Source organism: Acinetobacter sp. B51(2017), from assembly GCF_003711395.1.
GTDB lineage: Bacteria > Pseudomonadota > Gammaproteobacteria > Pseudomonadales > Moraxellaceae > Acinetobacter.
Genome location: NZ_PJRJ01000005.1, coordinates 1 through 56,336 on the forward strand (window position 1 = coordinate 1; position 56,336 = coordinate 56,336).

60 protein-coding genes and 1 rRNA gene (1 of these 61 running past the window's edge) are annotated in these 56,336 nt (G+C 41.5%); 32 read left to right on the forward strand and 29 right to left on the reverse strand.

Annotated elements, in window-relative coordinates; all coding sequences use genetic code 11:
• Positions 1-283 precede the first annotated feature (283 nt).
• The 3 genes from rrf to CYK47_RS03640 all read left to right on the forward strand — a co-directional run bounded on the left by rrf (position 284) and on the right by CYK47_RS03640 (position 2,660).
• Positions 284-398 (forward strand): 5S ribosomal RNA (gene rrf / locus CYK47_RS03630).
• A gap of 108 nt (positions 399-506) precedes the next feature.
• Entirely contained in the window at positions 507-2,324 is a 1,818-nt protein-coding gene (locus tag CYK47_RS03635; protein WP_122899020.1) for a GGDEF domain-containing protein, read from the forward strand.
• Positions 2,325-2,351: 27 nt separating this feature from the next.
• On the forward strand, positions 2,352-2,660 hold the full coding sequence (locus CYK47_RS03640; RefSeq protein ID WP_122899021.1) for an ankyrin repeat domain-containing protein: 309 nt from the start codon (positions 2,352-2,354) through the stop codon (positions 2,658-2,660).
• A 238-nt stretch (positions 2,661-2,898) separates the two neighbouring features.
• Here the strand turns inward: CYK47_RS03640 and CYK47_RS03645 are convergent, their stop codons facing one another.
• From CYK47_RS03645 to rplM, 5 genes are all read right to left on the reverse strand, one after another.
• Complete coding sequence (locus tag CYK47_RS03645; RefSeq protein WP_122899022.1) at positions 2,899-3,552, reverse strand: hypothetical protein; 654 nt, start codon at positions 3,550-3,552, stop codon at positions 2,899-2,901.
• A gap of 14 nt (positions 3,553-3,566) precedes the next feature.
• A complete protein-coding gene (locus tag CYK47_RS03650) occupies positions 3,567-3,992 on the reverse strand; it encodes a ClpXP protease specificity-enhancing factor (protein ID WP_122899023.1) in 426 nt (141 codons plus the stop codon).
• Between the two features lie 15 nt (positions 3,993-4,007).
• The gene (locus CYK47_RS03655) at positions 4,008-4,655 is read right to left on the reverse strand and encodes a glutathione S-transferase N-terminal domain-containing protein (protein ID WP_122899024.1); all 648 of its coding nucleotides are present in this window, start codon (positions 4,653-4,655) and stop codon (positions 4,008-4,010) included.
• Between the two features lie 256 nt (positions 4,656-4,911).
• Positions 4,912-5,298 (reverse strand): 30S ribosomal protein S9, encoded by a 387-nt coding sequence (rpsI, locus tag CYK47_RS03660; protein ID WP_067763381.1) that lies wholly within the window; start codon positions 5,296-5,298, stop codon positions 4,912-4,914.
• A 12-nt stretch (positions 5,299-5,310) separates the two neighbouring features.
• Positions 5,311-5,739, reverse strand: a complete 429-nt coding sequence (gene rplM, locus CYK47_RS03665; protein WP_004695096.1) for a 50S ribosomal protein L13 — start codon at positions 5,737-5,739, stop codon at positions 5,311-5,313.
• A gap of 255 nt (positions 5,740-5,994) precedes the next feature.
• On the opposite strand from rplM, the gene pdxA reads away from it, so the two are divergent.
• Genes pdxA through CYK47_RS03680 form a run of 3 tightly spaced genes read left to right on the forward strand, consistent with a single transcriptional unit; the run spans position 5,995 to position 8,632 of the window.
• Positions 5,995-6,963, forward strand: a complete 969-nt coding sequence (gene pdxA, locus CYK47_RS03670) for a 4-hydroxythreonine-4-phosphate dehydrogenase PdxA (protein WP_122899025.1) — start codon at positions 5,995-5,997, stop codon at positions 6,961-6,963.
• A gap of 19 nt (positions 6,964-6,982) precedes the next feature.
• On the forward strand, positions 6,983-7,795 hold the full coding sequence (gene rsmA / locus CYK47_RS03675; protein WP_122899027.1) for a 16S rRNA (adenine(1518)-N(6)/adenine(1519)-N(6))-dimethyltransferase RsmA: 813 nt from the start codon (positions 6,983-6,985) through the stop codon (positions 7,793-7,795).
• Entirely contained in the window at positions 7,796-8,632 is an 837-nt protein-coding gene (locus CYK47_RS03680; protein WP_122899029.1) for a symmetrical bis(5'-nucleosyl)-tetraphosphatase, read from the forward strand.
• A gap of 35 nt (positions 8,633-8,667) precedes the next feature.
• Here the strand turns inward: CYK47_RS03680 and CYK47_RS03685 are convergent, their stop codons facing one another.
• The 4 genes from CYK47_RS03685 to CYK47_RS15430 form a co-directional block, all read right to left on the reverse strand.
• Positions 8,668-9,336: an LrgB family protein gene (locus tag CYK47_RS03685; protein WP_122899030.1), complete on the reverse strand. Its 669-nt coding sequence runs from the start codon at positions 9,334-9,336 to the stop codon at positions 8,668-8,670.
• 9 nt (positions 9,337-9,345) lie between these two features.
• Entirely contained in the window at positions 9,346-9,717 is a 372-nt protein-coding gene (locus CYK47_RS03690; protein ID WP_122899032.1) for a hypothetical protein, read from the reverse strand.
• 49 nt (positions 9,718-9,766) lie between these two features.
• Complete coding sequence (gene hflX / locus CYK47_RS03695; protein WP_122899034.1) at positions 9,767-11,095, reverse strand: ribosome rescue GTPase HflX; 1,329 nt, start codon at positions 11,093-11,095, stop codon at positions 9,767-9,769.
• A gap of 63 nt (positions 11,096-11,158) precedes the next feature.
• Complete coding sequence (locus CYK47_RS15430; RefSeq protein ID WP_164709140.1) at positions 11,159-11,299, reverse strand: hypothetical protein; 141 nt, start codon at positions 11,297-11,299, stop codon at positions 11,159-11,161.
• A 147-nt stretch (positions 11,300-11,446) separates the two neighbouring features.
• Here CYK47_RS15430 and CYK47_RS03700 point away from each other — a divergent pair, with 147 nt between their 5' ends.
• Positions 11,447-12,244 (forward strand): lysophospholipid acyltransferase family protein, encoded by a 798-nt coding sequence (locus tag CYK47_RS03700; protein ID WP_213072420.1) that lies wholly within the window; start codon positions 11,447-11,449, stop codon positions 12,242-12,244.
• On the opposite strand, the gene CYK47_RS03705 is transcribed toward CYK47_RS03700, so the two are convergent.
• Positions 12,236-13,840, reverse strand: coding sequence for a phospholipase D family protein (locus tag CYK47_RS03705; RefSeq protein ID WP_122899038.1), 1,605 nt, complete (start codon positions 13,838-13,840; stop codon positions 12,236-12,238). The two genes, CYK47_RS03700 and CYK47_RS03705, sit on opposite strands and share 9 nt — an antisense overlap.
• Before the next feature lie 81 nt (positions 13,841-13,921).
• Between CYK47_RS03705 and CYK47_RS03710 the strand changes: the two genes are divergently transcribed.
• Positions 13,922-14,920, forward strand: a complete 999-nt coding sequence (locus CYK47_RS03710) for a metallophosphoesterase (RefSeq protein ID WP_122899040.1) — start codon at positions 13,922-13,924, stop codon at positions 14,918-14,920.
• Here CYK47_RS03710 and CYK47_RS03715 read toward each other — a convergent pair.
• The 3 genes from CYK47_RS03715 to trhA all read right to left on the reverse strand — a co-directional run bounded on the left by CYK47_RS03715 (position 14,917) and on the right by trhA (position 17,469).
• Positions 14,917-15,258 (reverse strand): hypothetical protein, encoded by a 342-nt coding sequence (locus tag CYK47_RS03715; protein WP_122899042.1) that lies wholly within the window; start codon positions 15,256-15,258, stop codon positions 14,917-14,919. The genes CYK47_RS03710 and CYK47_RS03715 overlap by 4 nt on opposite strands.
• Positions 15,259-15,369: 111 nt before the next feature.
• Positions 15,370-16,686 carry an MFS transporter gene (locus CYK47_RS03720; protein ID WP_122899044.1) on the reverse strand — a complete coding sequence of 439 codons (1,317 nt, stop codon included), beginning with the start codon at positions 16,684-16,686 and terminating at the stop codon, positions 15,370-15,372.
• A gap of 141 nt (positions 16,687-16,827) precedes the next feature.
• Positions 16,828-17,469: a PAQR family membrane homeostasis protein TrhA gene (gene trhA, locus CYK47_RS03725; RefSeq protein ID WP_122899046.1), complete on the reverse strand. Its 642-nt coding sequence runs from the start codon at positions 17,467-17,469 to the stop codon at positions 16,828-16,830.
• A 100-nt stretch (positions 17,470-17,569) separates the two neighbouring features.
• Here trhA and CYK47_RS03730 point away from each other — a divergent pair, with 100 nt between their 5' ends.
• Together CYK47_RS03730 and CYK47_RS03735 are read left to right on the forward strand one after the other, a co-directional pair.
• Positions 17,570-18,769, forward strand: a complete 1,200-nt coding sequence (locus CYK47_RS03730) for a class I SAM-dependent methyltransferase (RefSeq protein ID WP_122899048.1) — start codon at positions 17,570-17,572, stop codon at positions 18,767-18,769.
• A 9-nt stretch (positions 18,770-18,778) separates the two neighbouring features.
• Complete coding sequence (locus CYK47_RS03735) at positions 18,779-19,198, forward strand: GNAT family N-acetyltransferase (RefSeq protein WP_122899050.1); 420 nt, start codon at positions 18,779-18,781, stop codon at positions 19,196-19,198.
• 50 nt (positions 19,199-19,248) lie between these two features.
• Here CYK47_RS03735 and CYK47_RS03740 read toward each other — a convergent pair whose 3' ends face one another.
• Positions 19,249-19,539: a hypothetical protein gene (locus CYK47_RS03740; RefSeq protein WP_122899052.1), complete on the reverse strand. Its 291-nt coding sequence runs from the start codon at positions 19,537-19,539 to the stop codon at positions 19,249-19,251.
• Between the two features lie 119 nt (positions 19,540-19,658).
• Complete coding sequence (locus CYK47_RS03745) at positions 19,659-20,669, reverse strand: AraC family transcriptional regulator (protein ID WP_122899055.1); 1,011 nt, start codon at positions 20,667-20,669, stop codon at positions 19,659-19,661.
• Positions 20,670-20,849: 180 nt separating this feature from the next.
• Here CYK47_RS03745 and CYK47_RS03750 point away from each other — a divergent pair, with 180 nt between their 5' ends.
• The 4 genes from CYK47_RS03750 (at position 20,850) to CYK47_RS03765 (ending at position 24,725) form a co-directional block, all read left to right on the forward strand.
• The gene (locus tag CYK47_RS03750) at positions 20,850-21,998 is read left to right on the forward strand and encodes a CaiB/BaiF CoA transferase family protein (protein WP_122899237.1); all 1,149 of its coding nucleotides are present in this window, start codon (positions 20,850-20,852) and stop codon (positions 21,996-21,998) included.
• A gap of 200 nt (positions 21,999-22,198) precedes the next feature.
• On the forward strand, positions 22,199-23,842 hold the full coding sequence (locus CYK47_RS03755) for a nitrite/sulfite reductase (protein ID WP_122899057.1): 1,644 nt from the start codon (positions 22,199-22,201) through the stop codon (positions 23,840-23,842).
• Positions 23,835-24,320, forward strand: a complete 486-nt coding sequence (locus CYK47_RS03760; protein WP_122899059.1) for a DUF934 domain-containing protein — start codon at positions 23,835-23,837, stop codon at positions 24,318-24,320. Before CYK47_RS03755 ends, CYK47_RS03760 begins: the two co-directional genes overlap by 8 nt.
• A gap of 54 nt (positions 24,321-24,374) precedes the next feature.
• Positions 24,375-24,725: a DMT family transporter gene (locus CYK47_RS03765; RefSeq protein ID WP_122899061.1), complete on the forward strand. Its 351-nt coding sequence runs from the start codon at positions 24,375-24,377 to the stop codon at positions 24,723-24,725.
• Here CYK47_RS03765 and CYK47_RS03770 read toward each other — a convergent pair.
• Positions 24,722-25,246, reverse strand: a complete 525-nt coding sequence (locus CYK47_RS03770) for a GspH/FimT family protein (protein WP_164709141.1) — start codon at positions 25,244-25,246, stop codon at positions 24,722-24,724. The two genes, CYK47_RS03765 and CYK47_RS03770, sit on opposite strands and share 4 nt — an antisense overlap.
• A gap of 343 nt (positions 25,247-25,589) precedes the next feature.
• Between CYK47_RS03770 and omp38 the strand changes: the two genes are divergently transcribed.
• From omp38 to CYK47_RS03785, 3 genes are all read left to right on the forward strand, one after another.
• A complete protein-coding gene (gene omp38 / locus CYK47_RS03775; RefSeq protein WP_122899065.1) occupies positions 25,590-26,633 on the forward strand; it encodes an outer membrane protein Omp38 in 1,044 nt (347 codons plus the stop codon).
• 105 nt (positions 26,634-26,738) lie between these two features.
• Positions 26,739-27,269: a peptidase C39 gene (locus tag CYK47_RS03780; RefSeq protein WP_122899067.1), complete on the forward strand. Its 531-nt coding sequence runs from the start codon at positions 26,739-26,741 to the stop codon at positions 27,267-27,269.
• A gap of 143 nt (positions 27,270-27,412) precedes the next feature.
• Positions 27,413-28,237, forward strand: coding sequence for an alpha/beta fold hydrolase (locus CYK47_RS03785; RefSeq protein WP_122899069.1), 825 nt, complete (start codon positions 27,413-27,415; stop codon positions 28,235-28,237).
• A gap of 37 nt (positions 28,238-28,274) precedes the next feature.
• Here the strand turns inward: CYK47_RS03785 and CYK47_RS03790 are convergent, their stop codons facing one another.
• The 3 genes from CYK47_RS03790 to CYK47_RS03800 form a co-directional block, all read right to left on the reverse strand.
• Positions 28,275-29,735 (reverse strand): amino acid permease, encoded by a 1,461-nt coding sequence (locus CYK47_RS03790; protein WP_122899071.1) that lies wholly within the window; start codon positions 29,733-29,735, stop codon positions 28,275-28,277.
• Between the two features lie 3 nt (positions 29,736-29,738).
• The gene (locus tag CYK47_RS03795) at positions 29,739-30,770 is read right to left on the reverse strand and encodes a methyltransferase (protein WP_122899073.1); all 1,032 of its coding nucleotides are present in this window, start codon (positions 30,768-30,770) and stop codon (positions 29,739-29,741) included.
• Between the two features lie 61 nt (positions 30,771-30,831).
• Positions 30,832-32,202, reverse strand: coding sequence for a uracil-xanthine permease family protein (locus CYK47_RS03800; RefSeq protein WP_122899074.1), 1,371 nt, complete (start codon positions 32,200-32,202; stop codon positions 30,832-30,834).
• Positions 32,203-32,376: 174 nt separating this feature from the next.
• Here CYK47_RS03800 and typA point away from each other — a divergent pair, with 174 nt between their 5' ends.
• Both typA and mscL read left to right on the forward strand, forming a co-directional pair.
• Positions 32,377-34,206 carry a translational GTPase TypA gene (gene typA, locus CYK47_RS03805; RefSeq protein ID WP_122899076.1) on the forward strand — a complete coding sequence of 610 codons (1,830 nt, stop codon included), beginning with the start codon at positions 32,377-32,379 and terminating at the stop codon, positions 34,204-34,206.
• Between the two features lie 161 nt (positions 34,207-34,367).
• Positions 34,368-34,799, forward strand: coding sequence for a large conductance mechanosensitive channel protein MscL (gene mscL, locus CYK47_RS03810; RefSeq protein WP_122899078.1), 432 nt, complete (start codon positions 34,368-34,370; stop codon positions 34,797-34,799).
• A 111-nt stretch (positions 34,800-34,910) separates the two neighbouring features.
• On the opposite strand, the gene CYK47_RS03815 is transcribed toward mscL, so the two are convergent.
• Both CYK47_RS03815 and mutM read right to left on the reverse strand, forming a co-directional pair.
• Complete coding sequence (locus CYK47_RS03815; protein WP_122899080.1) at positions 34,911-35,195, reverse strand: peptidylprolyl isomerase; 285 nt, start codon at positions 35,193-35,195, stop codon at positions 34,911-34,913.
• Entirely contained in the window at positions 35,192-36,019 is an 828-nt protein-coding gene (mutM, locus tag CYK47_RS03820; RefSeq protein ID WP_122899082.1) for a bifunctional DNA-formamidopyrimidine glycosylase/DNA-(apurinic or apyrimidinic site) lyase, read from the reverse strand. The genes CYK47_RS03815 and mutM overlap by 4 nt, the downstream gene beginning before the upstream one ends.
• 369 nt (positions 36,020-36,388) lie before the next feature.
• Between mutM and CYK47_RS03825 the strand changes: the two genes are divergently transcribed.
• The 3 genes from CYK47_RS03825 to CYK47_RS03835 all read left to right on the forward strand — a co-directional run bounded on the left by CYK47_RS03825 (position 36,389) and on the right by CYK47_RS03835 (position 39,806).
• Complete coding sequence (locus CYK47_RS03825) at positions 36,389-37,639, forward strand: carbohydrate porin (RefSeq protein WP_122899084.1); 1,251 nt, start codon at positions 36,389-36,391, stop codon at positions 37,637-37,639.
• Positions 37,640-37,762: 123 nt separating this feature from the next.
• Positions 37,763-38,866, forward strand: a complete 1,104-nt coding sequence (locus tag CYK47_RS03830; RefSeq protein ID WP_122899086.1) for an NADH:flavin oxidoreductase/NADH oxidase — start codon at positions 37,763-37,765, stop codon at positions 38,864-38,866.
• Positions 38,867-38,882: 16 nt separating this feature from the next.
• Positions 38,883-39,806 (forward strand): AEC family transporter, encoded by a 924-nt coding sequence (locus CYK47_RS03835; RefSeq protein ID WP_122899088.1) that lies wholly within the window; start codon positions 38,883-38,885, stop codon positions 39,804-39,806.
• Positions 39,807-39,870: 64 nt separating this feature from the next.
• Here CYK47_RS03835 and CYK47_RS03840 read toward each other — a convergent pair whose 3' ends face one another.
• Both CYK47_RS03840 and CYK47_RS03845 read right to left on the reverse strand, forming a co-directional pair.
• Positions 39,871-40,701: a tetratricopeptide repeat protein gene (locus CYK47_RS03840; protein WP_122899090.1), complete on the reverse strand. Its 831-nt coding sequence runs from the start codon at positions 40,699-40,701 to the stop codon at positions 39,871-39,873.
• Positions 40,702-40,800: 99 nt separating this feature from the next.
• Complete coding sequence (locus CYK47_RS03845; RefSeq protein ID WP_122899092.1) at positions 40,801-42,243, reverse strand: NCS1 family nucleobase:cation symporter-1; 1,443 nt, start codon at positions 42,241-42,243, stop codon at positions 40,801-40,803.
• A gap of 167 nt (positions 42,244-42,410) precedes the next feature.
• Between CYK47_RS03845 and CYK47_RS03850 the strand changes: the two genes are divergently transcribed.
• Both CYK47_RS03850 and CYK47_RS03855 read left to right on the forward strand, forming a co-directional pair.
• Positions 42,411-43,109: an aspartate/glutamate racemase family protein gene (locus CYK47_RS03850; RefSeq protein ID WP_122899094.1), complete on the forward strand. Its 699-nt coding sequence runs from the start codon at positions 42,411-42,413 to the stop codon at positions 43,107-43,109.
• A gap of 38 nt (positions 43,110-43,147) precedes the next feature.
• Positions 43,148-43,393 (forward strand): hypothetical protein, encoded by a 246-nt coding sequence (locus tag CYK47_RS03855; RefSeq protein ID WP_122899096.1) that lies wholly within the window; start codon positions 43,148-43,150, stop codon positions 43,391-43,393.
• Positions 43,394-43,433: 40 nt separating this feature from the next.
• Here the strand turns inward: CYK47_RS03855 and ygfZ are convergent, their stop codons facing one another.
• Entirely contained in the window at positions 43,434-44,162 is a 729-nt protein-coding gene (ygfZ, locus tag CYK47_RS03860; protein WP_122899098.1) for a CAF17-like 4Fe-4S cluster assembly/insertion protein YgfZ, read from the reverse strand.
• A 226-nt stretch (positions 44,163-44,388) separates the two neighbouring features.
• On the opposite strand from ygfZ, the gene CYK47_RS03865 reads away from it, so the two are divergent.
• From CYK47_RS03865 to CYK47_RS03895, 7 genes are all read left to right on the forward strand, one after another.
• Positions 44,389-45,054, forward strand: a complete 666-nt coding sequence (locus CYK47_RS03865; protein ID WP_122899100.1) for an RluA family pseudouridine synthase — start codon at positions 44,389-44,391, stop codon at positions 45,052-45,054.
• A 123-nt stretch (positions 45,055-45,177) separates the two neighbouring features.
• The gene (locus CYK47_RS03870; RefSeq protein ID WP_122899102.1) at positions 45,178-45,549 is read left to right on the forward strand and encodes a ribonuclease E inhibitor RraB; all 372 of its coding nucleotides are present in this window, start codon (positions 45,178-45,180) and stop codon (positions 45,547-45,549) included.
• Between the two features lie 121 nt (positions 45,550-45,670).
• Positions 45,671-46,012: a zinc ribbon domain-containing protein YjdM gene (locus tag CYK47_RS03875; RefSeq protein ID WP_122899104.1), complete on the forward strand. Its 342-nt coding sequence runs from the start codon at positions 45,671-45,673 to the stop codon at positions 46,010-46,012.
• Between the two features lie 78 nt (positions 46,013-46,090).
• Positions 46,091-46,453, forward strand: coding sequence for a 5-carboxymethyl-2-hydroxymuconate Delta-isomerase (locus tag CYK47_RS03880; protein ID WP_122899106.1), 363 nt, complete (start codon positions 46,091-46,093; stop codon positions 46,451-46,453).
• 375 nt (positions 46,454-46,828) lie between these two features.
• The gene (locus CYK47_RS03885; RefSeq protein ID WP_122899108.1) at positions 46,829-47,239 is read left to right on the forward strand and encodes a nuclear transport factor 2 family protein; all 411 of its coding nucleotides are present in this window, start codon (positions 46,829-46,831) and stop codon (positions 47,237-47,239) included.
• Between the two features lie 129 nt (positions 47,240-47,368).
• Positions 47,369-49,744 carry an AI-2E family transporter gene (locus CYK47_RS03890; RefSeq protein WP_122899239.1) on the forward strand — a complete coding sequence of 792 codons (2,376 nt, stop codon included), beginning with the start codon at positions 47,369-47,371 and terminating at the stop codon, positions 49,742-49,744.
• A 9-nt stretch (positions 49,745-49,753) separates the two neighbouring features.
• Positions 49,754-50,743, forward strand: a complete 990-nt coding sequence (locus tag CYK47_RS03895) for a DUF1176 domain-containing protein (RefSeq protein WP_122899110.1) — start codon at positions 49,754-49,756, stop codon at positions 50,741-50,743.
• A 31-nt stretch (positions 50,744-50,774) separates the two neighbouring features.
• Here the strand turns inward: CYK47_RS03895 and CYK47_RS03900 are convergent, their stop codons facing one another.
• The 3 genes from CYK47_RS03900 to CYK47_RS03910 all read right to left on the reverse strand — a co-directional run bounded on the left by CYK47_RS03900 (position 50,775) and on the right by CYK47_RS03910 (position 53,409).
• Positions 50,775-51,707: a tRNA dihydrouridine synthase gene (locus tag CYK47_RS03900; protein WP_122899112.1), complete on the reverse strand. Its 933-nt coding sequence runs from the start codon at positions 51,705-51,707 to the stop codon at positions 50,775-50,777.
• Positions 51,708-52,035: 328 nt separating this feature from the next.
• Positions 52,036-52,512 carry a hypothetical protein gene (locus CYK47_RS03905; RefSeq protein ID WP_122899114.1) on the reverse strand — a complete coding sequence of 159 codons (477 nt, stop codon included), beginning with the start codon at positions 52,510-52,512 and terminating at the stop codon, positions 52,036-52,038.
• An 87-nt stretch (positions 52,513-52,599) separates the two neighbouring features.
• Entirely contained in the window at positions 52,600-53,409 is an 810-nt protein-coding gene (locus CYK47_RS03910; RefSeq protein ID WP_122899116.1) for a cytochrome C assembly family protein, read from the reverse strand.
• Positions 53,410-53,547: 138 nt separating this feature from the next.
• On the opposite strand from CYK47_RS03910, the gene ffh reads away from it, so the two are divergent.
• Positions 53,548-54,951, forward strand: coding sequence for a signal recognition particle protein (ffh, locus tag CYK47_RS03915; protein WP_122899118.1), 1,404 nt, complete (start codon positions 53,548-53,550; stop codon positions 54,949-54,951).
• A gap of 47 nt (positions 54,952-54,998) precedes the next feature.
• On the opposite strand, the gene CYK47_RS03920 is transcribed toward ffh, so the two are convergent.
• Both CYK47_RS03920 and CYK47_RS03925 read right to left on the reverse strand, forming a co-directional pair.
• Positions 54,999-55,742, reverse strand: coding sequence for a type III pantothenate kinase (locus CYK47_RS03920; protein ID WP_122899120.1), 744 nt, complete (start codon positions 55,740-55,742; stop codon positions 54,999-55,001).
• A protein-coding gene (locus CYK47_RS03925; protein WP_122899122.1) for a biotin--[acetyl-CoA-carboxylase] ligase crosses the window boundary here: on the reverse strand, positions 55,739-56,336 show its 3' portion. 161 nt of this gene lie beyond the right edge of the window; only the last 598 of its 759 coding nucleotides appear in the window; its start codon lies off the right edge, out of view — the gene reads right to left on this strand; its stop codon occupies positions 55,739-55,741. Before CYK47_RS03925 ends, CYK47_RS03920 begins: the two co-directional genes overlap by 4 nt.

Consider the following 56,336-nt stretch of genomic DNA (forward strand, 5'->3'; position numbering starts at 1 on the left):
ATGTGGAAGCATAGTGATATGTGAAGCTGACCAATACTAATTGCTCGTGAGGCTTGACTATACAACACCCAAACAGTTGGTGTTGTAGTCAAAATCACTACAAACAACTTGATTTAGTTAACGCTAAAGATGAACGAAGCTTAAGCAAACGTGAATGCGTTTGCCTGAGTGCAAGGCATAAAGCTATGCTTTATGTTATAATCAACTCAGATATACCTGTTAATAACTCATTTGACGAAAGTTAGGCATTTAATAAGACCTGATGAGTAAGCATCACAGTTGTGCTGGCGACAATAGCAAGAGTGAACCACCTGATCCCTTCCCGAACTCAGAAGTGAAACCTCTTAGCGCTGATGGTAGTGTGGGGTTACCCATGTGAGAGTAAGTCATCGCCAGCTCATTATTCTAAAAATCCCTCTGATCATTCATCAGGGGGATTTTTCATATCTCTATTATAAGTATGCAAAAGTTTTTTATAATGTTTGAATTGATTAGGCTTGACCTATATGCAGATGTCCATCATACAGCTTTTACTGAGTCTATGTATCTTAGCTTACAGTACTGTATGTATAGCAGATGTACGGCAGCTTGAATTTACCCCTAAAAAAAATACCAATTTAGATGGAACTTGGCATTATTTTCCTAAGCATTTTATAAATAATCCGAAAGAACCACATCAAGTAATTAGCAATCAATCCCAAGAACAATATCAAGCAATAAGCGTTAGTCTACCTAATTCTTTTGAGCAGCTCATTGGTCAAACTAGTCATCATGGTAGTTTTATACAAACTTTTCGTTTGCCACAAGCTGCTATAGGTGAGCCAGTGGCTTTGTTTCTACCGTATCAATATGGAGCTTATAAGCTCTATATTGATGACAAGCTCATGTTAAAAGTAGGTGTTGTCGGTGATGAGAAGCAGCATGTCACTGAAATGGCACCACGTTTGTTAATCTTTTCAGTGAATCCAGCTGAGGTGACTTTGCGTGTAGATTTTTCGAGTTACCAGCACATACGTGGTGGATTAGAGAATTCGATTGTGATTGGCTATGAGGAGCCTGTCAGACGCTATTTTTACCTTCATGTGATTCCAGCGACATGGGTAAGTGGCATGTTGGTGATGATCTCATTATTTATGGCGCTGTTTGCCGTGTATCGCTTACGACATCATCAACCTATTATTCCTTTATTATTTTTATCTTTATTTATTTTATGCTTTAGTTTACGTAGTTTTTTTGCCGTTCCATTTAGTTATACCTTATTTACTTCAATTGACTGGTTGTTGGGTACACGTATTGAATATATGTTAACTGGGCTGATTAGCTTCTTTTTCTTAACTTATATTCGTTTAGCATTACCACATTTATTACACAAAACGATTTATATTTTTTTAAGCTGTATCATTTTTGCTAATTTTTTACTTATTTTAACTCAGCCACCTGTTGTTTTTCAAGCCTTCTTTTTTAAAACCTTTGCGGCTTCAATTTTATTATTTATCAATATGCTCTATGGGGTATATAAAATTTTTAAGTATAAAAATAAATTCTCAAAATCTAACGCCTTAGCAATTGGTGTTGTTTGTCTGACTTTTATTCATGATTATTTATTAGGTTTAAGATTAATCGATTCAGTCGAAATCGCTTTTTATACCTCTTGTATTTATTTTATTGTTGTGACCCTGCAATTGAGTCGTGATTATGCTTTACAAAGTGAACAGGCTATTGCTTATAATCAAGAGTTAATCCGGCTAAATCATACTCTAGACCAGCAAGTGGCAGAGCGAACGCATACAGTGATTCAATTGAATGAACAATTAAAAATTCAACTCAAATTAGATGGTTTAACTGGTGCTTATAATCGTTTTGCCTTAAATGAAATGCTACAAGATTATTTTAGTCAACCTGCAGATAAACGAGCCTTTATTGGTTTTTTTATGTTAGATGTAGATTTTTTTAAAAACTATAATGATTATTATGGACATTTAAAGGGTGATGAAGTTCTTAAAAAATTGGTAGAAGTTTTAAGACAACAGTTACCTGAAAATGGCTTTTTAGCGCGTTATGGTGGTGAAGAATTCGCGATTATTTTACCTAATGTGTCTCTTTTAGCGGCTCAAGCCTTTGCCGAACAATGCCTAACAGCAGTGCGTGAACTAAATTTACAGCATCAACAACGCTTAGATGATAAACATGTGGTAACGATTAGCATTGGCGGTGCTCTTATGCAGCCACAGCAGCGTTATGAAAATGCGGATGCTTTGATTCGTTGTGCTGATTTACGCCTGTATCAAGCCAAACAACAACGTGACTGTGCTATTGTGAGCTAAAGTCAACCGATTCAATTTGAGGTCAGTATGAAACTGAACGCTTTCTCTCCTTTACCTGAAGATGATGAAGAATTACATTTGCCAGAGCTAGTGTATTGGGCTTCTTTGGGTGATGTTAGCGAAGTACAAAATAGTTTGACACATAGCGATGTGAATAGCACTGATGAGGATGGTTATAGCGCTTTACATGCTGCAGCTGAAAACGATCATCTTGAAGTGGTAAAGCTATTGGTAAGTAAAGGCGCTGATGTTGCGCATAAAGCCCCATACAGCGCTTTAGAGCTTGCAGAAATGGCAGGTCATAGCGAGATTGTGGCTTACTTAAAAAGTCTATAAGAAAAAGCCCCATCATCCTGATGGGGCTTTTCGTATTAGGGTATGTTCTAGGTATAACTCCTGTCGTACCTCACGTTCCTGATGCGCAAACTTAATATTGTTGTTTTATGTTTGGGAAACATCCTGTCTCCTGATGCTTTTATATTAAGTCGAGCGAGCCAAACTGAATAGCGGTTAAAAGCAGCAAACTTTGTCAGTTTAAACCTACAAAAAAACCCGCAGTCGCGGGCTTTAATTGTTAGGCAAACACTTGTGTGACAGCACTATACAGAATCCATAAAATCACAATTGCGACAACAGGTTCCAAAACTTTAGACCAAGCAGGTACGGCAGGCACAGCAACTTCAGCAACAGGGTGGTGATCGTGATGATCGTTTTGGCTAACCATTTGATTAAACTCCTTTAGTGTAGTTTGCAATGATAGCGGTTCTTGCACGATTGGTTTAGAACCTTGCAGCTCTATTAGTCTATTTGTTAACCAAACCCAATCATGTGCTTGCCCAGAAAGATGCTCAACTTGGCCGCGAAACAGTTCACGGAAACCCTCAACCCCAAAACTAGCCGTATCGTCGAGTTGTTTTAGCTCTTGTAGCTGTAAACTGACAATATCGGTCAGTGCAGGTTCTAATTGCTCTTTAGGTAGCGGTGATTGGTTATGTACAGACGTGGTTAAGCGCCGCGCAATTTCTTGGATATACAGGTGTTCTTGGGATTGAATCTCTTGGTAAAGTTTATTGTGATCTTCACGCCATAGCACAATCAGTTTACCGAGGCTTAAAACATTTAAGTCATGTAATAAGTTTTGTCTGGTAGTGTGATCGTATTGCTCGAGAAGCTGAGGCTTTTGAATACTAATCTGCTCAGCAAAATATTGTACTAAATCAAAAGCCATCAGATTCTCCTTATTTAATCCAAGATACGTAGGCTCGGTTTTTTCTTCGGTTGTTGTTGTTCTTGTGCTTCTGATTCTACTTGATCATTTGCAGTTTGAATATCAGCATATTCACTTGGATCAAAGAATAAACCTTGACCATTTTCACGTGCATAAATCCCAAGTAAGGCTGCAAATGGTACATAAATATCACGAGATACGCCGCCAAAACGTGCAGAGAAAGTAATTGCATCGTTACTCATGTGTAACGCATGCACGGCATGTGGCACGATGTTTAAGACAATTTGCCCATCTTGTACGTATTCGGTAGGTACCATGGCGTTAGCTGCTGTAGCATCTACTAATAAATATGGCGTTAAATTATTGTCACAAATCCACTCGTAAATAGCACGGGTTAAGTAAGGGCGAGTTGGAGTCACGTTTAGTTCTACATCAGACATAATAGGCTCAATAAGTTAGGTTAAGAATTCACGATAGCGATTTTTTTCCTGCAATGTGAGTGATTTAACAAAAGCAGGTCGGCTAAAAATACGTTGGCAATATAAATGAATCGGGCGGCAATGCTGTCGGGGTAATTCAATGCCCATGGCTTTTAAGCGTAAAAAGATGGGTGCCAACATACAGTCTAAGATACTTAAGCTCTCAGACATAAAATAAGGAAAATGCTGAAATAACGGTGTCAGCGAAATCAGCGTGTCACGTAATTTTTGTTGCGCTTGTTGTTTAGCCTTGGCATCTAAGCTATCTGGATGGCACAGCATCGCATCGGCTAAACGTAACCAATCCTGTTCAAAACGCCATACATATTGGCGTTGTTCGGCACGCGGCCCGGGTGCATCGGCATAAAGTTTATTTTGACGATAACGATCGTCTAGATATTCGGCAATAATCGTGGTATTAAATAATTTCAGCTCATTTTCTATTAGCATGGGCAAGCGATTATAGGGATTTAAGCTGGCAACATCTTCATCGCTATCATCGACCATAATTAAATGATATTTAATTTGTTTTTCAGCTAAAACGTAACGAATCCAATGGCAGCGGAAATCATCACTGTGGCTGTATAAGGTAATTCCCTGTATGGCTGGGTTTTCCAAGGACATAAACTACTAAGCTAAAATCGAAGAAATTAGGATACTAAAACCTGTGCCAAAAAGCACGTCACAGAGGCAAAGCACAACAAAAAAGACCGAGGGAGGAGCAAAATGCTCAATATCATTTTTATTTTAAGCATGTTGATGATTGGTTTAGTCAATTATTATCTATTACGCGATTTTTGGTGTACTGATGCGTATCAATAGCACATAAAAAAAGCCTTGGGAAATCCCAAGGCTTTTTTGGTCCGATTCGGTAAACGAATTAACGTTTAGAGAATTGAGGACGTTTACGTGCTTTACGTAAACCAAGTTTCTTACGTTCAACTTCACGAGCATCACGAGTAACGAAACCAGCTTGACGAAGAGCAGGTTTTAAAGTTTCGTCAGAAGCGATTAATGCACGAGTAATACCGTGACGGATCGCGCCTGCTTGACCACCGATACCACCACCTGAAACAGTGATGTAAAGGTCGTATTTAGTTGTCGCTTCTAAAAGCTCAAGCGGTTGGTTAACAACCATACGAGCAGTCTCACGACCGAAGTATTGTTCTAAAGAACGGTTGTTAATTACGAGTTTACCAGTACCAGCTGATAGGAAAACACGTGCAGTTGCGGTCTTACGGCGACCTGTACCATAGTTAGTAGCCATGTGCTGTATCCCTTAGATGTCCAAAACTTGTGGCTGTTGAGCAGCGTGTGGATGCTCAGTACCAGCGTACACTTTCATTTTTTTGATCATTGCGTAACCAAGAGGACCTTTTGGTAACATACCTTTAACAGCTTTTTCTAAAACTGCTTCAGGTTTGTGCGCGATTAACTTTTCAAAGTTAGTTTCGCGGATACCACCAGGGAAACCAGTATGGCGATAGTATTTCTTATCAAGTGCTTTTTTACCAGTCACTTGGATTTCTTCAGCATTGATTACAACGATATAGTCGCCAGTGTCAACGTGAGGAGTATAAGAAGTTTTATGCTTACCGCGTAAACGACGAGCGATTTCAGTCGCAAGGCGACCTAAAGTTTTGCCAGAAGCATCAACAACGTACCAGTCGTGTTGAACTTCAGCTGGCTTAGCGCTGAGAGTTTTCATTAAACCACTACCTATTATAGTTGGTTTGGACTATGGAATCTGTCCAAACTAAAGGAGACGCGATTCTATACCAATCTGTACAGAACCACAATGAAAATTAAAATTTCAAGCGGCATATTCTATAGCGAATCTTTAAGGAGTGCAAATATTCATCAATAAATATTGCGATTTTTTTCAGCAACTTTGAACAATTCAACAAAATGCTCACGAGAAAAGCTAGATATAATAGTGATAAATTAAGCAAAGAGATAAAACATGCTGCCTTTATATGTCACCAGTGGTGAAGCTGCAGGGATTGGTCCTGATATCTGTTTAAGTTTAGCCAAGCGTGTGGATGAACGACCGATTGTGGTATTGGCAGATCTTCATATGCTGAACAGCCGTGCGCAGAGCTTAAAACTTGATGTCAAACTGATTGAATATCAAGGACAAACTGAGTCATCAGAAGTGGGGGAACTGTATGTCGAGCATGTTGCATTGGCAGAAGAGGTGGTTCTAGGGCAATTAAATCCTAAAAATTCAGCATATGTCTTAGAACAATTATGTCGTTCCGCGGATTATGCAATGCAGGGTAAAAGCGTTGGTGTGGCTACAGCGCCCGTACAAAAATCAGTGATTAATGATGCCGGCATTGCCTTTAGTGGACACACCGAATATTACCAAGAATTTGCCGGCGTACCCCGTGTAGTGATGATGCTTGCCACCAAAACCTTACGGGTAGCACTTGCCACCACGCATTTACCTTTACGTGCTGTACCTGATGCGATTACCCCTGAGCGTTTGCAGCAAGTGATTGATATTTTAATTCACGATTTAAAATCCAAATTTAAAATTGCAGCACCGAAAATTTTGGTTTGTGGCTTAAATCCGCATGCTGGTGAAGATGGCTATTTAGGCATGGAAGAAATTGAGGTGATTAACCCTGTATTAGAGGCTTATCGCTCAAAGGGCATTAATATGAGCTTAAGTTTGCCTGCAGATACCTTATTTACTCCAGAAAACCTAAAAGATGCCGATGCAGTTTTAGCGATGTATCACGATCAAGGCTTACCTGTGTTAAAATCACAAGGCTTTGGTGAAGCCATTAATATTACTCTCGGCTTACCGTTTATTCGTACTTCAGTTGATCATGGCACAGCACTCTCCCTCGCAGGCACGGGACTTGCAAAAAGTTCCAGTTTGCATGTTGCTGTTGATTTAGCCTTAGATCTCGCTCGTCACTAATTCACGTTGGAATTCTTTTATGTATCAAATTAATGCCTTAAACCCAAAAGATGAAGGGCATCACACGCGCAAGCGTTTTGGTCAAAACTTTTTACATGACCAACGTGTAATTGCCAAAATTGTGCGCTCAGTCAATCCGCGTACTGGCGACAACATCGTGGAAATTGGTCCGGGTCTTGCCGCTTTAACTTCACCACTCATTGGTGAATGTGATGCGCTAACTGTAGTTGAGCTAGATCGTGACTTAGCGGCAGGTTTACCAGGTCGTGTGCCATATCCTGAGCGTTTAACCATTGTTGAAACCGATGCGTTAAAATACGACTTTACCGAATTATTTGAAGAAGATCGTCCATTACGTGTGGTGGGTAACTTACCGTATAACATCTCGACACCTTTGTTATTCCATCTCTTAGAATTTGGTAACAAAGTGAAAGACATGCACTTTATGCTACAAAAAGAAGTGGTCGATCGTATTACGGCAGCACCAAACACCAAAGAATATGGTCGTTTATCCGTGATGATTCAGTATTACTGTAAACCAACCTTCTTATTTGAAGTGCCACCAGGTTCATTCAACCCGCCACCAAAAGTGACCTCTGCGGTGTTCCGTTTAGAGCCATACGATGTCAAACCGATTGTGGCGCAAAATGAAAAAGCTTTAGCGCGTTTGGTGTCGCATGTGTTTACCCAACGTCGTAAAACTTTACGTAACAGCTTAAAAGGCATGTTGGTAGAAGATGGCTTTGAAAAAGCGGGCATTGATCCAATGGCGCGTCCTGAAACGCTAACCTTGGCGCAATTTGTGGCATTGTCTGATCAAATGGTGGGCTAAATGGCAGGTTATAACTATGTGATTGGGGACGTGCAAGGCTGTTTTGAAGCACTCAAAGCGCTCCTTAAAGAAATTAAATTTGATGTAGATCAAGACTTTATTTGGTTTGCAGGTGATTTAGTGGCGCGTGGTGAAAACTCAGTCGGTGCAATCCGTTTTATTAAAAAATTAGTCGAGCGTGGTGCAGCAGCAACCGTGCTTGGCAATCATGATTTGAATTTATTGGCTGTGGCGCGTGGGATTAAACCAAGCAAGCCCAATGATCAAATTGATGATGTGATTCACGCTTTAGAAAGTGATGATTTGATTGATTGGTTGCGTCGTCAGCCTTTATGTTTATTTCCGAATGAACAGACTGTGCTCACTCATGCCGGTATTCCTTGTAATTGGACAGCTCTACAAGCTGCACAATATGCCAAAGAAGTTGAGGCAGTACTTCGTGATGACGATTTTGCTGTACTAGATGCTTTCTTAAGCGAGATGTATGGTAAAAGCCCCGAGCTTTGGTCGGAAGATTTACAAGGTCATGCGCGTTTACGCTGCATTACCAACTATTTAACCCGTATGCGTTTAACGGATGCAACAGGACGTTTAGAGTTTAGCTTTAAAGACAGTTTAGACGACCCAATGCCTGAAGGTTTTAAACCGTGGTTTGAGTTTGAGTCACAAGCGACGCAAACCCATCAAATTGTCTTTGGTCATTGGGCGGCGTTACAAGGCAAAACCATCTCCGACAAGATTCAAAATGTCGATGGTGGCTGCGTATGGGGCAATCAATTGCTTGCTTATCGCTTAGAAGATCAACAGATCTTTAGTGTGGATAATCCTTGTACTTAAGCTATAAAAAAAAGCCTGCTTGATGCAGGCTTTTTTTATTTCAGTAATAAAATAAACGTTGGTAGCCAAACTGCGGTAAACACCGCATTGACCGCCATACCAAAAGCGGCATAACGACCTGCCACGGGACCACGTTGCCATGCTTGCGCCGTGCCAATGGCATGGGCTGCTAAACCTAGCGCTAATCCTGAAGCACGCTCATCTTTAATATTACGTAAAATAATCGATGAAAAAGCCGCGCCAATCGTGCCAGATAAAATCACAATTAAAATGACCAAGGTCACAGGTGAATGCAGCAGTTCGGCAATGTTAATCGCAATCGGGGTGGTCACTGCACGCGTGGCAAAGGCCATAATCGTCGGCTCTGCCATATGTAAGGCATAGGCCAAGCCCATGGGTAAAGCCACTGCACTTAAACTGGCAAAGACTAAAATACCAAGCATAGCTTTTAAGGGTAAATCGTCATAGCGCATAGCCGCCAATGGAATCGCAAGCGCCACGGTTACATAGCCAAGCAAATGACTAAAAATACTGTTCATGTCGCTGCTATAGTGTTCATAAGGAATATCTAGTACTAGCAATAAAGCAATGACAAAGAACATACCAATAACTAAAAGTGGCACTTGAGGCAGGCGTTTATTGATAGGTTTGGCTGCGAGATAAGCCAGCAAAGTGAGAATAAAACCGCTTAAAACACTCAACATGTTATTCTCCTAAAGCCACTTTTTGGCCATTTTGGCATATACCCAAAGCGGGATTAAAGTGCTGACCACCAATACTAATAAAAACAGCGGAATTTCTGCCCCCATATGCACCAAAGCAATCAGCGAACCTGCACAAATCGGTAAAAAAGCAAAACCACTTTCTTTCATGATTTTATTGTTAGTATCGACAAGGCGTTGCGGTAAGCCTTTCGTTGTGCGCCAAATGGCTAACATCACCAATAGACTTAATAAACCTGTAAGATTGCCCATTTCTGGATGACCCCATTGTCCACATAACCAAACCGCTACTTCACGGAAAATAATAATGAGGGAAATGGTGCCAATCCAAGCAGGCCAGTCGATCTTGTTCAATCCTTGCATCGTCGCTGTTGCCTAAGTTTTATACGATAAGTTTCATCTTTTAACCGATTTAGGGTTTGATTTCAAACTCTTCTAACGTTCTTTGAAATTGTTGTGCTTTTTCGCCTAAAATTTCAGCAATTGGTAAATGTGCTTGCTTAATCAGTTGTTCAAGTTTGGCTGGTGCCATTGCAACTTGTAGATGTAAATTACCTTCATCATCATAATGTTCTTGATTAATGACATTTAAATTATACAACTGCGTGCGTAATTTACCGTATGCCGGTTTTAAAACCATGTCAAAACTTTGCAGTTGCCCCATTAAGCATTCTTGAACCGCTTGCTTGAGTAAGTCGAGTCCTGCAGCGCTATGCGCTGACACATAAACCCGATCTGGTTGATGCGGCTTGGCATAAATAATTTTTGCCTCTTCACCACTTTGGTCAATTTTGTTATAGACGCGTAAAATGGGGGTATCCACGCCAATTTCTTTGAGTACTTTTTCTACCGCTTCAATTTGTTCATGCATATCGTGACTGCTTGAATCAATGACATGCAAAATTAAATTGGCTTCTAAAGTTTCTTCTAAAGTGGCTTTAAAAGATTCAACCAGTGAGTGTGCCAAATTACGCACAAAGCCTACGGTATCGGCAAGGACTAAGGTGCCAATGCCATCCCAATCCAGGCGGCGTAAGGTTGGATCGAGTGTGGCAAACAGTTGATCTGCTGCATAAACGTCGCTATGTGCAAGGCGGTTAAATAAGGTAGATTTCCCTGCATTGGTATAACCGACTAATGAGACCGTTGGTACAGCAGCCTTTTGCCGTGCCGCACGACCTTGAATCCGCGTTTGACGGACTTTATCGAGTTTGGCTTTAAGCTGGGTCATACGAACTTTGAGTAAACGACGGTCAGTTTCGAGCTGGGTTTCACCCGGACCACGTAAACCAATCCCGCCTTTTTGACCATCTAAGCCTAAACGACCACCCACCAAACGTGAGGACAGATGCGCCAGCTGCGCCAATTCAACTTGTAATTTACCTTCAAAGGTACGCGCACGCTGCGCGAAAATATCTAAAATCAGTTCGGTACGGTCGACCACACGGCATTGCACCACACGTTCTAAGTTACGTGCTTGGGCAGGGGTTAAGGCATGGTCAAAAATCACCAATTCGGCTTCTAATGCTTCAACACGTTCGGCGATTTCTTCGGCTTTACCAGAGCCGACAAATAGTTTGGCATCTGGACGTAGGCGCTGGACGTGAATATGTTCGACAACTTCAGCTCCTGCAGATTTGGCCAGCAATGCAAATTCAGCACTGTCTAGATCATCTAACATCTGGACAGCAACACTGACTAAAATAATACGTTCACTCTGCGCAGGCGCGAATTCTTCCACTCGATTCTCTTATGAGCCTATAAAATTCTATTCTAGGGCAAAGCATAGAAGAAGGACAATCGGTTAGGGTTGTAAAAGCGTATGTAAAAGTTTAGCAAACAATAAAATCGCGCCTAAATACAAAATTGATAAACCGAGCACCATTTTGAATAGGTTGGTGAGCTTGAGTAGATCCACGCGAGACTTGACTGGCTGCTTATACATGATGGCTTGACTCAAATTGAATAAACAATAAGCACAGTGTAGAGGGTTTGTTTTTGCCATGAAAATGGGATTTTTTAATCTTGGTCTTCGGTTTTTATGATTGAAGAGTATAGAATGCCAAGCGAGGTCAGTATGAGCAACGGTTGGATGAAGACAAGCCCAGTGGTATTAAAGCCAAAAAGTGCATTAGATAAATTCTTTTTATATAGCAAGAAATTGCTGGCTGGTGTGGCCAGTATCAGCGAAGGCTTTTATCTGGTCTATCGTCATGGTTTGTATAAACAGCCGAATAATCCGCAAAACACCCGCTATGTGCAGCATTTTTGCCGTCAGCTATGTCGAGTATTTAATATTGATGTAAGGGTACATGGTGAAATTCCGCGCCAACCTGCGCTGTGGGTGAGTAATCATATTTCATGGTTAGATATTGCGGTGTTGGGTTCTGCGGCACGGGTATTTTTTTTGGCGAAGGCTGAAATTGAACGCTGGCCTTTAATTGGTAACTTAGCTAAAGGTGGTGGTACTTTATTTATTCAACGCGGTTCAGGTGATTCGATTAAAATTCGTGAACAAATTGCGACCTTCTTAAGTCAGAATATTCCTGTATTGTTTTTCCCAGAAGCAACGACTACCGATGGCAGCAAGATTAAAAAAATTCATGGTCGTTTATTGGGGGCAGCGATTGAAGCGGGCAAGCCTGTACAAATTTGTTTAATTTGCTATGTCAATCAAGAGGGGCAGCTCGACCAAATTGCACCCTATGTAGGCGAAATTAGCTTTGCTGAACATGTTAAACGCGTGCTGGAAATGCCCAAAGTCACTGCACATTTAATGGCGCTGCCGAGTATTGATGTTACAGGGCATAGCGTCGAAAGCTTAACCCAAGCCGTGAGTCAGGCCATGCAACAGGGCTTAGTTGAGCTACAATACAAAGCCTTACATTAAATTTTCGATAGGCAGCCAAGAAATGACTTTTAAGCCTGCCTTTTGCCACCATTTGATTTTCGGTTCTTTGTGAAAAGTTTGAACCTCACCGTTGCTATGTTTGACTTTCCAATTGATTTTATCATTGGCATCTAAGACCAGCTTATAAGCATATTTAGATAAATTCTGATCCATGGTTTGATGGACAGCCCGCGCTAAACTTGGGCTGTTTAAAATCACGCCAATTTCGCTGTTATATTTAACTGAACGCGGATCAAAATTAAATGAACCTACAAAAACCTGTTTTTCATCCAAAGCCATAAGTTTGGCATGTAAACTTGAGCGACTTAAGCCTTTTAGACTGACCTCAGATTTTTTAGAAATTTCATCGGTATTTTTATTTAAGTGGGCAAATTCTGGTGCCGACAAAAACTCATACAGTTGTACATCATTTTTGAGTAAATCATGACGATATTTGGCATAAAAAGCATGCACTAAGGCGACATCATTGGCTTTATAAGAATTGGTTAAGACCCGAACTTGAATCCCATCTTGGCTTAAACCTTTGAGCAGATCCGCCCCAGCTTTTTGCGGTACAAAATAAGCGGAAATAATATCTACACTACTGCTTGGTTCTTGTAAATGTTCAGCCAGTTGCGCATATAAATATTCATCTTCGGTAGCCAGATCTTTAATTTTATTGGGTGGATCTTTGACCACTGTGGCTTCAACCCAGTTAAGTTGAATATCATTGTTTAACCACTGTTCAAAGGCATCAGAGCGTGCGGCTAAATCTAAATAATTTTGTACGGTACTAAGCTGTGAATGCTTGGCAACTTGCTGTTTTAAATTGTAAAAATCTAATTTGTACTTATTGGGGTCAACTAGATTGACCACAGGATAAGCATAATCATCATTCCAATATTCATCAAAAGAATGAATGATTTCATCTGAAGCAGAACCGACCAATAGCACATCAACATCTGAAAATTGATAATTGTCACTGACGTTATAATATTGATTACTCATATTACGTCCGCCAATCAGTGCCAGCTGATTATCGACAATAAAGCTTTTGTTATGCATACGCCGGTTGATACGTTTTAAATCTAATGCAATATCTAAAGTGCGCATATAACGGAAGCGATATGGGTTAAATAAACGTACCTCAATATTGGCATGTTGGTCGAGGGCTAAATAAATGCCCTGCATTTTTTTAGAGTTATTATCATCAATCAATAAACGTACTTTCACACCGCGATCGGCAGCACGAATAATGGCATCTAAGGCAAACGCGCCAATTTTATCGTTATCCCAAATATAATATTGTAAATCTAAGGTTTTTTCGGCTTTTTCAATTAAATGTAAGCGTGCTGCCAGTGCTTCTAAAGGATCAGCCAGTAAGTGATAACCGGTCAGCTGCGGATATTTTTCCCGTAAGGGTAAAACAATATTGGCTAAACTGGTGTGATCCGTGGGGGTATCAAAAGCATATTCAATCGGCTGCAAAGTATTTTTAGGCAAGGTCGAACATGCTGTTAAGCCCATAAACGCACAAAGTAGCACACTGATCGTTGTGTGTTTAAAGCGAACGTGAAAAGAGGCAGGAGCAGGCATAGTTAGATCAAAGCAAAAAAATAGCGTTTGAGTATAATTGCCAGCTATGAAAAGATAAATAAAATTTGTGGTGATGTGTGTATGAACGCTTTGAATGTATTTTATGGGCTATTTACGCTGCTGGCGCTGTGGGGGATTGCGCAGGCATGGTTGAGTCAAATGCGTACAGAAACCATTCATCCTGTAAAAGCCTTTATTCACTTATTGGCGTTTTATTTATCTTATTTGCTCTGGCCACTGTGGGCGTTTAGTGTCTATGCAGGTTTTTATGACCTATTTTCGCTGCATCAAAGTATTTTCATATTTTTACTGTGTAGTGTGCTGATTTATGCGCGTTTTATCGAACCTCACACGGTATTGGTCAAAACCTTACATTATCAGTTTAATCCACAACAACCCTTTCAGCGCCCTGTGCGTATTGCCCTTATTGCCGATTTACATATCGGTTTGTTTTCGGGGCATGAACGTCAACTCAAGATTATTGTTGAAAAAATTAATCAACAACAGCCAGATTTAGTGGTGGTGGCAGGTGACTGGACCTATGAGCCTGAAAATAAGTTGGCTGATGAGCTGAAAATTTTACAGCAAATTCAAGCACCGATTTATTCAGTCACGGGTAATCATGATGAACAATACCCCGGCCCACCGATTCAACAACTGTTAAGTGAGGCCTTAAACAGCAATAATGTAATTGATATTGAGAAAAAAATTGTTGAGTTTGATGAGTTTCGTTTAATTGGTGTGGGTGACCTTTGGGCAGGTAAAGCCGATATGCGTAATTTGCCAGAATTGCCCCAAGATAAGCCCTTTATTTTGCTGTCGCATAATCCTGATACGGTAGACATGGTGCCCGCATTGGCCACACGTCCTTTAATGCTCTCAGGGCATACGCACGGTGGACAAGTGGAATTACCTTGGGTTACTGACTATGTGATGAAGAAAGTTTCAATTTTAGGGCACAAACGTGGGTTATATCAGCATGCCCATGCCGATGTATTTGTCACAGTCGGCACAGGAATGGTTGGGGTGCCATTTCGTTTTCGTGTGCCACCAACGATTGATATTATTGAAATCTCTTAACCAAAGATAAAACCTAGGATGATCACCAATACTAAAATCACAATGGCGACCAAGATCCGTTTTTTCTTGATCGGATTTTCTTTGGCTAAGCTTAGACTAGACTGTGTAAAAGCGCTTTGATTGAGATTCACATCACTGCTGCTAGAGGGTGTCAAACTGCTTGGTAGAGTCATATTATTGAGGTGGGCAAACTCAGTTAAAACGGTTTCTGCTTGGGCTTCAGAAAGATTGAGCTGTTGTTGGAGCAGTTGTTTGGCTGTAGCAATCTGCTGATCGTCTAGCAGGAGAATGAGTTCTGTAATTTGTTGTTCAGTCAATTGATGAATAATAGGGTTCATACTGCACACTCTTGTTGGGGCTTTGTCTTATTTAAGAGTAATACAGTTGTTTTATATTGCAAATAAAAAACCAGCGCCTCAGCACTGGTTCTTCAGATAGCTGAAGCAAATTTAAACTTGGTTATTGACATCATCGTGTTTGGTTTCACGAATTAATAAGAACGCAACCAATGATAAAATTGACGCAGCTGTGAGGTAATAACCCACTGCAGATAGACCATAACTCGTGGCTAATTTTGTCGCAATTAATGGTGCAAATGACGCACCAAAAATACCTGCCATGTTAAAGGTTAATGCAGAGCCTGTATAACGTACTGAGGTTGGGAAGATTTCAGATAACACAGTACCAATCGGCCCATAGGTTAAGCCCATAATCGCCAAACCAATACATAAGAACAAGAACACCACTAAAGTGCTGCCTGATTCCAGCATATCGGCAAAGAAAATACCAAAGATCGCTGACACAATACATACGCCAATTGAAGTGGCCTTACGACCAAATTTTTCAGCAAATACTGCAGATAGTGGAATAAATGCAGCAAAACATAAGGTTGCTACCAATTGTAATTGCAAGAATTGTTCACGCGAATAACCCAGCTGTTTGGTACCCCATTGCAAGGCAAATACTGTGGTTAAGTAGAACACCACAAAGGTACAAATGGCAGCAATCGTACCTAAAATGAGCATAGGTGTATGCTTTTTAAATACTTCAACAAATGGAATATTAACTTCTTTTTGTTTGTTTAATACATTTTGGAAAGCAGGAGTTTCATGTAATTTTAAACGAATCCAAAGACCGACAATTACCAATAAAGCGCTTGAAATAAACGGAATACGCCAGCCCCATGACATGAAGGCTTCTTCGCTCATAAACGCACCTAGCGTTAAAAACGAACCTGTGGCTAAAATAAAGCCGATTGGTGCCCCCAATTGTGGGAACATACCGTACCATGCACGTTTGCCTTCAGGCGCGTTTTCGGTTGCCAGTAAGACAGCACCTGACCATTCACCGCCCAAACCTAAACCTTGACCTAAACGGCAAAGTGCTAGCATTAAGGGTGCAGCAATACCAATTTGGGCATAAGTTGGCAGTAAACCAATAGCAACGGTCGATAAGCCCATGGTCAAGAGTGCGGCGACGAGCGTGGCTTTACGCCCAATTCGGTCACCCAAATGCCCAAACATTGCCGCACCAATTGGACGTGCAATAAAGGCAATGGCAAAGGTGGCCAGTGACTGAATGGTAGCTGTCATAGGATCTGTACTTGCAGGGAAGAACAGATAAGGGAAAATAATCACGGCCGCAGTGGCATAGATATAAAAATCGAAGAATTCGATGGTGGTACCGACTAGACTTGCTGTAAGTACGCGGAATTTTGAATTGGTTGCTACTTGTTCTTGAGATGTAGCTGTAGATGATGACGCCATGTTGGACCTTACACTTACTAAAAATAATGAACTTAGTTTTAAAAGCGTAATCTTTTTAAAAAAGGCGTAATTTTTTAAAAAAACAACGGGGACCGCTTCGGTTCGTCTCGCTCAGGGTCACTGAAATGAAGAATGAAGAGGTTAAATCACGTAAAGATAGATCGCGAAGAATTGTAATCCTGCGCCTAACAATACAAAAAAATGCCAGATAGCATGGGTGTATCTTACCCGTTTTAAAGCATAAAACAATGCACCTACAGTATAAGCCAAGCCCCCAGCCAGCAATAAAGTTAAACATTCGCGTGCTAAAAACTGCTGCATGTCATCCATCACCAGCAGTGCTAACCAACCCATAGTTAAATAGGCAAACAAGGAAACTTTCTGAAAACGATGAATAAAAATCAGCTTAAAGGCCGTGCCAATGAGGGCAATAATCCACAGTGCAATCAAAAGCATTTTGGCTTTGTTGGTGGGTAAAGCAATGGCTAAAAATGGCGTATAAGTTCCTGCAATTAAATAATAAATTGCTGTGTGATCGAGCTTTTTATACCAAAAACGTCGTGTTTGGGTCTTGGCTAGATGATATAAAGTAGAAGCTGAAAATAATAAAACCATACTCAAACCATAGACCAATAACGCACTCCATTGACCAAACGGTAAAGACCAGCCTTTGATTAACATCAAGATTGTGGCAAGTACAGCAAATGCTGCCCCTAAGCCATGACTCCAAATGTTTAAATTTTCTTCTTTTGCATCATAATTTTTTAAAAAATCGGCGTGCATGGCAGCCTCGATAATAAAAGTACACTTGTATAATAATTCAATTTTGCTTTTCGCGTAAGAGCACCTTAAAATTTAACGGTCATTTTTTTAGGTTTTGCCCATGTCTCCTGTCAATCCAGAGCAGCAGTTTCTTCAAGCATGTTTAGTTGCCATTCAACAGCAGCAGCTAGAACGCATTATCTTTAGCCAATATAAGGGCAGTATTGAAAACTTAGAAAAAATGACTGTACGGCTTATTGAGCTGCAAAATGTGGCGACTTTAAATTGTCTGTACCGTTATAAAACCCAAGACGTCACCAAAAACTATCCGCTTGGCGAGGCTGAAGGTGTGTTAACGGAGTTGCTCGCCGATTGTAAGCAAGCCAATTTATTTACTTTAGACGGTGAAACACAACTGAAGAAAAATAAGAAAAAAGCCATGCTTACGCAAAGTAAAGCCAAACCTGTATTAAAAGCGCAGCCGCAAGGGCATGACCGTGCAAAACAACGCTTTGTAGATCAAGACAGCCAATTCTTACAACATTTAGGGATTACTGATGCCAAAGCGCAAGTGATTCCAAGCATGGCGCGTAAATGGAAGCAAATTAATAAATTTGTAGAAATTTTTGCCGGTGCGCTCGAGCAAATTGATACCACTCAAGCTTTGCATGTGGTGGATTTCGGTTCAGGTAAAGGTTATTTAACCACAGCACTCTATGACTATACCGCTAAAAGTTTGCAAACCCCATTTGTCACAGGCGTAGAACTCAATCCTAAGATGGTGGAATTTTGCCAAAACGTGGCAACGCAATCCGGCTTTGAGCAATTGGGCTTTTTCCAAGGCGATGTACGTACCTATGCGCCTGAAAAATTAGACGTAATGATTGCACTACATGCTTGTGATGTGGCGACTGACTTTGCGATTCATAGTGGTATTCGCTTAAATGCGCAAGTGATTATGTGTGCGCCGTGTTGTCATAAAGAATTACGTCCACAATTACACAGTCCAAAAGTGTTACAACCAATGTTGCAGTTTGGCATTCATGCGGGTCAACAAGCAGAAATGCTCACCGATACCATTCGTGCTTTATTACTCAAAGCTTATGGCTATGAAACCAAAGTATTTGAGTTTGTCGCGCTGGAACATACCAGCAAAAATAAAATGATTTTAGCCACCAAACGCCAAGACTTTACTGCACCCGATCAAGCGGTATTGGCTCAGATTCAAGCACTTAAACAGATGTATGGAATTCAAAAACACTCCCTAGAATTATTGCTGAATGATCAATGGGATCAGCAAGATATTGGTCGTAAATGCTAGGAGAGCAGCATGCGCATCGAAATAGTTGCCGGCACATGGATTGAATTACAACAGGATGCAAAAGGCATTCGTGAGCAGGTCTTTATCAAAGAGCAGAATATTGCCCCTAGTGATGAATGGGATGCATTAGATGCTGTGTCTACTCATTTTGTGCTGTATCAAGATCAGCAAGCGCTTGCCACCGCACGTTTGTTAGCCGATAACAGTATTGGACGTGTGGCGGTGCTCAAAGCTGCGCGTGGTCAAAATTTAGGTTTGGCGCTGATGCAATTTGTGATTGATCATGCCAAGCAACACGGGCGTTTGAGTGTGCAGCTATCTTCGCAAGTGCATGCCATGGCTTTTTACCAGCGCTTGGGCTTTATGGCAGAAGGTGCAGAATACCTCGATTGCAATATTCCACACATCAGGATGTGTTTAGTTTTCTAAATCAAAAAAGGCAAACATTCAGTTTGCCTTTTTTGATGTTTAACACTGTATTAATGACCGTGGTTGCCTTCGGCATGTGCCATATTCATATTGGCATGTTCCTCGGCACTCATGCCATGCTCGGCGGCAGTGGGCTGCGTCTCTGCGGCTTGCTTCATGGTTGGCGCATTTTTAAAGGCATGCTGTTGATGGCCTTGCTCTTTATTTTGCTGACTTGGCATATAGTCAGGGTCATTTTCCATCGCTAAATAAAAAATAGCCAAAAAGATAATACTAAGAATAAAAGCGACAATCAGCGCTTTCCAGCCCCAAAAGGTTTTTTCTGGAGGAGTTTCATGCATAACGGCACTACCCAACGAGGAGATTAAACAGAGAATAGATGTTACTTTATAACATGAAATCAGGAGAAAAAGTATAAAAAAAGCCCAAGACACAGCTTGGGCTTTTGATGATTTTGGGATTAATGATAACCGTGTAATTGACGGTATAAACCTGGTGTCACACCTGTCCACTTTTTAAAAGCACGGTGGAAGGTACTGGTTTCACTAAAGCCAACTTGCTGCGCCACATCTTCTAGGGTCAGTCTTGGATTGAGCAACAGATGAATCGCAGCATCGCGGCGTAGCGCATCTTTGACCCCTTGGTAGCTCTTACCTTCAGCCGCCAAGCGACGACGTAAGGTTTGCGGCGATAAATACAACATAGATGCCACATCGTTCAGTGTTGGCATTTCTTCGCCAATTTGGCTCTTTAACACGTCACGAATACGTGTAGTTAAAGAATGGGTGTTTTTAAACTTGACCAATAAATCAGCAGGTGCTGTTTTTAAGAAATCTTCTAAGGTTTCACCGGTTTGACGAATGGGCAATTCTAAATAATCTGCAGCAAAAGTAATCTCGGTACGTGATGCGTCAAATTTCATCACAGGGGCAAAGAACAGCGCATCATATTCATCAGCATGGGTTGGGCGCGGATAATTAAAATGCACACGCTCAAGTGGCAAGCGACGGTCAATGAGCCATGCCGCCAAACCATGCCAAATCATCAACATACTTTCGGTGATATAATGATCAGGATCGGCATCTTTTGGAATTAGGGGTACTAAACGCGCTTCGTGTTTATCGCGTTCTAGCGTTACACACCATTCATCGCCAAATAATTTATAAAATTGGGTGGAGAGTTCTAAAGCATCACCTAGGGTTTTGGCATGCACAATCAACTGACACATAATGGCAAAGCTACCCAAACGACGAATATCTTGGCTAAAACCAATATGTTCATCTTGAGTCACCATCCACAACATTTTAACAAAACGGGTGTACTGTTCAGGTGAAATACGGGCTTTGGGCTGGCGTAGTAGCTCGGCTTCAATCCCCACATGTGATAACAAAGTTTCCACGTCCATCCCAAGACGCTTCACTCCAGTGAGTGCGGCATTGACAAAGTGGATACTAATGGTATCGCGACTCATGTTAAATTCTTCAGTCTCTCTTGTATTCACTTACTGTTGACCTAATGATGCTTAATCTCTATAGGCTACATGGTAAATTGCCGAAACGATCAAGGTAAATGGCTGAACATGACATTGTGTCATGTTGTATTTTTGCATACTATGCAGAAAAAACAAACAAAACAAGAGTACAAACACAATATGTCAACCTTATTACACAGCCTTAAAGTCCTAGATTTTTCAACTCTTTTACCGGGGCCTTTTGCTAGCCTGTATTTAGCCGATTTAGGCGCTGAAGTGGTGCATGTTGAGTCACCGACACGAATTGACTTAATGCGCACACTTGAACCTTTTGCCAATGGTCAAGCCACCGCGCATAGCTACTTAAACCGCAATAAACAATCGATTAGCCTAGACCTTAAAGACCCTGCTAATATTGCCTTAATTAAACAGAAAATTAGTCAATACGACATTGTCATTGAGCAGTTTCGCCCTGGGGTCATGCAGCGTTTAGGCTTAGATTACGCGACTTTAGCGGCCATTAACCCGCGCCTGATTTATTGTTCTATTACTGGCTATGGACAAACTGGGTCTTATAAAGATAAAGCTGGGCACGATTTAAATTATGTGGCACTGGCTGGAATTATGGGGCATTCAGGGCGCCAAAACAGTGCACCGCCAGCTTTAGGGATACAAATGGCCGATGTCGCAGGCGGTTCTTTTCATGCGGTGATGGGCATTTTAGCCGCAGTGATTGAACGCCATAGCAGTGGGCTGGGACAATATATTGATATCTCCATGACCGATTGCGTGGCCATTTTAAATACCATGGCAGCAGCTGCGGTATTGGCAGGAAATACCAAAGTTAGTCCAGAAACGGGTGCATTAAACGGTGGTTCTTTTTATGACTATTACCAAACCCAAGATGGCAGATATATGGCACTGGGTGGCATTGAACCGCAATTTGTACGCGGTTTAGCCGAAATTTTACAATTACCTGAGTTGGTTGAGGGTAATAAAAGCTTTGCCGAAATGGATGCTAAAGTGGTCAAACCGCTCATTCAAGCAAAAATTGCCAGCAAAACCTTAGCCGAGTGGCAAGCCATTTTTAGCCAACATGATGTATGTGCCGAAGCGGTTTTAGCTTTAGATGAAGCATTACACTCTGAATTAGCGCGTGAACGCGGTTGGGTGGTGAATGTACCTTTAAGTCAAGGTTCTACTCACACTGAACCACAACTCGGCTGCCCAATTCAATTTTCACGCTCGCAAAAACGCTACGATTTTGTTGGTCAAGCTTTAGATGCTGGCACATGGACAGAGCAAACGACGCTTTCTAACAGTGCTTAGTCTTTTTTCTGCTAAAAACAGCATAAATATATAAATAATAAGAAAAAGTAGTCTATAGCCCACTAAATGCCTATTATCGGTGAATACGATGCGGGCTTATCAATAAAACCGCTATGAAATATGTAAAAAACGCATTTTGTTGATAGATCAAAAATCGTTATTCTGTGCAGCGTTATAATAGAAACTACTAGCTGTACGCCATGTATTTATATACTGATTTTGATCAGCAACTGATTAATGAACGTGTTGCACAGTTCCGCGACCAAACGGAACGTTATTTAGCCGGTAAATTAACCGAAGATGAATATCGCCCATTACGTTTACAAAATGGTCTTTATGTACAACGTTATGCGCCAATGCTGCGTGTCGCTGTACCTTATGGTCTGATGAACTCAAAACAGCTGCGTAAAGTGGCTGAGTTAGCGACTGAATATGACCGTGGTTATGCGCATATTTCAACGCGTCAAAACATTCAGTTTAACTGGCCTGCACTAGAAAATGTGCCTGAGATGTTGGCTGAACTTGCAACTGTACAAATGCATGCGATTCAGACTTCTGGTAACTGTATTCGTAACACCACAACAGACCAATATGCAGGCGTGGTTGCGGGCGAAATTGCCGACCCACGTCCAACCTGTGAATTGATTCGTCAATGGTCAACTTTCCATCCTGAATTTGCCTTCTTACCACGTAAATTTAAGATTGCCGTATCTGCTTTAGAAGAAATCGACCGCGCAGCAACTTCGTTCCATGATGTTGGTGTGTACATTGTGAAAAATGAACAAGGCGAAATCGGCTACAAAATTAAAGTTGGTGGTGGTTTAGGCCGTACCCCAATTATGGGTAGCTTTATTCGTGACTTCTTACCGCGTGAAGATTTAATTGCTTATCTAGAAGCCATTTTACGTGTGTATAACTTACATGGTCGTCGTGATAACAAATATAAAGCGCGTATTAAAATTTTGGTAAAAGCCTTAACGCCTGAAGTATTTGCAGAGAAAGTCGAAGCTGAATTTGCACATACCATCAAAACATTGAAAATCGATGCAGAAACTTTGGCGAAAATGGATGAGAACTTCACACCATTTGACTACCAAGACTATGCCGATGAAGATTTTACTGAACTCTTTGCTGCACATCCGAAATTCAAACAATGGTTTAACATCAACACCAATGCACATAAGGTTAAAGGCTATCGTATTGTGACGATTTCTTTAAAACGTGCGGGTATTGCACCGGGTGATGTGACCACTGAAGAAATGAACTTGATCGCTGATCTTGCAGACAAGTACACCTTTGGTGAATTACGTACTACACACGAGCAAAACATTGCCCTAGTTGATGTACCACAAAAAGATTTATTTGCATTGTGGCAAGTGCTAGATCAAGCTGATTTAGCCCGTGCGCATATTGGTTTCTTAACCGATATTATCTGCTGCCCAGGTGGTGATTTCTGTTCATTGGCAAATGCGAAATCTATTCCAATTTCAGAAGCGATTTCACGTCGTTTTGATGATTTAGACACCATTTACAACTTAGGTAAATTAGATCTAAACATCTCAGGTTGTATGAATGCCTGTGGTCATCACCACGTTGGTAATATTGGTATTTTGGGTGTAGATAAAAAAGGCGCTGAGTTCTACCAAATTACTTTAGGGGGTAATGCCGACCATGATGCCTCAATTGGTGACATCTTAGGCCCATCATTTGCAGCCGATGCTGTACCTGACGTCATTGAAGAAATCTTAAATACCTACCTTGATCTTCGTGAAGAAGGTGAAGATTTCATTGATACATACCGCCGTGTTGGCATCAAACCATTTAAGGAGCGTGCATATGCTTAATACCGCACTACAAGTGCTCTCTAAAGATGGCACGATTGCAGACAATACCTATCAATTAATTGCTGAAGATGGCGTAGTACCGCAAGGTGATGTGGTATTAACTGTTGAACAATTAGATCAAATTGCCCATGTTTCAGGTAAAAAAGCCCTTTACTTAACAGTAGATGCTTCACCTGAAAGCAATGAATTTCCACTTGATCAATTAGATGCAATCTTTATTGAGTTTGCAGGCTTTAATGATGGTCGTGGTTATTCATTTGCAGCATTGTTACGTCGTCAGGGTTTCCAAGGCGAACTACGTGCCACAGGTGATGTCTTTAAAGACGTTTTAAATTATATGAAACGTTCAGGCTTTGATACTTTTGTCATTAAAGAAGGCAAAGATGTTACTGAGGCTGCGGCAGGCTTGGCTGATTTTACTCAGCCTTACCAAGCATCTACTGCAGTTGAAAAAGCCAACTACCAAACTGGAGCTTAAACGCTCTGAGTGAAAAAGCCGCGACTTCGCGGCTTTTTTTATAGGATAAATACAATGCAATGGCTTATCAATCTCAATCCTGGCATCTATTGGTTATTGGTTGCCATTTTAACGGATGTGATGTCTACATTTTATTCTGCAAAAGCTAATGGTTTAGTGCATAAATCTGATCAAATGATTGCGCTGCTGCTTTATATAGTGTCGTTTAGCTGTGCCGCAATTGCACTCAAATATATGCAAGCTGGGATTCTATATGTATTGTGGTCTGGCATTGGCGTTATTGCAACAGCATTATTGGCCAAAGCCTATTTAGGTCAAAACATTGATGTTGCGGGTTGGTTAGGGATTGGGTTTATTAGTATTGGTTTGGTGATTATTGCCCAATTTTCTAATATTGATGTTTAACTACATTTTTGGGTCTGATCAACGCGACTATGTCCCATTTGACTCACCACTAAGCTATAACTCAAGCTTTTGTCTTGAGCACAGTAACTAAAGGTGCCATTAGAGCCTAAAGGCAGACCTGTACGTGGGATAAAACTTAAGCTATTGGGGTTTAAACTGGCCCAACTTAAACTGCCGTAGTTGAGCTTTAAATGTTCTGAAACAATAATTTGCTCATTGGGGTCTACTTTGCGATTATGATTAATATCAATAAAAACAACAAAACCCTGACTCCAACTTTGAGGACTACAATTTTTTTGATCATGAGAAGCACATAACACAACATGATTGGCTTGACTCATAGCATGTTGTCGAGCCATCTGGATGGCACGGGTCAATTTGAGTTGCGAGCTTTGTACTTCCTTTTTCATTAAGTCTTGTTGGAAGCTTGGCAGAGCCAAAGTCGCCAAGATGGCGATGATGACAATTGTAATAATGAGCTCAATCCAAGTGAAAGCTCGGCAATGGTTGATACATAACATAATGATCTCCATGAATTGCCTGAATAATTATTAAAAGTCCCATGATTAGCGTGAATATGGGTGACTTCTGACTTTTAAAGCTGTTAAAATTTGCCTCAAGCCAAAAATAAGCTTTTCATAATGGCGAGTTGAGCGAAAAATTACCGAATTACAACGGAATTTGTAAGTAATTTTGTCAATAATTTTCTTGATTAAAATTATCAAGCACTTGGAAAAGAAAAAAAGTGTTTGTATGATGCCATGTGAATAGCTTAAAAATAACACTGGGGTATTAAAAGCCTATCCCAGCGGAGCTGAAAAGCTCAAGCTTGAACAACAATTTATATCTCTGGAGGATAAATCCATGAAAATGAGTCGTATTGCTCTTGCAATGCTCGTAGCTGCACCTTTTGCAGCTGCTAACGCGGGTGTTACAGTAACTCCACTATTAGTTGGTTACACTTTCCAAGACACGCAACACAACAATGACAACGATAACTTAAAAGGTTTATCTGAAGCTGGTGTTGAATTACAAGACGATTTATTCGTTGGTGCTGCGCTTGGTGTTGAATTAACGCCATGGTTAGGTTTTGAAGCTGAATATTCACAAGTTAAAGGCGACATCGATGCTAACGGTGGCCCTAAAGTTGCTGAATACAAACAACAACAACTTGCGGGTAACTTCTACGCAACTTCTGACTTAATCACTAAAAACTACGACAGCAAAATCAAGCCGTACGTACTTTTAGGTGCTGGTCACTACAAATATGAAGGTGAAGGCGCTGCTGCTGGTTTTGAAGACGAAGGTACTTTAGGTAACGCAGGTGTGGGTGCTTTCTGGCGCTTAAACGATGCTTTATCTCTTCGTACAGAAGCTCGTGGTACATACAACTTTGACGAACAATTCTGGAACTACACAGCTTTAGCTGGTCTTAATGTCGTTCTTGGTGGTCACTTGAAGCCAGCTGTTGCTGCTCCAATCGTGGTTGAGCCAGTTGCTCCAGTTGTTCCAGTTGAACCAGCTCCACAAGAGCTTGTTGAAGACTTGAACATGGAACTTCGTGTGTTCTTTGATACAAACAAATCAAACATCAAAGATCAATACAAACCAGAAATCGCGAAAGTTGCTGAAAAGTTAGTTGAATACCCTAACGCAACTGCACGTATCGAAGGTCACACAGACAACACTGGTCCTCGTGCACTGAACGAACGTTTATCTTTAGCGCGTGCTAACTCTGTGAAATCTTCACTTGTTAACGAATACAACGTAAACCCAACTCGTTTATCGACTCAAGGTTTCGCGTGGGATCAACCGATCGCTGACAACAATACTAAAGAAGGCCGTGCTATGAACCGTCGCGTATTCGCGACAATTTCTGGCAGCCGTACTGTTCAAGTACAGCCATAAGGTCAGACTCAATCATTCGTGATTGAATCAATCTTAAAAAAGCGACTCATTTGAGTCGCTTTTTTTATTACAATAGCTTTAGTGGATCAATTGATGTAAAACCTTATGAGCGTAGAAATTCCCCAAGATTTAGCTGACTTGCCTGCCAATGGTGGCTTATATGCCATTTGGATGCTATTTCATCATTATGGTGTTGATTTAGAAACCCAAGATTTGGTGCAACTGTGTCGCCATAATGCCGATGAAGGTACTTACGGGATTGCGTTAGCGGTTGGTTTAAAACGTCTAGGTTTAGATGTTGAATTTAGTACCGATCATGACCCAGACCCGCAGCCAACAGAAGAATTTTTCTATGCTGAGGCAAAGCAACTCAATGTCCCTGTAAAAGCAGCCATCAGTTATGAAGAGATTCAACAAGCGGTGAATCAAGGCCGTTTTGTGATTGTCTATTACGATACCTTAGAAGGCATTGGTAATCATTCTTTGGTGTATTCTATAGATGATGATGAAATCTGCTTCTTTGATAGTTTTGAGCCGATGTCTAAACAGGTATTTATCCAACAGCGTCAGCAAGAAGGGATTTGTCAGCAAGCGATTGTGATTGATGATCGTAACTTTGTGATGCGTTATAGCTAAGTTTAAATACCGCACAGTCATTTAGCAGCCTCTTTAGGCTGCTTTTTTGATTTAACACAAGGGCAACTGCATTTATACAGAGCAATTTTTCTACTTTGCTTTAATAAGCTTGAATGCACAAGCGAAGTATAAGGAGAATAAGCATGGCGCAATACCTACAATTAGCCGACGGCAGCGTACTGTATTATAAAGATTGGGGCACGGGGCCTGTAGTGCTGTTAGAACATGGTTGGCCTTTATCCAGTGATGCCTTTGAAGATCAAATGTTATTTTTAGCTGAGCATGGCTTTCGGGTAATTGCAATGGATCGCCGTGGTCATGGACGTTCGAGTCAACCTTGGCAAGGACATAGCATTGATCAATACGTCGAAGATTTAAAAGCCTTGATTGAGCATTTACAGCTTAATGCGCTGCACTTAGTGGGACATTCTACAGGTGGGGCGGTGGTCGCGCGTTATACGGCTAAATATGGGCAGGGACAGGTAAAAAAATTGGCCTTAATTGCTGCGGTGACACCCCTGATGCTACAGCGTGATGATCATCCTCAAGGCGTACCTATTGAAGTGTTTGATGAAATGCGTGCTAATTTACTCACCAATCGGGCTGACTTTTATTTGGATTTTAGTAAAAAATTCTATGGCTATGATAAAACGCCAGCGAAAAGTTCAGAGGGGGTGATGCAAGCGTTTTATCAAATTGCCATGCAAGGTTCAATCAAAGCCCATTATGATTGTATTGCGGCTTTTTCGGAAACCGACTTACGTTCTGATTTAAGCCAAATTCAAGTCCCGACACTGGTCTTGTATGGCGATGAGGATGAAATTGTACCACCTGAAATTTGTAGCCAAGCTGCTTTAAAGCTTTTACCGCAGGGGCAAGAGCAGGTGATTAAAGGCGCAGCACATGGCTTATGTACCACGCATAAAAACGAAGTCAGCTTTGCCTTACAACGTTTTTTGAATGCTTAAGCACATAAAAAAGCAGTCCGAAGACTGCTTTTTTATTTTAATCACGTTCAACTTTAATCGGTTGCACATCCATATCCTGATAGGACACCAACTTAGTTTTGTATTTCCATTTATAACCCAGCCAAATGGCTAAGAATAAGAAAATACCAATGTAGGTTGAAAGTACCGCTAACCACTCACCCTCAAGCACAGCTTGGTAGTTTTGACCCAGCACCACAATCGCACATAGAATAAAGGCAAACCACGGGGCAAATGGGAAGAACTTGGCACGATAGGCTAGATTTTCAAGTTTATTGCCTTGGGCTAAATAACCTTTACGGAAACGATAATGTGATACCGCAATCCCCAGCCACACAATAAAACCACACATGCCTGACATATTTAAAAGCCAGTTAAACACTTCTTCTTCACCAATAAAGGTGGTTAAGAAGCACAGTGCGGCAATTGCTGTGGTTGCATATAAGGCATTCATTGGAACGCCGCGTGCATCTAATCTGGCAAAGGCTTTCGGTGCGCTGCCTTTACGTGCCATATCAAATAGCATACGGGTTGATGAATACATGCCTGAGTTACCTGCGGATAAAATCGCAGTTAAAATCACGGCATTCATGACTGATGCTGCAAAAGCAAAACCTGCTTGTTCATACAGTAAAGTAAATGGCGACAAGGCAACGTTTTCTGTGGCTGCGGCTTGTAATAAACGTGGATCATTATAGGCAATTAAAGTACCAATAATAAAAATACACACGATATAGAACAACAAGATGCGCCAGAAGATCTGTTTAATCGCAATAGGAATGGTTTTTTGTGGATCTTTAGATTCACCCGCTGCCACGCCCACCATTTCGGTGCCTTGGAACGAGAATCCTGCAATCATTGCTACACCCACCAGTGCCGATAAGCCACCGACAAATGGCGCTTCACCTGTGCGCCAATTGGCAAATACTTCAGCGCCTGGAGTTAACATGATTTTAATAATCATGAAAATACCAATGATAATAAAGGCCACAATCGCCAGCACTTTAATCAAGGAGAAGAAGAATTCAGACTCACCAAAGCCCTTGACGGTTAGGGCGTTAATACCAAAGACAACGGCTAAGAAAATCGCACTCCAGTAGAAACCTGGTATATCAGGAAACCAGAATTTCATAATAAATTGTACAGCCACCAATTCAAAGGCAACGGTAATGGCCCAGTTGTACCAATAGTTCCAACCTAAAGCAAAACCAAAACCGCCTTCAACGTATTTTGTACCATAGGTAAAGAAGGCACCTGAAGTTGGATTGTGGGTGGCAAGCTCACCTAGACTGGTCATGAGGAAGTAAATCATCACACCAATTAAGGCATAAGCCAATAGCGCACCACCTGGACCTGCATTGGCAATGGTTGCGCCTGAGGCTAAAAATAAACCAGTACCAATTGAGCCACCAATCGCAATCATATTTAGATGGCGAGCACCAAGATTACGCTTTAATTGCGGTTGTTGTGTTTCGCTCATCGATTATTCCTTAGGGTTTTTCTGCGTGCTGGCAAACAGAACTTTAAAACCTTGCTCATCAGTTTTAATCTCACAAGCCTTAAAGTGTTGCTCAATCAACATTGGATAATTTAAGAAGCGATTTGCCACAATCCAAAGTTCGCCACCTGATTTAAGATGACGGCGCGCAGTTTTACATAAATTTTCACTGGCATTGTAGTCGGTTTGAATCCCTTGATGAAAGGGCGGATTGCTGACAATGGCATGTAAAAACAGCGGTGCGTCTTCAATGCCACGTACCGCTTTAATCTCAAGTTGTTCAGGTTGAAGCTGATTTTGCGCAAATGTCATTCGGGTAGAGGCTAATGCAAATGCATCGACATCCATCGCGAAAATACGGTTACTTGGGTTAAGTTTAGCCAAGTAAGCACTAATCACACCCGCACCACAACCAAAGTCGGCAATCTTACCTGAAGTGACTTGTTGTAAGTAAGGCAAGAATACCGCTGTACCTACATCTAGACGATTTTGGCTAAATACCCCCGGTAGTGCGCAAATTTCTAAGGCACCTTTTGGTGTGTTCACTGTATATTTTTGCGCCCAATCAGCCAAAGCTTTGCTTGGAACATTGTGGTCTAAGCTGACTTGCCACAGCTGACAATGACGTGCACTGTCAAGCTTTAGCGCTTTACCATACGGCTGTAATTGTTTGGCTGCACGCTCGATCCCCGCTTTTTTCTCACCAACCAATAAAATTGAACTGCCTGTTTTAAGGCGCGTTGCCAAGCTATACAACAGGTAATTGAGCAACTCTTTGGACTTAGGTACAAAAATAACCGCCTGATCAAAATCACCTTCAGGTACATCGGTACCAAAAGTCACTGCGGCTTGTTTAGACTGAAAATACTGAAAATCGTTAAAATTCCATGTCCAAACACATGGATCGACGTTGTCTTCTAAATTTTGGAATAAGTCATCTGTAGGTGCATTGACGAATAATACACGACCGGAAAGATACTCATATTGACGGATGAGAACTTCACTTTGAGGAACCATTGGATCTCTCCATGATAAAAGCACCGCGCGCAGAGGCAAACGGTGCTTTTTGGATATGAAATTACTTCTTCGTTTCAGGAAGAACGATATTTAAAATAAGTGCGGCAATACCACCTGTGGCAACACCTGAACTAAAGATGTTACGGAAGAGTTCTGGCATATGCGCAAGAATGTCTGGCACTTGAGCAACACCCAAACCAAGACCTAATGAAATGGCAATAATCAGTAGCGCACGACGGTCAAGCTGCACACCTGACAAAATATTAATCCCTGATGCAGCTACTGCACCAAACATCACCATGACAGCACCACCAAGCACCGCTTGCGGCACTGCTTGGATGACGCCTGCTACTGCAGGAAGTAAACCTAAGATCACTAACAGCGCAGCAATCCAAATCCCCACATAACGGCTAGCAACACCCGTTAATTGAATCACACCGTTATTTTGCGCAAATACAGAGCTTGGAAACGTGTTAAATACACCGGCTAACAGCGAGTTGGCACCATTGACTAATACACCACCTTTAATGCGCTGCATCCATTTTGGACCATCGACAGCTTGATTAGACAATTTAGATGTTGCAGTAATATCGCCAATGGCTTCTAGTGAGGTCACAAGGTAAATAAAGGCCAGTGGAATAAATAAGCTCCACGAGAAATCTAAGCCAAAGTGCATTGGGGTTGGAATTTGTACCAATGGGGCATCTTGTAGACCTGAAAAATCTAAATGACCCATCATGCCTGCAAGGGCATAACCGACCACCAACGCAATTAGAATTGCCGAGCTTTTCACCCAAGTCACATTAATACGGTTCAAGATAATAATTAAACCAAGAACGGTACATGACATAATTAAATTGTCGGTGTTGGCAAAGGTTTTATCGCTCATTGCCTGATAACCACCACCCATTGAGATTAAACCTTCTTTAATTAAGGTTAAACCAATCAGCAATACCACAATACCCGTGACTAAAGGTGTAATCAGTTTTTTCACCCAAGGCAAAATACGCGATACGCCCATTTCAATAAATGAGCCCGCAATAATGACACCAAAAATCGCTGCCATGACCGATTCAACCGGTGTACCAGCTGCGACCATTGCAGAACCAATACCAATGATTGGACCAATAAAGTTAAAGCTCGTGCCTTGTACAATTAAAAGTCCCGCACCAAAGGGGCCGACTTTTTTACATTGTAAGAAGGTTGCAATCCCTGAAATCACCAACGACATCGATAAAATCATGTTGGTGTCTTCTTTTGAAACACCTAAAGCTAAACAGATCAGCAGACCAGGGGTGACAATCGGAACAATAATGGCCAGTAAATGCTGGAATGCAGCTAAAAAGGCAATAAAAGGTTTAGGTCGGTCATCTAGACCATAGACTAAATCTAACTTGTCTTTTTGCTCGGGAGAGTGGTTTACATCAGACATAAGTCAAAACAAAATTTGGCAAGAGTGGCGCTATTCTAATCTGTTTACACAGCTTTACAAAATCAAAACGCGACCACTTATCAAAAAAAATACAATTGTCACGCCTCAGTCACTATAAAAGTTCTCTATTTTTCTGTATAATTTGCCCTCAAACTAAATACGCATTGAATTTACATGTCAGATATTAAAACTCTCCGTAACATTGCCATCATCGCGCACGTCGACCATGGTAAAACGACTCTTGTAGACAAACTTTTACAGCAATCAGGTGCTTTGGGCGATCGCGCGGGCGAGATTGAACGTGTGATGGATTCTGGCGCTATTGAAAGTGAACGTGGTATTACCATTCTTGCAAAAAACACTGCAATTAAATGGACTGATGCGCGTACCAACACAGAATATCGCATTAACATCGTGGACACCCCGGGACACGCCGACTTTGGTGGTGAAGTAGAACGTGTTCTTTCTATGGTTGACTGTGTATTGCTTCTGGTTGACTCTCAAGAAGGTCCAATGCCACAAACGCGTTTCGTAACGCAAAAAGCGTTCGCGCGTGGTTTAAAACCAATCGTAATTATCAACAAAGTGGACAAGCCAAACGCGCGTCCTGACTGGGTAATCGACCAAGTATTCGATTTATTTGATAACTTAGGCGGTACTGACGAACAGTTAGACTTCCCAGTGGTTTACGCTTCTGGTCTTCGTGGTGTTGCAGGTCCTTCTCCTGAAGAATTAGCAGAAGACATGACACCATTATTCCAAACGATCGTAGACATTGTGGAACCACCAGCAGTTGACGTTGATGGTCCATTCCAAATGCAAGTGTCTTCACTTGACTATAACAGCTTCGTAGGTGTTATCGGTGTTGGTCGTATTCAACGTGGTTCAGTGAAATTAAATACACCTGTAACTGTCATCGACAAAGATGGTAAAACACGTAACGGTCGTATCTTAAAAATCATGGGTTACCATGGTTTAGAGCGTATTGACATCGAATCAGCTTCTGCTGGTGATATCGTATGTGTAACAGGTATGGAAGAACTTCATATTTCTGACACAATCTGTGATCCGAAAAATGTTGAAGCTTTACCGCCATTGTCTGTAGACGAACCGACTGTATCGATGACTTTCCAAGTCAACAACTCACCGTTTGCTGGTAAAGAAGGTAAATTCGTGACTTCACGTAACATCCGTGAACGTCTAGACCGCGAATTAATTCACAACGTAGCATTACGTGTTGAAGATACCGACAGTCCTGACCGTTTCAAAGTGTCTGGCCGTGGTGAACTTCACCTTTCAGTTTTAATTGAAAACATGCGTCGTGAAGGCTTCGAGATGGGTGTATCTCGTCCGCAAGTAATCTTGAAAGAGATTGATGGCGAAATGCAAGAGCCATACGAAAACGTAACATTTGACGTTGAAGAACAGCACCAAGGTTCTGTAATGGAACAAATGGGTAACCGTAAAGGCGAAATGACCAATATGGAAGTTGACGGTAAAGGCCGTATCCGTATTGAAGCAACTGTGCCTTCACGTGGCTTAATTGGTTTCCGTTCTGAATTCATGACCATGACTTCAGGTACAGGGATCATGACGTCTAGCTTCTCGCACTACGGTCCAATGAAGCAAGGTCAAGTGGCTAAGCGTCAAAACGGTGTGTTGATCTCTATGGTTCAGGGTACTTGCTTGGGCTATGCATTGTTCAGCTTACAAGACCGTGGTCGTCTATTCGCTAAACCTCAGTTAGAAGTTTACGAAGGTATGATCGTAGGTATTAACTCACGTTCTGACGACATGGTGGTTAACCCAACTAAAGCGAAACAGTTAACTAACGTACGTGCTTCTGGTACGGATGATGCGTTGACTCTTGTTCCTGCAATTGAATACACGCTTGAACAAGCGCTTGAATTCATTGAAGACGATGAATTAGTTGAAGTAACACCTAAATCAATTCGTATCCGTAAACGTTGGTTAACTGAAAACGAACGTAAACGTAATAAATAAGCCTTAGTCTAAAGATTAAGCAAAGAGGCCGCTAACTTTGTTTTAGCGGCTTTTTTTTGTATGAGATTTTCTAACAATGCTTGGCAAAATTTAGAAAAAGCGTAAATTACATAACATTATTGACAAGCTTAATAACAAGATAAGTACTTGGAGTATTTTTTATGAGTATTGTGCAAGAGTTTCGCGAATTTGCTGTAAAAGGCAATGTCATGGACTTGGCTGTCGGTGTGATCATCGGTGGTGCGTTTGGTAAGATCATTGATTCAATGGTAAAAGACATTATTATGCCTGTGGTGTCTTGGATCATTGGTGGTGATGTTGATTACTCAAACTGGTTCTATGTATTAGGTGATAACCCAAATAACATTAACAATCTAGCCGCAGCCCAAGAAGCTGGTTTAAATGTCTTTGCTTATGGTAATTTTTTAACGGTATTAATTAACTTCCTATTATTGGCATGGGTGGTGTTCTTACTGGTGAAAGTGATGAACAAACTGCGTCGTAAACAAGAAGCAGAAGAACCAGCACCAGAACCAACACCTGAAGATATTGCATTACTACGTGAAATTCGTGATGAGCTAAAACGTAAGTAAAATATTGATAAAAAAACGGCGCTGAGTGCGCCGTTTTTTTATATCTCATCATTTTTTTAATCCCCCTAAATCCCCCTTTGTCAAAGGGAGGTTGGGAGGGATTTATAAATATTAAAATTCCATCCGAAATTTAATTTCCACCAAATGAAAACCAAACTGGCTTTTCACAGGACCATGTAAGACACGTTCAGCCGCAGTAAACACCAGTTTATCAATCACAGGCACCAATTGCCCTTTTTTGACTTCACCGAGTTCACCACCACGTTTGGCAGAATTGCAGGTCGAAAACTGTTTGGCAATTTTGGCAAAATCAGCACCAGACAAAATTTTCTTTTTTAGCTGTTCAGCTTGGTCTTTATCTTTGACCAAAATATGGCGCACGATGGCTGATTTCATGATGATTTCCCCTTAGGTTGTAATGGTTGGCATGTCGGACAAAATACCGAAGCACGTTGACCCAATTTAATATTTTCTAAGGTGGTTTCGCAGTTTACGCACATTTCACCCGAGCGCCCATAAGCTAAAAGGGTTTGCTGGAAGTAACCATTTTCACCCATGGCATTGCTGTAGTCTCGCAAGGTCGAGCCACCTAACTCAATAGCCTGCTTTAAAATTCGTTTAATCTCGAGCACAAGTTTTTCAATTTGCTGCTGAGTTAAATTTTTTGCAGGTTCTGCAGGATGAATGCCTAAATTAAATAAGCTCTCAGTTGCGTAAATATTACCTACACCCACCACCACATGGTTATTCATGATTGCAACTTTAATGCCAACATTTTTATTTTTTAGCTTGGCTGCTAAATAGTGACGATCAAAAGCTTCAGTTAAAGGCTCAGGGCCAAGTGGTGCGAGTAATTTATCTTGTGCATATTGATCCAGCCATAAAATACAACCAAAACGGCGCGGATCGTGATAACGCAATTCACAATCTTCAAAACGCAGCACAAAGTGGTCATGTTTACGTAAAGGCTCATCTGCTCTACAAATACGGAAGCTCCCCGACATGCCTAAATGCCATAGCATGCTGTGCTGTTCAAACTCCGCCACAATATATTTAGAGCGACGTTGTAACGAAATCAACTTTTGACCTTTAAGCGCTTGCACATCTTGTGGGATTGGCCAGCGTAAACTACTTTGATATACCGTCACATCCTGCACACATTGCTCCAGCAACGGTTCTAGACTCACTTTAGTGGTTTCGACTTCGGGTAATTCAGGCATACCAATTTCATCTTTAATAACAATAAATCTAAGTCAATATGGGGCAAAAGCGAAAAAAAACAAGCCAAATGCCCCGTCCTTCATCTAAAACTTTAGAATATAAATAGTGGAAAATTTGTTTGAAAAGTAAACATAAATAAATACTAAAAAATGATCATTTTAGAGTAATTTTTAATATTAAGTTTTTGATAATAAATATAAAATAAATGAAATTGTAGATTTTTTAGCTCTTAATTTATAAAAAATATTTATTAGATAAATAAAAAATAATCCAAGATTTCTGTGTTGATTTTCTGTAACTTCTGTCGGCATACAACACGTCGTTACTCGGCTTGTCACCTAAAGCATGCCTAGAATTAGGATATTCTTATGAAAAAAATCGCCTTGGCTGTATTGCCTTTGACTTTTGCGCCAGCCTACGCTGCCGATGCTTTTGATCCTCAAGGTCAGTACTTGTTGGGAGATTGGAACGGGCAGCGTACAGCACTTGCTGAGCAAGGGATTAAATTTGAAGCCAATGCTTTAGTGGATGTGGCTTATTTAGCTGATGGCGGTCGAGATGCTGGGCAAGATCCAAGCGTTGCCAGTCAATATTGGTTGGGTACTCAACTTGATTTAGAAAAGCTGGCCAATTTAGAAGGTGTTACAGTTCGTGCTGTAGTAACTGCACGTCAAGGGGAAAGTACCTCAGTTGAAGATTTACAAGATCCAAGCGCACCACATATGGCCAATGTTCAAGGGGCTTTTGGCCGTGGTAACCAAGACACACGTTTATCTGAGCTATCGATTGAAAAGAACTTTAAACAGCAAGGTTTAAGTATTAAGGCAGGTCGTTTAGGTCTAGGTATGGACTTTAACGTGATGGGCTGTGATTTTAGCAGTACAGCATTTTGTGCCGCACAAATGGGTAAATGGCAGGGCAATATTTGGATGAATACACCTGTGGCACAATGGGGTGCGCGTGTTAAACAAAAAATTAACCCAGAATTAACTGCACAAATTGGGGTCTATGAGTTTAATCCTGACAATGGTAATGGCAGCAAAGAAGAACAAGGTTGGAGTTTAGATACCGATAATGCCGATGGGGTGAGCATTCCTGTCGAATTGATTTGGACACCTAAACTGTATAATTTAGCGGGTAGCTATCGCCTTGGTGGGATGTATAACACAGCCGATGACGCCAAAAATCAAAAAGATGTGGCCAATCCAACAGATGCTAAAAATCGTACCTTTGCAGGTTGGTTAGCCATAGAACAACAATTGACGTCTACAGGTGAGGGGCGTCGTGGTTTACATTCCTTTGCCAATTTTACATGGCATGATCGAGTGACCAATAAAGTAGATAATTCACAGCAATTCGGGCTTAAATACATTGGTCTAGCTGATGCTTTACCTCAGGATATTATTGGTTTGGCGGTGAATCGTGTCCATGTTAACCCACGTTTAGCTGAAACGGTGTTTGATGCCAGCGCTGAATATAACGTGGAAATTAACTATAGTCATAATCCAACCGCATGGTTAAGCTTACGTCCCAACTTACATTATGTGATTAACCCTGGTTCGACCAACCGTGTTGATAATGCCTTTGTTGTGGGATTAACCACCAAGTTAGTGTTTTAAGATTAAAAAACAGGCTGTAACAGCCTGTTTTTATTTTGTAGAGTGCGGCGCTGATACATTGTACATTTGCGTTTAAGTGGTTATGGTAAATGCCGTAAAATAACATCGTAATGGAATGTACGCATGGCCAAACTCTTTGAAAAAATTAATTTTGGACAATTACAACTGCAAAATAAAATCGTCATTGCACCCATGTGCCAATATTCGGCGCTTGAAGGTGAGGTGAGTTATTGGCATGAACAGCAATGGGCCAATTATGCTTTGTCGGGTGCGGGTTTATGTATTGTTGAAGCCACTGCAGTACAAGACATTGGACGGATTAGTTATGCGGATTTAGGTCTGTGGAATGACATCCAACGCGCCAAAATCAAAGCATTATTGGCAAAAGTAAAAAGCTTGTCACCTATGCCATTTGGCGTGCAACTGGCGCATGCTGGACGCAAAGCATCCTGTCATAAACCGTGGGATGGCGGAGGTCAAATTGCCCCTGATCAAGCGTTAGGTTGGCAAACAGTCTCTGCGAGCGAATTGGCATTTGCTGAACATGATCATCCACCACATGCCCTCACGACAGATGAAATTCAACAAGTCATTCAAGACTTTGCGACAGCCGCGCGCCGTGCTGTTGATGCGGGTTTTGATTTGATTGAAGTCCATGCTGCCCATGGCTATTTACTGCATCAATTTATGTCACCGCTGTCGAATCAACGCACTGATGCTTATGGCGGTAGCTTAGAAAATCGCATTCGTTTAACTTTAGAGGTTTTTCAAGCCATTCAAGCCGCAGTACCTGAAGGTTATCCAATTGGGGTACGTATTTCTGCCAGCGACTGGATGGGAGAGCAGGGGTGGGATGTACAGTCATCGATTGGTTTAAGCACAGCCTTAGAGCAATTGGGCGCAGTGTATATTCATGTTTCTAGTGCAGGGTTGCATCGTGAACAGCAAATTGATGTTAAACCCAATTATCAAGTCGGCTTTGCTGCGCAAATTAAACAGCAGGTGAATATTCCTGTGATTACAGTGGGTTTAATTACCCAAGCGCAGCAAGCAGAACAGATTTTGCAGCAGGAGCAAGCAGATGCGATTGGTTTAGCGCGGGCTATATTGTATGAGCCACGTTGGCCTTGGCATGCAGCAGCCGAGTTAGGCGCGCAAATTGCGATTGCACCGCAATATTTACGTTGTCAACCCCATGGTTTAAAAAACCTATTTCACTCATTTTAACTGATCTTAGCACAGCATGCTGATTGATATTTTATTGCCTTTAACCTTGTTGTTAGGCTTAGGTTATGCCTGTATACGTTTTGGTGTGCTGTCTAATGCGCTGTTGCCGCATTTAAGTCAGTTTGTCATTAAAGTGTCATTGCCTGCGTTTTTACTCAGTGCTTTAGCCAGTAAAAATTTAGCGCAAATTTGGCAGCCGACTTATATTGCGGCTTATGGCTTAGGCTCGTTATTGGTCTTTGCTGTTGCGATTGGGTATTTTCATTATTATTTGCGGCAACATTTAACCCAAGCCAGTGTTTTGGCGATGGGTGCTTCCATGTCCAATACAGGTTTTATTGGCAGTGCCATTTTAACCATGTTGTTGGATAGTCATGCCGCTGTGTATTTATCCTTAACTTTAATGATTGAAAACTTATGCATTGTGGCATTGATGTTGCTACTTGCAGAAGGTGCCCAGCAGCAACGCACAACCAAGTGGTTGCTCTACCGCAATACGCTATGCAAATTGCTTAAAAACCCAGTCATTTTAGCCATTTTGCTTGGTATGCTCTTGGCAGCTGTGCAAATCAACCTGCCGTCATGGTTAGTTGATCCGCTACATCGCCTTGGGCAAACGGCTTCGCCATTGGCATTGTTTATTATTGGGGCAGGCTTGGTCGGCACAACGCTACACAGTATTGATCGAGAAAGTTTTATTTTGGTGGCGCTTAAATTAATCCTGATGCCTGTGACGATTTTTGGCTTATTGTATGTGATGTCTGCCCCCAAAGAGATGTTATATGCGGGCACATTGTTGGCCGCGTTGCCTATGCCAGTCGCATTTGCTATTTTTGCTGAAAACTATGGTTTGCGACAACGTGCCTTAGCCCCATTAATGCTCAGTACTGTCTTGGGTTTTGCGGTGTTGGCACTGTTATTAAGTAATTGGTATACCTAGACGACTGCCAACTTTGGGGGAGTGCTAAAAAAGCGCCCCGTAGGGCGCTTGATGCTTAAAAGGATTAAGCCTTTTTCGCTTTGTTATTACTCACGACTTTTTTTGGGCTTGCAGGGGGAGTTGCTTGCGCCTTTTTCGCTTCTGCTGCTAAGGCTTGATTGACGATCTCTAAAGCAGGTTTTGCTTGTGCTACTTGCGCTTGATCAAGCGCAGTAAAAATGGTCTTGGCTTTGTTTAAATCTTGGCTGACTAAAGAACCACTGGCATATAAATTTCCTAACAACATTAACGAAGATACATGACCTTGTTGCCCTAAGCGATGTAGCTCTGTTAAGCCTTGGTTAATTTGCTCGACTTTTTGACTGCGTACACCTTCATTAATCGAATGTGTGGCAAGGGTATAACCTGCTGCAACATTACCCGCTGCAATGAGTGGACGCAGTTTGGCTTGTGCTGTTTGGCTATCGGCTGCTGTGTGTTTGGCAAACAGTTGTTCAGCAATTAAAATTGTAGCGTCAGGTGAACCTAAACGATCTGCTGCTTCTAAATAGCTTTGTGCTTTTTTGGCATTGGCTTTTAAGCCTAAACGACCTGTTTCATAGCTTTTTGCCAATACGAAATTCGCTAAGCTTGAGCCTTTTTTAGCTGCTTGTTGGTAATACTTCAGCGCTTTTTTATCATTTTTGGCAGTGCCTTGACCCATTTCGGTTAAGTAACCGAGGTTATAATAAGCATCTGCATGACCTGTTTTAGCAACTTTTTCTAAGGCTTTAAATGCCCCAACTTGATCTTTGGCTTGAATTAAGGTCTTGACCTCAGCAAATGGATCGACTGGATTTGCAAATGCGAAGGTGGTGGTGAGTGCCAGAGCAGTGGCGAGAAGTAGTTTTTTCATTATTTAGACCTTATTATCCTCAGTCAATGTGCCTTCATCATAGAAGCAATCTTCTAAAAGTAAAGTCCAATCACTGAGGATGCTTAAACTATAAACAATTTATTTGCCTAAAGTTTTTGTTGCTGTTTGCGTCATTAAGGCACGGCTTGGTCGTGCTAAGAAATAATAAAAGCTAGCACCTAAAATTGCCCCAATAAACCAGTTAAATGGTGCTACATGTTGTAATTGTGGTACTAAAGTAAACACCAAACCGATCACGACTGCAGGGGCTAAAGCACTTATTGCTTTAGGGTTAAAGCCATTTTTATACCAATATGCGCCTGAAGGCTGATCGTTAAATAAATCGGCCACTTGTATTTGTTGCTTCTTAATCCAGTAAAAATCGGCAATTAAAATCCCAAATAATGGGCCAATAAATGCGGCTAATACATCTAAGGTGTAGTGAATTAATTCAGGAGAATTAAATAAGTTCCATGGGGTAATTAAAACGGAACCGATCGCTGCGATCATACCACCACTACGGAAACTTAACTTTTGTGGCCAAACATTAGAAAAATCAAAACCTGCTGAAACAAAGTTAGCCACAATGTTAATGCCAATAGTGGCAGTTAACAGTGTGAGTAAACCAATAATGACGGCGGTGGTGTTGTCAATCATCGCCACAGTTTCCAGCGGATCATGCACCATTTTGCCAAATAAACTATAAGTTGCTGAAACAGTCACTACAGTTAAGAGTGAGAAGAAAATAAAGTTAAATGGTAAGCCCCAGAAATTACCTTTACGTACCTGTTGCATCGACTTTCCATAGCGTGAGAAATCTCCAAAATTAAGCAAAGGCCCTGAGAAATAGGACACCACTAAAGCAATTGCCACCAAAGTTTGCATGACTTGTTCAGCGGTGCTGAGGTTTTTACTGCTTAAATTAAAAGAAATATTGCTCCAACCGACTTGTGCTACTAGCCATGCTGCTAAAGCAAACATCACCACATATACCAATGGCCCTGCCCAATCAATAAATACGCGAATGGCTTGCATGCCTTTCCAAAAGACCAAAGCTTGTAATATCCACATAATGGCAAAGCAGATCCAACCCAGTGCAGACAAGCCGACAAAACTGCTTTGTGTGAGTGGTGCTAAACTTGGGTAGAACTTAATTAAGACCAACATTAAGGCATTGGAGGCTAACCATGTTTGAATGCCATACCAAGACACCGCAATAAAGCCACGAATTAAAGCAGGAATATTAGCCCCATAGACCCCAAAAGCCTGACGGGCAATCACGGCATAGGGCACACCCGCAATTTGACTGGGTTTTGCCACCAAGTTGGCACTGACTTGCACAATCAAAATACCCACAATTAAAGCAATAAATACTTGCCAACTGGCCAGTCTAAGGGCGAATAAACTGGCTGCGACAATATAACCGCCCATACTATGTACGTCGGACATCCAAAAAGAAAAAATGTTATACCATGACCAATTCTGTTGGGCGGGTGCCAAATCAGCATTGCTGAGTTTAGGACTATATTGTTGTTCTGACATCGTGCAACTCGACTGTAATTTTGATCAAGTAGGAGCAGATTTTGTGCCAAGCAGTAAAATACTCTTAATAAGTATTTGAAAAATATTGTTTTAATTTTTTGGTGTACTCTTTGCATACTATGTGCTGATTTATTCTTTTATTTTAAAAAACAATAGGATGTCCAAAGATGTCATGCACCATTCAACTGATTAATCCCAATACCTGCTTAGCCATGACCGAGAAAATGGCGCTTGCTGCGCGTCAAGTTGCCTCAAGCCAGAGCGAAATTATGGCGGTTTCCCCAAAACAAGGCATGCCATCTATAGAAGGCTATTATGATGAAGCCATTGCTGCAGTAGGAGTACTCGATCTAGTTCAAGCTGCACCACAGGTCAACGGGCATATTATTGCCTGCTTTGGTGATCCTGCCTTATATGCAGCGCGTGAAGTGGCAACTGCCCCCGTAATTGGCATCGCCGAGGCGGCTTTTCACATGGCAAGTTTGGTGGCAAGCAAATTTAGTATTGTCACGACTTTGCCTAGAACCAAGATTATTGCCGAACACTTATTACAACAATATGGATTTAGTGGACATTGCGCCAAAATTCGCTGTATTGATTTGCCAGTACTCGATTTAGAGCAACAACCAGAACATGCTTATCAAGCCTTATTGGCGCAGTGTTTAGCAGCAAAACAGCAGGATGATATTGGTGCGATTGTATTGGGCTGCGGCGGAATGGCAGAAATGGCAGATCGAGTCAGTCAAGAATTAAAGATCCCCATTATTGATGGTGTGCGTGCTGCGGTAAAACTGATTGAAAGCTTACATGGCTTAGGGCTAAAAACCAGTAAATGGGGCGATTATGCCTATCCCAATCAAAAATAAGCTAGAATCAAGCCGCATGTAATCTAGAGGATATTGCCATGTTTATTAAAGGTATTAAACGTAACTATGACAAAATTAATGCCGATGACAGTATTGCCGATGCAGATAAAATTGATGCCTTGCTTTTAGCATTAGGCAAAGATTATTTAATTGACCAACAGGATCGGGTCTATGTTTTTCGAAAGGGCGATTTAACGGTTAAATTTGATGCCAAACATGCGCGTGCTTACCATTTTAAAGAGTATGTCGTAAAAGATATGAATAAACTCTTTCATGGCTTTTAAGCCAAAAACCTCCTCAATAGGAGGTTTTTTTAGCCTTGCTTTACGCTTGTGGACGTGCCACATCACCATTTAAATCGTCAGGTAAATCTAAAATCTCTAAACCTAATGCGCTTAAGGCATCAGGCTTGGCCACCACTAAAGCTTTATAACCTTGTGGTGTGGCAATCGCATTGACCACTTCGACATCATTACTCAGTTTAGTGCTGACCTCTGGGGCTGCACCTTGACCTGCAACGAGGTGTAACCAATGTTTAGGTTTGGCTTTAAACCATAAACGTGCCACGATTTCTTGACCCAAATAACAACCTTTGTCGTAATGCACGCCTTCACGTTGATGTAAACGTAATTCTTGCGGTTGAAATTCGCCTAGGCTCGCGGCACACAGCCATGCTTGACCTGCTTCAATGGCTGCCAATTGCCACGCTACAATATCGGTTTCTGCTTCAGTAAATGTGGTGCTGTCTGCCGTTAAAGTTGGATAGACCGTACCAAGCTGTTCGAGCTGCATTTTTGAAAACGCACCAAACTTTTTAATGTGTTTTGCTAATTCTTCTGCTTGGTCAGCAGTGGTGACAATCACAAAATCCTCGGTATTGCGTTTGGTTAGCCATAAACCAAATTGAATACGCCCTTTTAAGTTACAAATCGCGGTATAACGGGTCACATTTTCTGCTAAACGCTCGACATGCAGGGTCACTTGGCCTTGTAGAAATTTTTGTGCATCTACACCCACTAAACTCAGTGCAACAAATGCTGGCGCTGTGCTCATAATTGCCTCAAATTAAATTATTTCAGTATTGAAGTTATTGTGCATCAAGCTTTTGTTTCAGGCAAACCTAAAACCGCGTCTACTGCTGAGCAAATGTACACTGTAAAATGTATTAAAGCTGCATGACTACATCACAACAGCTGTTGAAATAGTTAGATTACAGCTGACTTGACAGCCCTAAAGATGCTTGTTAATTTGCCGCCTTTCTTCGCACTTGAACACCTGTATGCCGTTAAATGATGAGTTTGTCTATCAACCGCCCCAAGAGCCCTTGCTGGTGCTGTATGAAGATGAAGATTTGGTCATAATTGATAAGCCCGCGGAATTATTGTCGGTACCTGGGCGTTTACCTCAACATCATGACAGTGCCTATTTACGCGTGCGAGCCGAATATCCTGAGGCTAAAATTACCCATCGTTTGGATATGGCGACCTCGGGAATTTTAATGTTTGCCAAACACCGTGATGCAGAGGTGGCGGTGAGTAAAATGTTTCAAGCACGCACAGTCACCAAACATTATCAGGCATTGGTACAAGGTCAGTTGCAAGGCACAGGGCAGGTAGATGTGCCTTTAATCACCGATTGGGAAAATCGCCCACGGCAAATGGTGCATTATGAATTGGGTAAAAAAGCTCTGACTTTATATGAAGCGCTGCATTACGATGCCGAGCAAGATATGAGTCGGGTAAAACTCACGCCAATTACAGGCCGCTCACATCAATTACGGGTGCATATGCTGCATTTAGGTCATCCTATTATGGGTGATCAAATTTATCATCCCAATTTTAAACAAAGTCCGTTTAAGCGTATGACCTTACATGCCTGCTATTTAGGCTTTACGCAGCCTTTAACAGGTCAAGCCTTACAGATTCATTCGCAACTGCCATTTTAAGCCTGCGCTTGCTGTGCGATGCAAGCCATTTCACAGCAAAAAATTAGCTAACACTTGCTTTAAAAATCAGCTAATCTGTTTTTGTGTATAGAATTTTAATAAGCACAGTAATAAGGATAAAAAATGTATCGCGACTATCAAAAGTTTCCCGATGATGAAAATGGCAATCTGTTATGGCAAATGTATGAAGACGGAGATGATTTAAGCGAAGTACACGAAATCGAATTTTCTTTAAGCTTTAATGAGCAAGCTAAGGCGGAGCGTGCTGCTTTACATTTATTACGTGAAGAACAAAAAATCCACTTATTTTTAGACCAACAATTACAACCTGCCGAATGGCGCCTGACCTTATTTATTGATATGTCACCTAATTATGAGGAAATTGTCGATTTAGAGGCATGGCTTGGGCAAATTGCCCATGATTTTGAGGGTGAATATGATGGTTGGGGGTGTATGGCTTATGTATTTGATGACGAAATAGACGGCACCTCTTAAGTCTAGCAAGAGCAACTTCTATTTAACCTGACAGCTACTGTGTAGAAATAAGCGCTGCAAATTTCATGATCTCTGTTAATATGTGCTTTATGTGATAATACTATGTTAATTTGAGGTAAATATGTCGCTACCGAATTGTCCAAAATGCCAATCAGCATATACTTATGAAGATGGCGCATTATTGGTATGTCCTGAATGTGCGCATGAATGGCAAGAAGATGAAGCTGAGACACAAAGCTTAAGCCTCATTAAAGATGCCAATGGCAATGTGTTAAATGACGGTGACAGCGTAACCGTCATTAAGGACTTAAAAATTAAAGGTTCATCTTCGGTGGTTAAAGTCGGCACCAAAGTTAAAAGCATTCGTTTAGTGCCTGATGCCAGTGATGGTCATGATATTGATTGTAAGATTGATGGGATCGGGCAAATTAAACTCAAATCTGAGTTTGTCAAAAAAGCATAACGTAAAACCATTACATATGGAGCCATGGGCTCCATTTTTATTTTATGCTAGGACAAAATTTTCAAGAGAGCTTCAGCCATGCCCCATATTCATGTTGAATATTCAGCCAATGTCCAAGATTTAGCGATTAAGCCGTTATTACTGGCCTTAAACCAAGCTATGCTCGATGGCGCTTATGTTAAGTCAGCCGTAGATGTGAAAAGTCGGGCAATACGACAGCAAGATTTTGTGATTGGTTTAGATGCCCAAGATCAAGGGTATGTGCATGTTAAAGTATCGTTACTGAATGGACGTTCATTGGAATTAAAATCTGAAATTTCACGTAAAATATTAAGCGTATTACAGGATTATGTGCCTGTGCAAAACATTCAGATACAGTTGTGTGTGGAAATTTTAGAAATGGATAAAACTACCTATAGTAAAAATGTGATTTCAATCTAATATTTTTAGCCAAAGGATAATTAAAGCTTATTCTTTGGTGCTTCATCTATCTGTGTCACAAAAATAAATTACTGAAATGTAACAAAAAAACCAATAAGCCCCTGTCTAAATAATCAGTTTGCTTGAATAATAAGGCCTGAATTTTAGTGACATCCTCATGTTGCTCGATTGTACAGTTTATATATTGCTATGCTAAAAAGCTGTCTTCTCGATTTAAATTTATGTATAAAATGTGATCGATTTGTGTGATGGGTATTTCATTTTTATCTTTAGTTTTTTAAATCTCCCAATGATGCCAGCAATCAGCAGCCAATCACAAAATCTTTTTTCCTTTAATCCCGAGCGTGTTTCAATTAAACAATTGGAGATACTTTAATGTCCGTTCAGTTTGTTGGTGATGTGCATACTGCACAAGAAATCTTGTTTAAAATTAAGCAATGGGACAACGCTGTCGCAAAAATGGATATTCAGACGCTAACGGATTTATGTCAAAAAGATGTCAGTGTATTTGACGTGAGCTCGCAGCTCGAAGGGGCACTGGCCTACAAAGCTTTGTGGGAGCAATATAGCCCTTATTTTGCTGAAGATGTCTGTGTTTATCGGCAAGATGTAAAAATCTATGCTGAAAACGATTTAGCCTTCGTACACTGTTATTCTAAAGTAGATCGTTCCGAGCAAAATAGCTTAAATCTGCCATGGTGTCGTACTACCTTATGTTTTAAAAAGACCCAAGGTAAATGGAAAATGGTACATCAACATATTTCCATGCCTCGCGCGATGATCTAGTTGTTTGCAACACCGCCATTTGTGCGGTGTTTTTGTTGGTTAAGGTTGCAAAATACTACTTGTCATAAAAAAAAGAACGCGTTAAATCCATAGAGAATCAAAAACAAAAATTGACATGATATGAATCAGATGCCAGCTCCTCATCGTGTGTACAGCGCTGTACGTAGTTTAAAAATCATGGCAGGTTTTGTCATAGCCGCGATTATTATCTTAGCGTTGTATGTTGGACAAGAAATTTTCATTCCTTTGGCCTTGTCTATTTTATTGGCCTTTTTACTTGAACCACTGGTGACACGCTTAAAGCGATGGGGCTTACCACAAGTGCCGTCTATTGCTTTGGTGGTATTGTTGGCATTAAGTGTTCTGGGCGGTGCTGCCACCTATTTGGGTTTTCAATTGAGTAAACTCAGTCAAGAATTACCTAAATATCAAGATACTATTGAACAAAAACTCAGTTCGGTACACAGCTATACCAGTGGGCCAAGTGTATGGGATGGGGCATTAACCACACTCAATACCATTCAAACTTCAATTGCTAGCGCCAATGCCAGTGCTGAACAAACTGATCCGAATGTCCAAGAAGTTAAAGTTGTGGCGGAAGAACCGTCGGCAATGGATGAAGCCATGCAATGGGCAGGGCGGATTTTTGGTCCTTTGGCCACAGCCGGTATTGTCTTTTTATTTGTGGTCTTGATCTTACTCAGTCGTAAAGATTTACACGACCGCTTATTGCGTTTATTGGGCGGTAACTTAAATGTAGGTACTGACGCACTCGATGAAGCTGCAACTCGTATTGGTACTTACTTGCGTATGCAACTGTTAGTGAATGTCACCTATGGTATTCCGATGGCATTAGGGTTGTGGCTAATTGGGGTGCCTGCTGCGATTATGTGGGGATTAGTCGCTATTGTGATGCGTTTTATCCCTTATGCAGGCCCGATGATCTCGGCAATTTTTCCTATTGCCTTAGCTTTTGCGGTAGATCCTGGTTGGAATATGGTGCTGTGGACGCTGGCGTTAATTTTAGTATTGGAACTGATTAGCAATAATATGATTGAACCGTGGCTCTACGGTGAAAGTACGGGCTTATCTACACTGTCGATTATTTTAGCTGCTACTTTTTGGACATCGTTGTGGGGGCCAGTCGGCTTAATTTTGTCTACACCACTGACTGCCTGTTTGTTGGTGTTATCTTATTATGTACCTGCGCTGAGTTTCTTAAAAATTTTAATTGGCAGTGAACCTGTATTAACCCCACAGCAACGCTTTTATCAGCGTTTGGTGGCCGATGATGCCGATGATGCAATGCAGGTCGCGCAAGATTACATCAATATTGATTTACCTAAAAAAGCCAGCCCAGAAGTGCTTGTACGCCATATAAATGATTTTTATGACAAGGTGGCAATTCCAGCCTTGCGCTTATTTTCGAGCAGTCATAACACCATCGCCAGTGCCGAACATCGCTTGCGTTTACAACAAGGTCTTAAGTTTTTTAATCATGCCTTTCAGCACAAATATCCCGCCCCTCATACTCACTTAGACAGCAAAGTGATGTGTGTTGGAGCACGTTGGGAGGTCGATATTTTATCCGCAGCGATGCTGGCCCATGCCTTAAAACTGCGTCATGTTGTGGCACAAAGTCATGCAGAAGCTTTGATTCAATCGCAATTTGATGTCATTGCTGAGATTCCTGAGGAGATTAACATCTTATGCATCTCTATTTTTCATCAACAGCCTTTAGCGCAAATTCGTTTATTGCAGCATCAAGTAGGACAAAAACGCCCTGATTTATCTTTGCTATTTGCGACATGGGCCAATGATGAGGATGACTTGCGCCGTGAAGCCAAAGCGCGCTTTGATGTAGATGTGGTCAGTAGTGTGCATGAGTTATTACTGAGTGTGGATATGTTACTTATGCAGCAAGGAGAAAATCCTGCACGGCAACTCATCAACGATAATGAAGCTGAACGTTTAGCTGCCTTGCATGAGCTACAGCTATTACAACCCGAAAATCTCCCAATTTATGAACAATATATTGAAGAAGCACGCCAAGCTTTTGCTGTGAAATATGCGCAGATTTCTTTGGTGGATGAAGAATGGGTCAATACACCAGCCAGTCCCTTATATGCACAAAATGAGCATCCTATGGAGGCTAAAGTCGCCCGTGCACAATCTATTTGTAACCATTTGGTCTATCAAAATGAAGATTTAATCATTGAAGATATTGCCCGTGATCCGCGCTTTGCACATAACAAACGCTTAAGTGAAGAAAAGATTCGTTTTTATGCAGGTGTGCCACTGCGCAATAAGCAAGGTCTGGTGATGGGAAGTTTGTGTATTTTAGACAAAAAAGTGCGCAGTTTAAGCGAAGATGATCTGGTGCTACTCAAAGCTTTAGCGGATGATTTAATGACTACTTTAAGTTCTAGTCGCGATAAACAAGCCAAACTGGAAGAAATTGAGGCTTTGCAACAGGCACAAATAGTACATGAGCCACCGCGATAGGAGAGCAGGATGCAAAAAATGATAGTTCTTGCGCTGAGTCTAATCAGCAGTTCAGGCTATGCCTTAAGTTTTAGTCATTTAGATTGGGAAATGGCCTGTGACAATACGCATACCTGTCGCATGGCAGGCTATCAAGCCGATACAACAGCACCTGTATCGATTTTATTGAGCTATCCTGCAGGTACAGAGGCTCAATTAACTGGCAGAGTGCAGCTCTTAGATGCACCGCCGCAGGCCTATTTAACCCTGAATGCGCAGCCCTATGGCGTGTTGCAATTTCATAACAATCAAGCCGATTTAACGGCCAAACAGTTGCAACAGCTACTGGTCACGGCACGCAAAAACACACGCATTGAACTGCGTCATGCAACAACAACATGGCGGGTTTCAGATCGTGGTTTAACTGCAGTATTGCTGAAAGCCGATGAATATCAAAAGCGCGTAGGTACAAACTCTGCTTTATTGGCTAAAGGTATAAAAAGTTCGCGTCAAGTCCGTCGGGCGCTAGCGCTACCGAGTTCTCGTATTCACAATTATCGCCGCGCTAAGGCGCAGCATTATGCTTTAAACTCAAAGCAAGCCAAAGCCCTAGCACCACGCTTAAAACAAGCGACCAACAGCGAAGATTGTCCATTGTTATGGCAAACACAGCAGCAAACAGACAATCAACTGAGTATTTATCCGATCAATGCCAAGCAAGTGTTAGTCGAGCGCCCATGTTGGCAAGCAGCATATAATTTTGGTGCAGGGATGTGGTTGATGGATAAAAACTTAAGCACCGTGCAGCAATTGGTGACCACCTCGGGCACGAGTTTTAGTGCAGGGCAAATCTTTTCTTATCAAAAAGGTCGTGGTTTAGGGGATTGCTTGAGCATAGATGAATGGGCCTTTACTGGCCAACGCTTTAAGCCAAGTTATCGTGCGGTCAGTTTACAGTGCAAAGGTTTTCAGGGCGGTGCATGGAAATTACCCACTTTGATCACTCAAGTCTCGCATTAACAAAAAGCCTCGGGTTAGTGAGGCTGTTTTTTTAAAGATGTTGCTGCAATTTGGCAGTGATTTCATCCAGTGCTTTAATGCGTTTGACTTCGTCCCACAGCAATTTAGCTTCAGGATAATGCTTACTCATCATCCCCAACCACTGTTTATAGCGTCCCACCATGTTCATTTCTTTTTTATAGCCGCCACTTAAAAAGCGAATTTGTAAGCAGACTAAATCTTGCCAAGTGAGTAAAGGCGTATCGCTGTTTTGGCGGATACATTGGGTTAAATCAGGGGTGGTCACTGCACCGCGACCAATCATTAGATCTTCACAGCCCGATTCGAGTTGGCATTGTTTAGCATCCTGATTGTTCCAAATTTCACCATTGGCAATCACATTAATTTTGAGTGACTCGCGAATAGGTTGCAATAAGTCCCAAAAAGCTGGCGGGGTATAACCATCGGCTTTGGTACGCGCATGTACAGTGACCCACGCTGCACCTGCATCTTCAATGGCATGCGCATTTTCTAGGGTAAAGTTACGATCTAAATAACCTAAACGCATTTTCGCTGAAACGGGAATATGGCTGGGTACAGCGTCACGTACAGCTTTGACCAATTGATGTACCACTTCAGGTTCATCTAATAAAACTGAACCACCACGATGACGATTTACGGTTTTGGCAGGACAGCCAAAGTTCATATCAATAGCAGGGGCGCCCAGTTCGGCAGCACGCACTGCATTGGCAGCCAGCATATCAGGATCATTACCTAAAAATTGCACATGCACAGGCGTACCTGCGGCAGTTTTGCCATCAGTGAGTAATTCGGGGCAATAGGCGTGATAAATATGGTCGGGGAGAATAGAGTTAGTAACACGAATAAACTCGGTGACGCACCAGTCAAAGCTTCCTACAGACGTGAGCACATCACGCATAATGGGATCGGTTAAGCCTTCCATGGGTGCAAGCACAAGTTTCAAAGCATACTACCTTTAAATAAAAACGGTGTTATACGCAAATTGCGCCTGACTGTCTAGTCAGTAATGCTTTACATCACTTGAGAATATAGTCGGTAATTAAGTGACCTAAAACAAAGCCTAAAATTGAATAAAGCGTAATAATAAAAAAAGTAAACCACGCTTTATTTTTCTTTTTTAGAGAATTCAACATGTTAAGACTCAAATAACAAGGACTTGCTTTATTTTAGCGCAATTTGGATGAAAAGCCAGCTTTAGTTGTCTTATGATTTTGGCTGATAAAATTGCATAAAGGTGCTTCTTGAGCAGAAGAAGCACGCTAAAAAAACCATTATAAACGGCGGCATTGACCTTCTTTATCGCCTGCTACGCGGTTCAGTCCACCTACAGGTTGTAAGCTGTTTTTTTCGCATTGTAGATTGCCATCTACAGTATTTTCACGTACTACAATATTAGAACGGTTTTCTTTGAGTTGAATATCGCCATTGACTTCGTTATTCAGCAGTTGAATTTTTTGGCCTTTTTCTAACTGAATGTTGCCATCAATCGCGTTATTTTCTGCCAACACACTGCTGAATTGTCCCTTCGACTCTAGATTACCGTCAATGTTTGAGTTTTTAATGACGGCTTGCGCACCGCTATACAGCATAACGTTGCCTTTGACCGTCACTTGATCTAAGTGGCAGGTTTTGCTGATGGCAACATTGTCATCGATATGACGTTGACTTACCGTACCATTACAATAAAAGTCAGCAAGCGCCACGCTAGAACAGCCGAGTAATGCCAAGGTGATGAGGATTTTTTGCATTTGTTGTTCCTGTTTTTTTGATGTTGTGTACACACTCTATGACAGGAAGATGACGAAAATATGACCCAATTGTATTGCTTGGCAGTATTAGCGAGCTAAAATCATCTCGAGCACAAATTTAGAACCAATAAAGCCCAGTGCCAATAAAGCAAACCCTATGAGAGTAAAACGAATGGCTTTTTGACCGCGCCAACCAAATGCATAATGACCGATTAATAAAACTGCATAGACCAGCCAAGACATTAAGCTAAACACGGTTTTATGCGCTAAATGTTGGGCAAAGAAGTTATCGATGGTAAAGAAACCAAAACCCAGCGCTAGGGTCAGCATCACAAAGCCAGTGATGAGTAAATCAAAGAGCAATGATTCCATGGCTTGCAGTGGTGGCAGTAAATTGACCCACACGCGTTTTTTATTTTTCTTCTTTAATTCGCGGTTTTGAAACCAGAGCAATACCGCATGAATCGCGGCCATAAACAGCACTGCATAAGCAGACAGCGATAAAATAATATGAATATCTAAACCCCATGATGAGGGTGTTACAGCCAGTTTGGCTTGGCTAAAGGCAAAACCTAAAATCAGGCCTGTAGCCGCCACAGGAATGGCAATTAAATTTAACGCCAATACTGGGCGATAAGTACTAAACAGAGTACTTAAGAGCAACATTAAGCCTGAGGTAAAGGAGACTAAATTAAACACATCATAATGAATACCCAGCGGGGTGAGCATATCGTGATACAAAACCACAGCATGCAAGGCCAGACCTAGGCTTAAAATCGAGGTGACAAACCAACGATTGGGTTCTGATTTTGCTAATAAATGCGTGCTTACATAGCAAAACGAGCTGAGGTAAGCAATTAAGGCTAAAATCGTATAAACCAAGGGCAGGCTAATCATGTCAAACCTTTTTCAGGATGATGAATATTCATGGATGTAAATTCGACGCGAACTACAGTATCCTATAACATTCTATGCATAAATTTTCTATTTTTAAGAAAGATTTTTCTGCAACAACCATTTTAAGCGGATTTTGCAATGTTTGATACCTTAACAGAACGACTCACGCAGAGTTTAAGAAATGTTACTGGCTCAGGGCAGCTAACCGAAGACAATATTAAAGATACGCTACGTGAAGTGCGTATGGCACTTCTTGAAGCCGATGTGGCGTTACCTGTAACTCGTGAGTTTATCGCGAAAGTTAAGGAAGAAGCATTGGGTCAAGAAGTGATGACACAGTTGTCACCTGGCCAAGCCTTCGTCAAAATCGTCTATGACGAATTGACCAAAATGATGGGTGCTGCTAACGAAACCTTAGACTTACAAGCAAAACCACCGGTGGTGATTTTACTTGCAGGTTTACAAGGTGCGGGTAAAACTACAACTGCGGCAAAACTTGCGCGTTTCTTACAAGAACGCCAAAAGAAAAAAGTCGCTATGGTTTCTGCCGACGTTTACCGTCCAGCGGCAATTAAACAGCTACAAACCGTAGCCGGCGAAGTAGGCGCGATTTTCTTTGAATCAAGCGCAGACGAAAACCCAATTACGATTGCTAACCGCGCCATCGAACAAGCAAAAATTCAATTTGCCGATGTGTTAATTGTCGATACTGCAGGTCGTCTGCATATTGATGACGACATGATGGACGAAATTAAAGACTTACACGCTGCAATTAGCCCAACTGAAACCTTATTCGTGGTTGATGCCATGACAGGTCAGGATGCGGCCAATACAGCCAAAGCCTTTAATGATGCGTTACCATTAACCGGTGTGATTTTAACTAAAACTGATGGTGATGCCCGCGGTGGTGCGGCACTGTCTGTACGTGCCATTACCGGTAAGCCAATTAAATTCTTAGGTATGGGTGAAAAACTCGATGCCTTAGAGCCATTCCATCCTGAGCGTGTGGCACAGCGTATCTTAGGTATGGGTGACGTACTTTCTTTAGTCGAAGAAGTAGAACGCAAAATCGACAAAGAAAAAGCCGAAAAAATGGCGCAAAAATTGCAAAAAGGCGGTAGCTTCAACTTTGAAGATATGCTGATGCAATTTGAGCAAATGAATAAAATGGGCGGCATGATGGGCTTCTTAGATAAGTTGCCAGGCATGAGCAATTCAGGTATTCAAGACGCGATTGCGCAAGCCAATCCTGAAAAGCAAGTCAAAAAAATGCAAGCTATTATTCAGTCAATGACGGTCAAAGAGCGTCGTAACCCAGATCTCATGAACCCAAGTCGTAAAAAACGTATTGCGGCAGGTTGCGGTATGGATGTGGTTGAAGTCAATAAACTGATTAAACAGCATGCACAGATGGCGAAAATGATGAAGAAATTTGCGAACCCATCGGGTATGGCAAAAATGATGAAATCATTATCGGGTCTGCAAAAGCAATTTGGCGGCGGTGGCATGGGCCCACTGTTTGGCAATAAAGATCCAAAATAAAAAAAAGGCGCATTGAGCGCCTTTTTTTATGCTGTATATTCAGTATTTTAAACTGTGCTGTCAGGATGCTGGGCAAAAAAGTACTGTAAGCCTTTGAGTAATAAATCATGCTCAATGCGCGGCTGATATGCTTTTAAATATTCTGCAAATAAAGGTGCATCACCACCGGTCAATACCAGCTCGCGTGGTGAGCTTTGCAAAACTTTCTCAATACTACTGACTAAGCCCAACAAAATGCCATGATGCACGGCATCAATGGTATTACGTCCGGGGTTTAAATTATCAAAAGCAGCATCTGGAATTTTAATGCCTTTGGTGTTTTGAATTAAGGCATCACGTTGCAAATAAAGATTCGGCAAAATATAGCCGCCCAAATGCTGTAAACCATCGGCTAAATCAATAGTTAAGGCTGTACCGCAGCTAATCACGCAATATTTTTTATGCGGATCTTTGGCAACCGCCAAGACTTGTAGCCAACGGTCAATCCCCAGTTGCTGCGGCACATCATAACCGCATTGTAAACCGGCATATTCTGCTTGAACTTGAGCACAAATCACGGGAACTTTCAAGCGATTTAATAGCTTGCGAATGCGTTGATTTGATTCTAAATCGAGTACAGAAGACACGCCGACACTTTGGATATTCAGCTTTTTAAAATGCTGCATTAAACCCAACAGTAAATCGGCAGGCGATTGCAAATGCATTTCTGCGCCGTGTTCAATAATGTTATTGTCTTGGGTAATCCAATACTTGAGTCGAGTGTTACCAATATCGAGCCACAATTTTTTCATGCTGGGGTCTCATTTAAACGTAAACGTCCTTGATAAAAATATTGTATGCCTTGTTCAGTTTGGATACTGACTGCACCATCATTTTCAATGCCTAAAAATATGCCATTTATCACGCCATTGACATGCTCAAACAGGACATGTTGCTGTTTAAATGCAGCATGATGGTTAAAACGCGCGGCTAAATTTTGGCAGCGATGGTCAAACCATTGTCCTGCTTGTTGAATGGCGACATACAGTTCGCTAATCAAATCCACGCGTGAGGTATTGGTTAAACCCAATGTGGTCAGTGCTGTTGCCGTTTGGTCAATCTGCTCAGATGCAACGGGGTCAATATTGAGCCCGACACCCACGACAACTTGCTGTGGTGAAATCGGCTCAATTAAAATACCGCCCCATTTGCCTTGTAAGCTGTATAAATCGTTGGGCCATTTAATTTGTAAATCTAAGTCACGTAAACTTGGCATTTGTAGGATATTTAACGCAATTTCTAAGGCTAAACGCCCATCTAATGCTGTGTTTAAATTCAGCAACGTGCTTAAATAAATGTTGCCCACAGGCGATACCCATTGACGTTGGCGTTGACCACGCCCTGCG

Bases quoted from the DNA above. Each gene is read 5' to 3' on its own strand.
- CYK47_RS03635 (WP_122899020.1), top strand. From the start codon at position 507: ATGCAGATGTCCATCATACAGCTTTTACTGAGTCTATGTATCTTAGCT.
- CYK47_RS03640 (WP_122899021.1), top strand. From the start codon at position 2,352: ATGAAACTGAACGCTTTCTCTCCTTTACCTGAAGATGATGAAGAATTA.
- CYK47_RS03645 (WP_122899022.1), bottom strand. From the start codon at position 3,552: ATGGCTTTTGATTTAGTACAATATTTTGCTGAGCAGATTAGTATTCAA.
- CYK47_RS03650 (WP_122899023.1), bottom strand. From the start codon at position 3,992: ATGTCTGATGTAGAACTAAACGTGACTCCAACTCGCCCTTACTTAACC.
- CYK47_RS03655 (WP_122899024.1), bottom strand. From the start codon at position 4,655: ATGTCCTTGGAAAACCCAGCCATACAGGGAATTACCTTATACAGCCAC.
- rpsI (WP_067763381.1), bottom strand. From the start codon at position 5,298: ATGGCTACTAACTATGGTACAGGTCGCCGTAAGACCGCAACTGCACGT.
- rplM (WP_004695096.1), bottom strand. From the start codon at position 5,739: ATGAAAACTCTCAGCGCTAAGCCAGCTGAAGTTCAACACGACTGGTAC.
- pdxA (WP_122899025.1), top strand. From the start codon at position 5,995: ATGCTGCCTTTATATGTCACCAGTGGTGAAGCTGCAGGGATTGGTCCT.
- rsmA (WP_122899027.1), top strand. From the start codon at position 6,983: ATGTATCAAATTAATGCCTTAAACCCAAAAGATGAAGGGCATCACACG.
- CYK47_RS03680 (WP_122899029.1), top strand. From the start codon at position 7,796: ATGGCAGGTTATAACTATGTGATTGGGGACGTGCAAGGCTGTTTTGAA.
- CYK47_RS03685 (WP_122899030.1), bottom strand. From the start codon at position 9,336: ATGTTGAGTGTTTTAAGCGGTTTTATTCTCACTTTGCTGGCTTATCTC.
- CYK47_RS03690 (WP_122899032.1), bottom strand. From the start codon at position 9,717: ATGCAAGGATTGAACAAGATCGACTGGCCTGCTTGGATTGGCACCATT.
- CYK47_RS15430 (WP_164709140.1), bottom strand. From the start codon at position 11,299: ATGTATAAGCAGCCAGTCAAGTCTCGCGTGGATCTACTCAAGCTCACC.
- CYK47_RS03700 (WP_213072420.1), top strand. From the start codon at position 11,447: ATGAAGACAAGCCCAGTGGTATTAAAGCCAAAAAGTGCATTAGATAAA.
- CYK47_RS03705 (WP_122899038.1), bottom strand. From the start codon at position 13,840: ATGCCTGCTCCTGCCTCTTTTCACGTTCGCTTTAAACACACAACGATC.
- CYK47_RS03710 (WP_122899040.1), top strand. From the start codon at position 13,922: ATGAACGCTTTGAATGTATTTTATGGGCTATTTACGCTGCTGGCGCTG.
- CYK47_RS03715 (WP_122899042.1), bottom strand. From the start codon at position 15,258: ATGAACCCTATTATTCATCAATTGACTGAACAACAAATTACAGAACTC.
- CYK47_RS03720 (WP_122899044.1), bottom strand. From the start codon at position 16,686: ATGGCGTCATCATCTACAGCTACATCTCAAGAACAAGTAGCAACCAAT.
- trhA (WP_122899046.1), bottom strand. From the start codon at position 17,469: ATGCACGCCGATTTTTTAAAAAATTATGATGCAAAAGAAGAAAATTTA.
- CYK47_RS03730 (WP_122899048.1), top strand. From the start codon at position 17,570: ATGTCTCCTGTCAATCCAGAGCAGCAGTTTCTTCAAGCATGTTTAGTT.
- CYK47_RS03735 (WP_122899050.1), top strand. From the start codon at position 18,779: ATGCGCATCGAAATAGTTGCCGGCACATGGATTGAATTACAACAGGAT.
- CYK47_RS03740 (WP_122899052.1), bottom strand. From the start codon at position 19,539: ATGCATGAAACTCCTCCAGAAAAAACCTTTTGGGGCTGGAAAGCGCTG.
- CYK47_RS03745 (WP_122899055.1), bottom strand. From the start codon at position 20,669: ATGAGTCGCGATACCATTAGTATCCACTTTGTCAATGCCGCACTCACT.
- CYK47_RS03750 (WP_122899237.1), top strand. From the start codon at position 20,850: ATGTCAACCTTATTACACAGCCTTAAAGTCCTAGATTTTTCAACTCTT.
- CYK47_RS03755 (WP_122899057.1), top strand. From the start codon at position 22,199: ATGTATTTATATACTGATTTTGATCAGCAACTGATTAATGAACGTGTT.
- CYK47_RS03760 (WP_122899059.1), top strand. From the start codon at position 23,835: ATGCTTAATACCGCACTACAAGTGCTCTCTAAAGATGGCACGATTGCA.
- CYK47_RS03765 (WP_122899061.1), top strand. From the start codon at position 24,375: ATGCAATGGCTTATCAATCTCAATCCTGGCATCTATTGGTTATTGGTT.
- CYK47_RS03770 (WP_164709141.1), bottom strand. From the start codon at position 25,246: ATGTTATGTATCAACCATTGCCGAGCTTTCACTTGGATTGAGCTCATT.
- omp38 (WP_122899065.1), top strand. From the start codon at position 25,590: ATGAAAATGAGTCGTATTGCTCTTGCAATGCTCGTAGCTGCACCTTTT.
- CYK47_RS03780 (WP_122899067.1), top strand. From the start codon at position 26,739: ATGAGCGTAGAAATTCCCCAAGATTTAGCTGACTTGCCTGCCAATGGT.
- CYK47_RS03785 (WP_122899069.1), top strand. From the start codon at position 27,413: ATGGCGCAATACCTACAATTAGCCGACGGCAGCGTACTGTATTATAAA.
- CYK47_RS03790 (WP_122899071.1), bottom strand. From the start codon at position 29,735: ATGAGCGAAACACAACAACCGCAATTAAAGCGTAATCTTGGTGCTCGC.
- CYK47_RS03795 (WP_122899073.1), bottom strand. From the start codon at position 30,770: ATGGTTCCTCAAAGTGAAGTTCTCATCCGTCAATATGAGTATCTTTCC.
- CYK47_RS03800 (WP_122899074.1), bottom strand. From the start codon at position 32,202: ATGTCTGATGTAAACCACTCTCCCGAGCAAAAAGACAAGTTAGATTTA.
- typA (WP_122899076.1), top strand. From the start codon at position 32,377: ATGTCAGATATTAAAACTCTCCGTAACATTGCCATCATCGCGCACGTC.
- mscL (WP_122899078.1), top strand. From the start codon at position 34,368: ATGAGTATTGTGCAAGAGTTTCGCGAATTTGCTGTAAAAGGCAATGTC.
- CYK47_RS03815 (WP_122899080.1), bottom strand. From the start codon at position 35,195: ATGAAATCAGCCATCGTGCGCCATATTTTGGTCAAAGATAAAGACCAA.
- mutM (WP_122899082.1), bottom strand. From the start codon at position 36,019: ATGCCTGAATTACCCGAAGTCGAAACCACTAAAGTGAGTCTAGAACCG.
- CYK47_RS03825 (WP_122899084.1), top strand. From the start codon at position 36,389: ATGAAAAAAATCGCCTTGGCTGTATTGCCTTTGACTTTTGCGCCAGCC.
- CYK47_RS03830 (WP_122899086.1), top strand. From the start codon at position 37,763: ATGGCCAAACTCTTTGAAAAAATTAATTTTGGACAATTACAACTGCAA.
- CYK47_RS03835 (WP_122899088.1), top strand. From the start codon at position 38,883: ATGCTGATTGATATTTTATTGCCTTTAACCTTGTTGTTAGGCTTAGGT.
- CYK47_RS03840 (WP_122899090.1), bottom strand. From the start codon at position 40,701: ATGAAAAAACTACTTCTCGCCACTGCTCTGGCACTCACCACCACCTTC.
- CYK47_RS03845 (WP_122899092.1), bottom strand. From the start codon at position 42,243: ATGTCAGAACAACAATATAGTCCTAAACTCAGCAATGCTGATTTGGCA.
- CYK47_RS03850 (WP_122899094.1), top strand. From the start codon at position 42,411: ATGTCATGCACCATTCAACTGATTAATCCCAATACCTGCTTAGCCATG.
- CYK47_RS03855 (WP_122899096.1), top strand. From the start codon at position 43,148: ATGTTTATTAAAGGTATTAAACGTAACTATGACAAAATTAATGCCGAT.
- ygfZ (WP_122899098.1), bottom strand. From the start codon at position 44,162: ATGAGCACAGCGCCAGCATTTGTTGCACTGAGTTTAGTGGGTGTAGAT.
- CYK47_RS03865 (WP_122899100.1), top strand. From the start codon at position 44,389: ATGCCGTTAAATGATGAGTTTGTCTATCAACCGCCCCAAGAGCCCTTG.
- CYK47_RS03870 (WP_122899102.1), top strand. From the start codon at position 45,178: ATGTATCGCGACTATCAAAAGTTTCCCGATGATGAAAATGGCAATCTG.
- CYK47_RS03875 (WP_122899104.1), top strand. From the start codon at position 45,671: ATGTCGCTACCGAATTGTCCAAAATGCCAATCAGCATATACTTATGAA.
- CYK47_RS03880 (WP_122899106.1), top strand. From the start codon at position 46,091: ATGCCCCATATTCATGTTGAATATTCAGCCAATGTCCAAGATTTAGCG.
- CYK47_RS03885 (WP_122899108.1), top strand. From the start codon at position 46,829: ATGTCCGTTCAGTTTGTTGGTGATGTGCATACTGCACAAGAAATCTTG.
- CYK47_RS03890 (WP_122899239.1), top strand. From the start codon at position 47,369: ATGCCAGCTCCTCATCGTGTGTACAGCGCTGTACGTAGTTTAAAAATC.
- CYK47_RS03895 (WP_122899110.1), top strand. From the start codon at position 49,754: ATGCAAAAAATGATAGTTCTTGCGCTGAGTCTAATCAGCAGTTCAGGC.
- CYK47_RS03905 (WP_122899114.1), bottom strand. From the start codon at position 52,512: ATGCAAAAAATCCTCATCACCTTGGCATTACTCGGCTGTTCTAGCGTG.
- CYK47_RS03910 (WP_122899116.1), bottom strand. From the start codon at position 53,409: ATGATTAGCCTGCCCTTGGTTTATACGATTTTAGCCTTAATTGCTTAC.
- ffh (WP_122899118.1), top strand. From the start codon at position 53,548: ATGTTTGATACCTTAACAGAACGACTCACGCAGAGTTTAAGAAATGTT.
- CYK47_RS03920 (WP_122899120.1), bottom strand. From the start codon at position 55,742: ATGAAAAAATTGTGGCTCGATATTGGTAACACTCGACTCAAGTATTGG.